We start from the raw sequence: 56,926 nt of genomic DNA on the forward strand, positions 1-56,926 counted from the left end.
TACCATTGCACCCCCGACGAGCCGGCCAGGCCAAGGGAGCTGTCAATGGCAACCCACGGACCCTGTGAAACAGAAGGCCCCGGCCTCTTCCCGTTACCTGGCCACCCTCACTTCATATCGTCTAAAACCCCAGCTGCGCCGCCACCTGCAGCAGCAGCGCCTCGGATCCCATCGGACCGATCAGCTGGATGCCCAGCGGCAGCCCGGACCCCTTGGGCCCGCCGGTCCAGTGCACCGGAATGCTGATGGCGGGCAGTCCGCACACATTCACCATCGAGGACCAGGGCGCGTACTGGCACTGCTTGCGGTAGTCGCCGTCGGCGTCGCCCGCCCACTCGGACGCCGGCCAGTAGCCGTCGCCGTGGGCCGCACCGGTGAACCAGCCCACCGGGCGCGGGGTCTGGGCCAGCGCCGGCATCAGGATAAGGTCCCAGGCGGCGTACTGGGAAATGGTGTCGTACTGGAACTGCCGCAGGAAGCCGAGGGACTCGTTGAGCCTGGCCGGGCTGCGCTGCTGGGCGCGGCGCCGGAAAGTCCGGGTCAGCGGGGTCAGGAGCGCCTCGCGCTGCGGGATAATCCGGGCGCTTCCGACGGCGGCGGTCCAGGCCGTGGTGAACGCATCGGGGTAGCGGTTGTCATAGCGGATCACGGCTTCACTGGTTTCGTGGCCGGCCGCCTCCAGCAGCCTGACCCCTGCGGCCAGGGCATCGAGGGCCTCGGGCTCCGGTACGAAAGGAAAGATGGTCTGCCACGGGCTGTCCAGGCTCACGCCGATCCTCAGCCTGCGCGGCTCTTGGCTGGCGAGTTCTAGGTAGCCCGGTGCGGAATCGCCCTGCGTCCCTTGCGTCCCCTGCGGACGGGGGACCAGCGCATCGAGCAGCAGCGCGGCATCCGTGGCCGAGCGCGCCAGCGGCCCGGTGACCACCAGGCCGGCGGGATCCCCGGTGCTTTCCCCGGTGGGAACGAGCCCCCGGCCCGGCTTGAGTCCGACGAGTCCGCACGCCGCGGCCGGAATGCGGACGGAGCCGCCGCCGTCGGACCCGGGAGCGAAGGGCACCAGCCTGGCAGCCACAGCGGCTGCGCTGCCTCCGGAGGAGCCGCCCGAGCTGCGGCTGGGCGCGTGCGGGTTGCGCGACGGCGGCGCGATCCGGTTCTCTGTGTACGCCGTGAGTCCAAACTCCGGAACCTGCGTCTTGCCCAGTGAGATGACGCCGGCACTTTTGAGCGTGGCGGCCAGGGCGCCGTCGAGCAATGCGGGCTTGTGCTCCAGGGCGGCACTGCCGTGCGTCGTGATGACACCCGCGACGTCCGTCAGGTCCTTGAAGGCCACCGGCATGCCATGCAGCAGCGGAAGCCCGGTCCCATCGCGGGTGGAGCGGGCGTGGATCTCGTCCGACGCGGCCCCGTCCCTGAGGGCCTGCTCCGCGGTGACGGTGATGAACGCGCCGAGGTGCGGGTTCTCGGCCGTGATGCGGTCCAGGAAGTGCCCCGCTGCTTCGCGCGCCGAGACTTCGCCGGATCGCAGGGCATCGCGCAGTTCGACGGCGGAGAGCTCGTGGATTTCAGCCAAGGAAACGCGGCTCCAGCGCACCCGCGCGCTCCGCGGGACATGCCCAGTCTTCGAGCGGGACGGCGGACATGGTGGCACCGTGTCCGGTCCCGGCGGCCGGGAGTGGGCATGTCCCGCGGGGGCGCGGCGGGATGGTGGGCCGGTCAGCTGCCATGGGGTCTCCTTTGCGACACCCCAGAAGCGTAACCTGCCGGCTGTGGGCGTGCGGCGCGGGCGGCTGGCGATACGCTGGAGGAAGACCTTGCATCCTGCGGAAAGGACCACTATGAGCGACTACGACACTGTCACCGTGTCCGGCATCCCCGGGGGCGCCAAGATCCTCGACGTCCGCGAAGACTACGAATGGGCTGCGGGCCACGCGGAAAGTGCCCTGCACATTCCGCTGGACCAGCTCCCGGAGCGGATCGATGAAGTGGATCCCGACGAGGACCTCTACGTCATCTGCCGCACCGGCGGCCGGTCGTCCCGTGCCGCGCAATGGCTCGTGGGCCACGGCTATTCCGCCCTCAACGTCGCCGGCGGCATGGACCAATGGCTTGAAACCGGAATGCCGCTGGTGTCCGACAACGGGCTCAAGCCCGTCATCCTGTAATCGAAGAAGGTAGCGCCGATGCCTGTATCACCCGTCACGTACACGTTCCTCGGACCCGCCGGCACTTTCACTGAGGCCGCCCTGATGCAGGTTCCGGGCGCGGCGGACGCCATCCGTGTCCCGGCCTCGAACGTGAACACGGCCTTGGATAAGGTCCGGAACGGCTCGGCGGACGCGGCCATGGTGCCGATTGAGAACTCCGTGGAAGGCGGCGTCACGGCAACCCTGGACGCCATCGCCACCGGGCCGGAGCTGCGGATCCTGCGTGAGGTCCTGGTCCCGATCAGTTTCGTTTTGGTGGCCGGGCCCGGCGTGCGGATCGAGGACGTCCGGCGGGTCTCCACCCACGGCCATGCCTGGGCCCAGTGCAGGCTCTGGGTGGAGGAGAATATTCCCAATGCGGAATACATCCCCGGATCTTCGACGGCGGCAGCCGCCATGGGGCTCCTCGAGGACGGCGCCCACTACGACGCGGCGATCTGCGCTCCGATCGTGGCCACAGAGCAGCCCGGACTCGGGGTGCTGGCGGAGAACATCGGGGATAATCCGGGCGCCGTCACCCGCTTCGTGCTCGTTGGCCGCCCCGGCGAGCTCCCCGAGCCGACCGGTGCGGACAAGACAACCGTCGTCGTGCCGCTCCCGGAAGACCGGCCCGGCGCGCTGATGGAGATCCTGGACCAGTTCGCCACGCGCGGCGTGAACCTGAGCCGGATCGAGTCGCGGCCTACCGGACAGTATCTGGGACATTATTTTTTCAGCATCGACGCCGACGGCCACATTGCCGACGCACGGGTGGCGGATGCCCTCGCCGGACTTCACCGGATCAGCCCCGCCACGCGTTTCCTGGGTTCCTACAGCCGTGCGGATGGCCACCGGTCCGACGTGTCCCCGCACACCTCGGACCAGGCATTCCGGGCGGCACATGCATGGGTCAAAGACATACTCTCGGGAGCATCCTTGGTGCCGGGTTTTGCACCCGGCGCTTCGCCCAGAGCGTAGACAAATGCCCCATCAGGCACTTCCACCCCCCTGAAACTGTGCGTATGCTTGCCTGATTCATATGGGGGACGTCCCCTACCGGAGGGAGCAGATCATGTCAGGTACCAGCCTTGAAAATGACGGCCAGGGAATGATCGTGAATCCCAAGCCGACGGCTGACAACCAGGACTGGGACGGCGACGACGCCGACCGCGCGGACCGCCTGCGCTTCGAAGAGGAGCAGGCCATGATCCGCGAGCAGTCCGAAGCCCGCGCAGCCAGGGCCGCCGCGGAAGCAAAAAAATCCGCTGAGGCGGCGAAGGAAGCCGCCAAGTAAGCCGACCCCTAGTCTCCTGCGGTGCCGTCCTTGACGCGCACCAGCAGCGAGCCCGGGGCAACCTGCACGGTGACTTTGGTTGCCGCGCCGGACGGATCTCCGTCGACCTGGGTGGGCATTGGCTCCGCACAGCGGATGGTGATCTTGCCGGCGCGGTAGTACGTCATCACCGGCAGGGTTCTCTTGTGCTTGAGGACAATTTTCCAGTACATGGCCAGCCAGCCGATCGCGCTGCGGGGGCTCATCACCACCACGTCCAGCATGCCGTCGTCGATCATGGCCTGGGGGATGAAGTCGATACCGCCGGGGATCAACCCGCAGTTCGCGAAGAGCACGCTCCGGATCTTCCGGGACTGCTCGGGCTGGTCGTCGAGGGCGATCGAGACCCTCTTGCGGCGCCCCGGCAGGTGCCGGACCCCGGCCTCCGTGTAGGCCAGCCAGCCCACGGCCCTCTTGAGCCCGTCGTTGGTATCGCCGATCACCTCGGCGTCCATGCCGATACCCGCCATCACCAGGAAGGTGTACTCGGCGGACCCGCCGGTCTGGGAATTTTCCACCCGCATGCGCGCCGTATCGATAAACCGCTGGTGACCGAAGAGCGCCGTCCGCACGCAGCCGGGCAGGTCGTACAGGTTGAGGTGCACATTGCGGGCCAGCAGGTTGCCGGTGCCGAGCGGGATCAGGCCCATGGCGATGTCCGTGCCGGCGAGGATCTCGGCCACCACGCGCACGGTGCCGTCACCGCCGCCCACAAGGACGACGTCGGCCCCGTACTCAACGGCGGCACGCGTCTGGCCGAAACCGGGATCGCCGGCGGTGGTGTCGAAGAAACGGGGCGGCTCCCAGCCGGCCGAGGCACAGGCGCTGGTGATCAGCCCACGGGCTTCGGCGGATTTGGCCTTGATCGGGTTCATGACCACCGCGACCCTCTGCTGGCCGGGGCCCGGGCTGTGGGTTTCCTCCCAGACGGCGCTGCGCGTGTGTTTGGCCTTCAGCCTGCGCACTCCCCACCAGCTGGAGGCGGCGAACGCCAGGACTCCAGCGATGACGAGGTACGGCAGCCAGTCGCGCATAGTGCTCCAACACTATCCCGCCGGTCTCCGGCGGCCCGATTGCCCGATTGCCTGGGACAGGGTGCCGGATTGGATACTCTAGTCAGGTGATCGACGTAAAAGCCCTCAGTGAAAATCCGGACAAGTTCCGTGCCAGCCAGCGCGCCCGCGGCGCCGACGAATCCGTGGTGGATGCGATCATCGCCGCAGACTCCGCCCGGCGCGCGGCCCTGATCCGCTTCGAGAACTTGCGGGCCGAGCAGAACGCCTTCGGAAAAAAGGTCGCGCAGGCCAAGGGCGAGGAGAAACAGGCCCTGCTGGCAGAGGTCAAGGTCCTCGCCGGCGAGGTCAAGGCCGCCTCGGCTGAGGCCGACGCCGCGCAGGCCTCCCACGAGGAGCTGCTCCGGGCGATCCCCAACCTCATCGAGGACAGCGTCCCGGAAGGCGGTGAAGACGACTACATCGTGGTCAAGACCGTCGGAACCCCGCGCGAATTCCCCGACTTCAGGCCCAGGGACCACCTCGAAATCGGTGAACTGATCGGCGCGATCGACATGGAACGGGGCGCCAAAGTTTCCGGTTCACGGTTCTATTTCCTTCGCGGGCCCGGTGCCCGGCTGGAAATGGCGCTGCTGCAGATGGCGATGGAGCAGGCGATCGACGCCGGCTTCGTGCCGATGATCACCCCGACGCTGGTGCGCCCGGAAACCATGCAGGGCACCGGTTTCGACGTCAAGCACGACGCCGAGATCTACCGTCTCGCCGAAGACGACCTGTACCTCGTGGGCACCTCGGAAGTGGCCCTGGCCGGCTACCATGCGGATGAGATCCTGGACCTCTCCGCCGGCCCGATCCGCTACGCGGGTCAGAGCTCCTGCTACCGCCGCGAGGCCGGTTCGCACGGCAAGGACACCCGCGGAATCATCCGGGTCCACCAGTTCAACAAGGTGGAGATGTTCATCTACACGACGGTTGAGGAGGCTGCCGCCGAGCATGCCCGCCTGCTGGCCTGGGAAGAGGAAATGCTGGCCAAGTGCGAGCTCCCGTACCGCGTGATCGACACTGCCGCAGGCGACCTCGGCAACTCCGCGGCCCGTAAGTTCGACTGCGAGGCGTGGGTCCCCACCCAGGGCGCCTACCGCGAGCTGACCTCCACCTCCAACTGCACCACCTTCCAGTCCCGTCGCCTCAACATCCGCGAACGCGTGCTGAACGACGGCGGCGCTGCCAAGGGCACCCGCGCCGTGGCCACGCTCAACGGCACCCTGGCTACCACCCGCTGGATCGTAGCCATCCTGGAACACCACCAGAACCCGGACGGCTCCGTCAACGTTCCCCAGGCACTGCAGAAGTACCTCGGCGGGATGACGGTCTTTCCGGTCATCTGATCCGGTTCACCCTGCGACGCGCGAAGCACCCCGCGACACCCAAATGCCCCCGCGACACCGGAATTCCGGTGTCGCGGGGGCATTTGCGCAGCGCCAGGAAGAAACGGTGTCGCCGGCGGGATGTTCACTCCTTGTTCACGGCGCGCTGTGGCCTGGATCCTAGCCGCTGTCAGGGGTGTCTGCTCTACTAGTTAGATGACAACATTGACTGAAACCTCAGTCGCCGGCAACGATGACCGGCGAAATAGCAACCAGAACGGCGACCAGGACGACGCCGGCCGGAAGATCACCGGCGAAAAGATGATGATCGCCCTCGACGTAGATGGCACCCTCGTAGACCATGACGGCCACATGTCCGTTCCCGTCCGCGAAGCCGCACAGGACGTCGTGGCCGCCGGCCACCATGTCATGATCGCGACGGGCCGCTCACTGAACGCCACGCTGCCCATCATCGAGCACATCGGCATCGACAACGGCTACGCCGTGTGCTCCAACGGCGGCGTGACCCTGCGCCTCGATTCGAGCCTGTCCGACGGCTACGAGATCCTGCACAAGGCAACCTTCGATCCGGGTCCGGCACTCCGCGCCCTGCGGAAAAGGCTGCCATCGGCCAAGTACGCCCTGGAGGACGAACACGGCAACTTCCTCTCCACGGAACGCTTTCAGGACGCCAGCTTCGGCGTCGAGGCAATCGGCGTCGACTTCCAGACCATGCTGGAGGCCACCGCCGTGCGCGTGGTGGTGTTCAGTTCGGAGAACACCCCCGAGGAGTTTGACACCGCCATCCGCCACATCGGCCTGGCCGGCGTGACCTACTCGGTGGGCTGGACCGCGTGGCTCGATATTGCCGGCGCCGGCGTCAACAAGGCCAGCGCCCTGGAACACCTCCGCGGCCGGCTCAGCATTGAGGCCCACCGCACCATCGCCGTCGGTGACGGACGCAACGACATCGAGATGCTCACCTGGGCCGCGCGCGGTGTGGCCATGGGACAGGCGCCCCAGGAAGTCATCGCTGCCGCAAACGAGGTCACGCATTCCGTCTTCGAGGACGGCGCCGCCCACGTGCTGCGCAGCATTCTGCTCTAGCCGGTTCCGCGGACCGGGGGCAGGGCCGTCGGACCAGGGCCGTCCTAGACTGGGGCTGTGCTCTACGAGGAGTGGCCCGCGCCGCCGTACCTGCAGCCCTATGTGGCTTCGTTCTGGCTGGTCGCCGGCCGGCCGGCGGCCCGATACGAGAAGATCCTGCCCGGCCCCTTCGCGCACCTCGTGCTCAATCTCTCGGAGCCCTACCGATTGATCGAGACCTACCCGCGAGATCCCGCTTCCGGCAGCACGTCGGGCCCCCGTGCCACGGAGGTGGCCGTCGGCTTTTACTCCGGGCTGCAGCGGAGCTTTTTGATCAGCGAGAACCCTGCGCGGATCTTCAACATCGGCGCGGTGCTGGCGCCGTTCGGGCTGGCCGCGTTCACCGCGGAGCCGCCGTCTGGACTGCAGGGCGCGGTGGTCAATGCGGAGCGTATCTTCCCCGGCTTCAGCTCGCTGCGCGCGGGGCTGGAGGATCCGACGCCGGCCCAGGCGTTCGCCGCGCTCGGCACCTTCCTGGCCGCAAGGCTGCGCCCCGGGTTCCGCCCCGATCAGCGGGCCGTCAGCGCAGCGGCCTCCCTGGCCGCGGAGGACCTGCGCGTGGCGGCGCTGGCAGCCCGGCTCGGCGTCAGCGAATCGACACTGGAGCGGATCATGCTCCGCGACTGCGGCGTCGGGCCCAAGACATACTCTGACGTTTGCCGCTTCCACCGCTTCGTCACCGCGGCCGCGGCGCTCCCGAATGGGGCCGCTGCCGAACGCGCGCTGCTGGCTCTGGCCGACTACTACGACCAGCCCCACCTGATCCGGGCGTTCCGGCGCTTCGCCGGGTATACGCCGTCGGAATACCTGAAGGTGGTGCATGACTACGGTCCCGAATACGCCACGTTTGTGCCGCTCGAAGACGTGCCGGGCATGGCGCCGGGGAGCGGACGGGAACTGTCCCCGGCGGTGCGGGATTTATACAAGACCGCCGTGCAGCCGGCCGCTAGCGTGAAGGCATCGCCCCGACCCGGAGGCGATTCACGCGGGAGGGCGAAATGAACATCAACATCAGCTGGCTGGCGGTTCTGCTGGCTGCGCTAACAGGTTTCCTGGTGGGCGGGCTCTGGTACACCGTCCTGTTTGCGAAAGTATGGCAGCGCGAAGCCGGGGTCAGCGATGACCAACTCAAACGCGGCACGGTAAGGGTCTTTGCAGGCTCGTTCCTGTTGTCCGGGGTGGCGAGTCTCGTCCTGTCCGCGTTTATCGGCGCCGCCGGCGTCGGGTTCGGGGCGCTGGCCGGGCTGGCTGTCGGGGCCGGGTGGGTGGCCGCCGCGGTGGGCATCAACTACCTTTTTGAACGGCGGAGCCTGGCGCTGTTCGCCATCAACGCCGGCTACAACGTCGTGACGTTCACGGCCATGGGCGCCATCATCGGGGCTTTGCAGTAGGCGCGCTGCAGTAGGCGCGGGGCCCGCGACCGCAGCTGCCATCAGGGGTCAGCGGACCTCGAGGATGAGGCCCAGCAGCCGGGCCGCGGCGGGCCGTGCGGCGTGTTCCTCGTTCCATTGCGCCCGGGCGACAGCCTTGCTGACGGCCTGGGTGGTAATGCCGAGTTCCTCCGCGACCGCTTTCTGCTGCCCGCGCACGCCGGGGGTCAGCAGGTCCAGGACCCGCCATTCGGCGGGGCTGCGATCGTGGACGATGTGGCCAAGCAGCCGCAGCACCGCCTCCGATTCCGCCGCAAGGTCCGCGAGCGGGCCCTCCACCGCCACCGGGACGCGCTCCTTGCCGTTGCGCAGCCGGTCAACGGCCCGGCGCGCATAGATCAGCCCGTGGCCGGAGGCATCTTTGATCTGGTTCGGCAGGGGTTCGTTGACCGGTCCGACGCCGATTCCGACGTACCAGCTGCCGGTGCGCAACGCGATCATCGCTGCCTCGACGGCCTGGTTCGGGGTGTCCACAATGCCCTGGACCTCATCCTCCACCGAGCGGTCGAAATCGAGGCGCGCCGGGATGTGCCGCAGGTCCTTGAGGAGCTGCGGCACGCAGTCGCCGTCGCGCCTGCTGTCCGTTTGGTTGATGGTCAGAGTGAACATTCTGGGACAACACTACCCGGTGGTAGGAGGTAGGCAAACGCCGGGAACGCCGGGTAATCTCCCCGGCAACTCCCAGCGAATTCCCCGGCAGTTACGTGGCCGTGAGGTCGGTGAGCCGGCCGGAGGGCAGGTGGATCCAGCCCTCCGTCAGGGCCCGTGCGGCCTGTTCGGCCGGGGGGCGCAATGTTTTCCCGACGCTCACGGCGCGGGCCGTGAGCGAGGCGATGACGGCGTCGAACATGTCGTCGGAGGCAGCGAGGTCATCGCGGTAACCCGCCAGGTCCAGCCACGGTGCGGCCTCAGTCAGGGCATCGAGGATCGTGGACAGCTTCTCCACCTCCGGGGCACCCCGGCCCTTGTAGCCTCGGGCATGGATCCCCCACAGTTTCAGTGACGCCGCCGGGTAGACCTCGGCCAGACGGCCGGATCCGTCTCTGGCCTGCGGCGCCACATCCCGGGCAATTTTGGCCTGGATGACGGCGCATCTCATGGCAGGGTGGGCCAGCCGGTCGGCGGAGACGCTGAGCGGAATCAGCCCGGTCCGGCCGGTGACAAACCGGTCGGTGTCCCGGTAGGCCAACAGGCGGCGGCCCTCGATCCCGTCGTGGTCCAGCACCGGATGGGCGGCGAAGTCCAGGTGCCCCGCTAGGAACGGCAGGAAAGCGGCCGGCCAACCCACGGGGCAATCGATCCCCGTCATCGCGCTGGTGGTGAATAGCCGGACTATCTCGCCGTCGGCCACGTCCAGGGACAGGTCGACCAGCCTGGCCGCGCCGTCGGTCCATTCGATGACGGCGGTTGCGGTTTTTTTGGTGGCCGCGGCGAGATCGACGCCCAGGGTTCTCAAGGCAGGCCCGGCTCAGACCGAGCGGTACCGGAGCGCGCCGGGTATTTCGCCCCGGCTGTCCAGGCCGCCCCCGGAGGCAAATTGGGCCCACACGGCGCGGAGGGCTCGGCCCTGGGCGTTGATTTCATCCCAGCTGGCGCCTGCGAGGAGCCCTGCTCCCTCCCAGGTCCGTTGGTCTCCGAACAACAGTGGCAGATCAACGGTGTGCGCGGCCCCGTAGACGTTGCCCGGCGCACCCCAGGAAATCACGTAGCGGTACGCCGTGCCGCCCGCCTGGGAATGCCGCCGGGCAAACTTCCTGGCTGATCTGCCATACACCGCCTCCGTCACGGCCCAGTTGATGGCCTTGACGACGGCGGAGCCGAGGACCGGGACCTTTGCCAGCCGGCTGACGGTGCGGTTGCGCGGCAGGAACAGCCGGGCTTCCCCGGACGTGTGCCCGATCAGGACCTCGATGTCCGGGGCCGCCGCATTCCAGGCTGCGTCGATCCCGGTTTCTGCAGGCAGCGGAGAGTGCCCGTATTGCGTGCCGAACGGCATGGCGGCCAGCATCCCGAATTTCCGGGCCACCTGCGACACGCGCTCTTCTGCGGCCACCACCTCCATGGCCGGGGTGTCCACAGTGACGGCCTGGGCCGCGATGCCCATGGCGGTGCTCATCTTCTCGCGACCCCGGGTAATGCCGAGGGGTGCACTCTGAATGATGGCGCGCTGGAAGAGTGCCGGCGCCTCGGCGGTCGCCATGAGGTGGGCTACGGCGTCACCCCCGGCGGACTGGCCGAAAGCTGTGACTCGTCCCGGATCGCCGCCGAAGGCGGCAATGTTGCGCTGCACCCAGCGGAACGCCTCGAGTTGGTCCAGGAGGCCGAGATTGGCCGGCCGGCCCGTACCGGTTGCCAGGTACCCGAAGAGGCCCAGCCGGTACGTCACGGAGACCACGATGACCCGGTTTTCGGCAACGAGGCCCCTGGGATCGAAGATCGCCAGGTCCCCGGAGCCCGTGGTGTAGGACCCGCCGTGCACCCAGACCATAACCGGCACCCGCTCGCCGTCGTCGAGGTCCGCCGGCAGGGTGATGGAGAGACGCTGGCAGTCCTCGCTGCCGGGCAGTTCGCCGTAGCGGGTGCCCAGGATATCGTCCAGGAACGGCACCGGCGCCTGCGGGCACGCCGGGGACAGTGACGTCGCTGCGCGCACCTCGGTCCAGTCGGCTGCACCGAGCGGACGCTGAAAGCGGGCCGCGGTGGCGTACGGAATACCCGTGGCGCGCAGCACGTTGCCGTCCCGCCATCCTGTGATCGGACCGCAGGGAGGACTAAAGGCAGGCTCGGCGTTCATGAGCCAACAATTTCACACATTCCTGACACGGCACTGACAACCGCCGTCGCTGCCTAGACAGCAACGCGGGGTCACCTACGGCCCATACCGTGCCACCGGATGGGCCGTAGGTGACCCCGCGTTGGGGTTAAGGAGTGTTAGTGCGTGTGTGGAACGTAGCGCTTGATGGAGGCCTCGAGCTCGGCTTCGGCGGCGGCGCGGTCGCCCCAGCCTTCGGCCTTGACCCACTTGCCCGGCTCCAGGTCCTTGTAACGGGTGAAGAAGTGCTCGATCTCCTTGATCAGGTATTCGCTGACGTCGCTGATCTCGTTGATGTGGTCGAAGCGTGCGTCGACCGGCACGCACAGCACCTTGGCATCGCCGCCGCCGTCGTCCGTCATGTTGAACACGCCGATCGGGCGGGACTCAACGATCACGCCGGGATGCAGGTCGAAGTCCTGCAGCAGCACCAGGGCGTCCAGCGGGTCGCCGTCCTCGCCGAGCGTGTTTTCGAAGAAACCGTAGTGGGTGGGGTACTGCATGGAGGTGAACAGGACCCGGTCCAGGCGGACGCGGCCCGTCTCGTGGTCAACTTCGTACTTGACGCGTGATCCCTTGGGGATCTCGATGGTCACGTCATGCTTCATGGACTGCTCCTTGAGAATTTAGGGGGTACGCGGTTTCAGGGGGTGCGCGGCACACACAAGAGGCTGCCGGTGCCGCCGACTACTATTGAGGATATAGCGAGAGGCCCTGGTTTCATGAACTAGTGGGGACATTTCAGGACTAAAGGACCGGCAGCAGCATGAAACGCAAGACGAGCCGCGCGGGCACGGGCCGGGTCACGGACCCGGTTCCCGGGCCGTCCCGGCAGGTCCTTCCGCTGCTGCTTCAGACGCTTCTGGTGGTGGCTCTCGCCGTCCCGGCCGGCGTCGCCATCGCCCCGGCTTTCCTCGGCCCGGACCGCTCGGCGGCAGCCGCGAAGTCCGCCCCGCCCTGGCACCAGATCCCCGGCGCGCTGACCAGCCCCAACAGCCGCGACCCCGACAGCAGCGACCCCGCGGGCATCCGGCCGCTCAGCGACGCGGCCCCCGTCCCCGATCCCGTGTCTCTGGCCGCTCAACTCAATGAGACCCTGAAGACGGACGACGCCGGGACTTTCAGCGGGGTGGTGCAGGACGCCGCCACCGGGACGATCCTCTTTGACCGCTCGGGCGACGAGGCCCGGGTCCCGGCCTCCAACATGAAGCTCCTGGCGGCCACGTCGGCACTGCGCACCCTGGGGCCGGACCGGCGCTTCAGCACCCGTGTGGTGGCCGGCCCCGCACCCGGGACCGTGGTCCTCGCCGGCGGGGGAGATGTGCTCCTGGCCGCCGGCGAATCCGCCCCCGGCGAGGTCCTGGGCCATGCCGGGCTGGCGACGCTCGCGCAGTCGACCGTGCGCGCATTGCAGAACGACGGCGTCTCTGGCACCCTGACGGTCCAGCTGGACGACTCGCTGTTTACCGGACCGTCGCTCAACCCCGCCTGGAGCCCCGAGGATGTGGCAGCCGGCGAGACGGCCCCGCTTTTCCCGCTGGCGTTGAACTCGGCACGGTACGATCCGGCGAAGACCACCGGCCCCCGCCCCCAGGATGCCGCCCTGGCCGCCGCCGAGGCGTTCGCGGCCGGGCTCTCCTCAGCCGCCGCAGCGGCCGGATTCACCGTGGCGCCGGGCGTCGCGCGGACCCCCGCCCGGACCGAAAGCGCGGAAGGCGCTGACCGGCCGGATGCGTCAGTGGACCCCGGCGCGGTCAGGGTCCTCGCCGAGGTCCAGTCCGCCACGGTCGGCCAACAGGTGGACCTGATGCTGCGGACCTCGGATAACTACCTCACCGAGGTGGTGGGCCGGATGGCCGCCCTCGCGAGCGGCAAGCCGGCCAGCAACGACGGCGCCACCGCCGCGGTGCTGCAGCAGCTCCAGGAACTGGGCATCCCCGCGGACACGCTCCGCGCTGCCGATGTGTCGGGCCTGGCCCCGGCGAACAAGGTCTCCGCCCGGCAGCTCGCCGCAATCGTCCGCGCCATCACCTCCGGCACGGACACCCGGCTGCGGGCCGCTCTGGCCGGCTTCCCGGTCGCCGGCCTCACCGGAACGCTGGGGGAGCGCTACACGGAGGTGTCCACGGCCCGCGGCGCCGGGCTGGTCCGGGCCAAAACGGGAACCCTCAACACCGTGACCGCGCTCAGCGGGTACGTTGTTGACGCCGACGGCCGGCTCCTCGTGTTCTCCTTCATCGGCAACGGCCTGACGCCGGGCGCCGCCAACAAGACCGCGCTGGACCGCACCGCATCCGTCCTTGCCGGCTGCGGCTGCCGCTGAGGGGACCGCGTCCGACGTCGGACCGTCCTCTGCTCCGTAAACGCCCTTTTGGGCCCCCAAAACGGCAGTTACGGAGCAGCGGACGGCCCGGACGACGGCGATGAGCCCGCCGCCGTCAGCCGTTCGCCGCCCGGCGAATTTAAGGCACAACCCTGGGCCGCTGTGATCTGATGGAGCCTATGGAGTCCTCTGCCGCCGAGACATCTGCCCAAGCGCCGCCCATCATCAACTGGGAGCTCGCCGCTTCCACGGCTGCCCGGCTGGCGCCTCCCGGGCCTGTCCTCACGCCCGCCGAGATCGGCGCCGCCGTCGAAAACCTGCGGCACATGGCGGATATCTCCGTGCCCCATGTCCACCACATCACCGGCCTCGAGGCCGCCCGGGACCTCCGCGATTCCGCGGTACTCGTGGTGGACCGGGCTTCCTGGGCCAGGGCCAACACGCAAAGCTTTGCGGTCATGCTCAAACCCGCGATGGAAAAGATGCTGGAGGGCCGCCACGGTACGGTGAGCCCCGGCGCGGCCAGCATCAGCGGGGCCATCACCGGCAGCCAGCTCGGGGCCATCCTCGCGTTCCTCTCCAGCAAGGTCCTCGGCCAATACGACCCCTTTTCCGCCCTCGCCGAGAACTCCACGGCGCCCGCCGCCGGACGGCTGCTGCTGGTGGCGCCGAACATCATTTCCGTGGAGCGGGAAATCAACGTCGAACCGGAGGACTTCCGGCTCTGGGTATGCCTGCACGAACAGACCCACCGCGTGCAGTTCGCCGCCGCACCCTGGCTCCGGCATCACATGCTGGACGAGATCGAAAACCTCAGCGGCCAGCTGCTGGGCAATGTCGATTCGCTGCTGGAACGGGCCTCGGCTGCCGCCAAGTCGCTCAAGGACCGGAGTGCTGACGGCACCGGCCCCAGCCGTGGCGCCATCCTGGACCTCCTGCAAAACCCGGAGGAGAAGGCGGCGCTCTCACGCCTGACTGCCCTGATGAGCCTGCTCGAAGGCCACGCCAACGTGGTCATGGACGCTGTCGACGCCAGCATCGTGCCCTCCGTGAAAACGATCCGGCAGCGCTTCAGCTCCCGCGCCAAGGACCACGGCGTGATCGAGAAGTTCATCCGGAGCCTTCTGGGCCTCGACGCCAAGATGCGCCAGTACAGCGACGGCGCCAAGTTCGTCCGCGAAGTGGTTGACGTGGCTGGCATGGAGGGCTTCAACAAGGTCTGGGAGTCCGCGGATAAGTTGCCCAGCGAGGCGGAAATCCACGACTCCAGACTCTGGCTCGAACGGATGGGGCACTAGCCGCCGTGACTTCCGGCCCCGAATCAAGCGGACGACGCCGGCCCGGACGGCTGGCGCCCGTCGTCGGCACCGCACGGAAGATGCTGCGGGACGCCCTGGCCGCAGCCGGCTACCCCGAACGGATCCTCGTCGCCTGCAGCGGCGGGCCCGATTCGATGGCGCTTGCCGCCGTCGCCGCGTACTTTGCCCGCCGCGGACACGTGGACGGCCACCCGGTCTCCGTGGGCGCCGTCGTAGTGGACCATCAACTGCAGCCTGGATCCGCCGGGGTGGCCGCCGCCACGGCCACGGCTCTGCGGGAACTCGGACTCTCACCCGTCAACATCAGGGCCGTGGAGGTTACCCCTACGGGCATGGGTCCCGAGGCGGCCGCCCGGGATGCCCGCCACGCCGCCCTTGAAGCCGCCGCCCACGAGGATGGCGCCACCGTCATCCTGCTCGGCCACACCCTGGATGACCAGGCCGAACAGGTGCTGCTGGGGCTGGCGCGCGGCTCCGGCACGCGCTCCCTCGCCGGGATGCGGCCTGCCCGCGGGCGCCTGCTCCGGCCTTTTTTGGGCTTGCGCCGGGCCGACACCCTGGCGATCTGCGACGTCGAGGCCCTGGAGCCCTGGCACGATCCGAGTAACGCCGACCCCGCCTTTGCGCGGTCGCGGACCCGGGTTGAAGTGCTGCCGCTGCTCGAGGAAAAGCTCGGCCCGGGGGTCGCCGAATCACTCGCCAGGACCGCCGCGATCCTGCAGCTCGACGCCGACTACCTCGAGGACGTAGCGAACGACACTTTTGCCCGGCTGCAGGAACAGTCCGGATCCACGATCAGCCTCCCGGAAGAAGCCTTGCGCGAACTTGCCCCGGCTGTGCGGTTCAGGGTCATTGCCAAGGCAGCAGCCGCCGTCGGCGGTCAACAGCCCAGCTACCGGCGCCTGCTCGCCGCCGAAATGCTGCTGCGCCGGCACGGATCGGCCGGACCGGTGGAGCTCCCCGGCGGCGTCAGCGTCTACCGGCTCCCCCTCGCGCAGCTGCTCGCCGACGGCCCGTCCGGCACCGGCGGGGTTCCCCGCCGGGGCGCCCGCTGTGGGAAGCTTGTATTCCGGCTTCAAAAACCGCCCCAAATATAGTCGACCCCGCATCTACACAGGAGTTATTGGTGGATTCAAACGACGTCCAGGCAGACCTCAAGCACGTTCTGTATTCCAAGGAACAGATCCAGACCCGGATCACCGAACTCGCTGCCCAGATCGACAAGGACTACGAAGGCCGCGATCTGCTGATCGTCGGCGTCCTCAAGGGCGCGGTGATGGTCATGGCCGACCTGGCCCGTGCCCTGCACAGCCACGTGTCCATGGACTGGATGGCCGTGTCCTCTTACGGCTCCGGTACGCAGTCCTCCGGCGTGGTCCGCATCCTCAAGGACCTCGACACCGACCTGATGGGCAAAGACGTCCTGATCGTCGAGGACATCATCGACTCCGGCCTCACCCTCTCCTGGCTCAAGACGAACCTTGAATCACGCGGCACGGCCTCGGTGGAAATCTGCACCGCCTTCCGCAAGCCAACGGCCGCCAAGGTCCAGATCGACGTCAAATATGTCGGCTATGACATCCCCAACGAATTCGTGGTGGGCTACGGACTGGACTACGCCGAAAAGTACCGCAACCTGGACTTCGTCGGCACCCTGGCGCCGCACGTCTACGAGTAGCCGGCCGGCGCCGCGGACTGCGGTTGCGCCGCCTCCGCCGGCCCGGCCGGCCCGCCATCCGGCGCGCCGGATGGCGGGCCCCGCTACGCCTACAGGGAACTTTTGCACTCGACCGTGCGTGACTCACTGGGACGGTGTATAGCTTGAAGCTGACTCAGCACCACACGCGCGCAGAATTCGGTCGCCGTGCCGCACTACCAGGAGGGACGGGGGCAGCCCCGATCAGATGAAAGCTAAGAGTTTCTTCAAAGGTCCGGGCATCTGGATTGTCGCTGTTATCGGCATGCTCCTGCTGGCCTTTGCCACCCTGGCTCCGGGTGGCTCCGCCCGGATTGATACGGACAAGGGCCTGGCGCTGCTGACTGAGGGCGGCAAGATCGAGCAGGCCAAGATCTTCGACGCGGAAAACCGCGTGGACCTGGTCCTGAAGGACAACCTGCAGGTCGACGGGCAGGACAAGGGCAAGAACATCCAGTTCTACTACGTCAACGCCCGCGCCGCCGACGTCGTCAAGGCTGTGACCGCTTCCAAGCCCCCGAGCGGCTACACGGACCAGCCGGTCGAGAACAACTGGTTCGCCGGGCTGTTCTCCCTCCTGATCCCGGTACTGCTGCTCGGTGTGCTCTTCTGGTTCCTGCTCTCCCGCATGCAGGGCGGCGGCTCCAAGGTCATGCAGTTCGGCAAGTCCAAGGCCAAGCTGGTCAACAAGGACATGCCGCAGGTGACCTTCAGCGACGTGGCCGGAGCCGACGAGGCCGTGGAGGAACTCGAAGAGATCAAGGAATTCCTGCAGGAACCGGCCAAGTTCCAGGCTGTCGGAGCCAAGATCCCCAAGGGCGTGCTGCTCTACGGCCCTCCCGGCACCGGCAAGACCCTCCTGGCCCGCGCGGTAGCCGGCGAATCCGGCGTACCCTTCTTCTCCATCTCCGGTTCGGACTTCGTGGAAATGTTTGTCGGCGTGGGCGCCTCCCGTGTCCGCGATTTGTTCGAACAGGCCAAGGCCAACGCGCCGGCCATCATCTTCGTGGACGAGATCGACGCCGTCGGACGTCACCGCGGTGCCGGCATCGGCGGCGGCAACGACGAACGCGAGCAGACCCTCAACCAGCTTCTCGTTGAAATGGACGGCTTCGACGTCAAGACCAACGTCATCCTGATCGCCGCCACCAACCGGCCCGACGTCCTCGACCCGGCCCTGCTGCGTCCGGGCCGCTTCGACCGCCAGATCTCCGTGGAGGCCCCCGACCTGATCGGCCGGGACCAGATCCTGTCGGTCCACGCGAAGGGCAAGCCGATGGCACCCGGCGTCGACCTGCGGGCCGTGGCGAAGAAGACGCCGGGCTACACCGGCGCGGACCTGGCCAACGTCCTCAACGAGGCCGCCCTGCTGACCGCCCGGTCCAACGCCAACCTGATCGACGACCGTGCCCTGGACGAGGCGATCGACCGCGTCATGGCCGGCCCACAGAAGCGCAGCCGCGTCATGAAGGAACATGAGCGCAAGGTCACCGCCTACCACGAAGGCGGTCACGCCCTGGTTGCCGCGGCACTGCGGAACTCGGCCCCGGTCACCAAGATCACCATCCTGCCCCGCGGCCGGGCCCTGGGCTACACCATGGTGGTCCCGGAGAATGACAAGTACTCCGTGACCCGCAACGAACTGCTCGACCAGATGGCCTATGCCATGGGCGGCCGGGTGGCCGAGGAGCTGGTCTTCCGCGACCCGTCCACCGGTGCGTCGAACGACATCGAGAAGGCCACCGGAATTGCCCGCCGGATGGTCACCGAGTTCGGCATGAGTGAGCGCGTCGGCGCCGTCCGCCTCGGCCAGGGCGGCGGCGAGCCCTTCCTGGGCCGCGACGCAGGCCACGAGCGCAACTACTCGGACCAGATCGCCTATATCGTCGATGAGGAGGTGCGCCGCCTGATTGACGGGGCCCACGACGAGGCCTATGCCATCCTCATCGAAAACCGTGACGTCCTTGATCAGCTGGCCCTCGAACTGCTCGAGCGCGAAACCCTGAACCAGGCCGAAATCGCGGAGGTCTTCGTCAATATCCGGAAGCGCGATTTCCGTGAGGTCTGGCTGTCCAAGGAGACCCGCCCCATCCGGGAGGCCGGCCCGGTGGAGTCACGCCGCGAGAAGGCCGAACGCGAAGCGCAGGAGGAGGCCACCGAGGCCCGCCTCACCGAGCCGCTGGACACCTTCCCGCCGCACGCCCAGGGAGTCTCCGGACAGGAGCCGTTCCAGGGCGGCGGTGTCACCGATCTCGGGCCTGATGGACGTCCCGGCTAAGCTTCTTCCGTGACTTCATTCAGCAACGACGACGACGCTCCCGCCACCGGTTCTTTGGCGGCGGGAGCTCAGGTTTCCGGTACCACCGTGGTGGACCATCCGCGGATCGAGGCTGCGGTCCGCGAGATCCTGCTGGCTATCGGGGAGGACCCGGACCGCAGCGGCCTGCTGGACACCCCGAAGCGGGTGGCCAAGGCGTACGCCGAGATGTTCGCCGGACTGCACCATGATCCGGCCGAAATCCTCGGGACCACCTTCGACCTGGACCACGAGGAACTGGTCCTGGTCAAGGACATCCCGTTCTACTCCACCTGCGAGCACCACCTCGTCCCGTTCCACGGCGTGGCCCACGTCGGCTACATCCCCTCGCGCGAGGGCAAGGTCACCGGCCTGAGCAAGCTGGCGCGGCTGGTGGACATGTTCGCCCGGCGCCCGCAGGTCCAGGAACGGCTGACCACCCAGATCGTCGAAGCTCTCGTCACCCACCTCAAACCGCGCGGCGCGATCGTGGTCGTCGAATGCGAACATCTCTGCATGTCCATGCGCGGCATCCGCAAGCCCGGCGCCAAGACCGTCACCAGCGCAGTACGCGGGCAACTCCATGACCCGGCCACCCGCGCCGAGGCCATGAGCCTCATCATCGGAAGGTAAGAACACTGACTATGGACTCCCTAGCTGCAGCCCCGGGCACCGGTCCCGCCACCTCGCCCCTTCCCGTCATGCGCAAAGCACGCCCGGCAGCGAATTTTAAGGATTTACCCACGGACCGGACACTCGTGATGGGCATCCTCAATGTCACCCCCGATTCGTTCAGCGACGGCGGCCACCACGCCACCGCAGACGCCGCCATCGCCGCGGGCCTGCGGATGTTCTACAGCGGCGCGGACATCATCGACGTCGGCGGCGAATCCACCCGTCCAGGCGCCACCGGAGTCAGCGCCCAGGAAGAGCAGGAGCGGGTCCTGCCCGTGATTACTGCCCTGGCCAAGGCCGGTGCCCTGATCAGCATCGACACGACCCACGCCGTCACCGCGGCGGCCGCCCTGGCCGCCGGCGCCACAATCATCAACGACGTCTCCGGCCTCACCATGGAACCCGAGATGGCGGAGCTCGTGGCCCGCAGCAAGGCCCCCTACATCCTCACGCACCGCCGCGGGAACGCCAGCACCATGGATTCCCTGACCGAGTACGGAAACGTCGCCGAGGACGTCGCGGCGGAACTCGCCGGCGTCCGGGACAAGCTCTACGCCGCGGGCGTCGCCCCGGAGCAGATCATCGTGGACCCGGGGTTGGGCTTCGCCAAAACCGATGTGCAGAACTGGGAACTGCTCAGGCATCTGGACGTGCTGCAGGGCATGGGCCACAAGGTCCTGGTCGCAGCCTCGCGCAAGCGTTTCCTGGGCAGCCTCCTGATCGTCGCCGGCAAAGCCGCGCCGCCGGCCGAACGGGACGCCGCCACCGCAGCTGTCACCGCCATCAGCGCCTACCGGGGTGTCTGGGCGGTCCGCGTGCACGACGTCGGCCCCACCCTTGACGCCGTCAAGGTCGCCGCCCGGATGACCGCCGGGACACCGGGCGCCGCGCCCGGCCACAACTGAACCGGCAGCCATCATGGACCAGATCACGCTGAGCGGTGTCACCGCCGTCGGCCATCACGGGGTGTTTGATTTTGAGCGGCGCAACGGCCAGCCGTTCGTCGTCGATGCCGTGCTGCACCTGGACTTCAGCCGGGCCGCCGCGTCCGACAATGTCCTGGACACCGCCCACTACGGTGAAGTGGCCGATAGTATCCGGGGCTGGATCACCGGGGAGCCGCTGAACCTGATCGAGGCGCTGGCCGTGCGGATCGCCGAGGACGTGCTGCGGCGGTTCCCGGTGGCCGCGGTCGACATCACCGTGCACAAACCCAACGCCCCCATCGAAGTCGAGTTCGGCGACGTTTCCGTCAGCGTCCACCGGACCCGGCAGGGGCAGCCATGAATTACACCCGGGCCGTGCTGGCGCTCGGCAGCAACCTGGGGGAGCGCAGCGATACCCTCTCGTCCGCGGTTGCGGACCTGGTCGACCCGCCCGAGGTCCGTCTCCTGGCCATCTCACCGATCGTGCAGACGAAGGCTGTGGGCGGGCCGCCGGGCCAGCCGGACTTCCTGAACATGGTGATCGCCGTCGAAACCAGCCTCTTACCGGAGGAGCTGCTGCGGCACTGCCAAGCTGTGGAACAGAAGCACCTGCGGGTACGTGGGGTGCGCTGGGGCCCGCGCACCCTGGACGTGGACATCATCACGTACGGGGACCTGGCCTCTCCCGATCCGGAGCTGACGCTTCCCCATCCGCGCGCCGCGGAGCGGGCCTTTGTGCTGTACCCCTGGTCACTCATCGATCCCGCGGCCGAACTGAACGGCGAACGCGTGGGCGACCTCGCCGCCCGGGCCGCCGACTTCGCCGACCTCGTGCCTTTCGACGGCTTCGGCGAGCCGCACGGCGTGGCCGGAGCGGAGTCATGAAGCTGACCAGCCCCCTGCTGCTGCTGGTCATTGGCGTGGCCGTGGGAGTCATGGGCTGGCTCGCCGCCCTGCTGACCACCCGGTACAGCCTCAATACCCCGGTGCTGCCGGTGACCGGGCTGATCACCATGGGCGTGATCGTGGCGCTTACCCTGGTGCTGGGGGTCCGGGTGCTCCGCTGGCGCAGCGGCAGGAAGAAAACAATGCTCAACCCGATCCTGGCCGCGTGGACGCTTGTCCTCGCGCAGGCCTGCGCCTACACCGGTGCCGTGCTGCTGGGCTGGCACGTGGGGATCTTCGTTGACCAGCTACGGCTCTGGAACCTCCGCAGCGACCAGAGCCTCACCTGGCAGGCCCTGATCATGGCAGCCGGCGGCCTGGCCATGATTGTGGTGGGGCTGGTGGTGGAACGGTTCTGCCGGATTCCCCCGGAAGACGGCGACGCCGGCACGGCACCCGGCCTGCAGGAAAAGCGTAAACCCAAAACGGAAGGCGAATATGCGTACCGAGGCGATTGATCCGCCGGGCATCGATTGGCTGCGGGTTTCCCCGAAGTACATCACAGTCCGGATGGCCGGCTGGGCGATCGGCAACGCCATCGCCGTCGCCGTCCTCTCCCTGCCGCTGGTCCTGGTTCTCAGCGGAGCATGGACGTGGCCGCCGCTCTGGCTGGCGGTCACGGTTCCCGCTGCGATGCTGCTCCTGGCCCTGTGGCGGCTGGTGCTCATCCCGCGGCAGGTGCGTTCAATCGGCTACGCCGAGCGAGAGGACGATCTGCTCATCCGCCAGGGCATCTTCTTCCAGCGCACCCTCGTGGTGCCCTACGGCCGCATGCAGTACGTCGACATCGGCGCCGGGCCGGTGGAACGCGGCCTGGGCCTGTGCACCCTGAAGCTGCACACAGCATCAGCCGGCACCCGCGCGGAAATCCCGGGCCTGCCCGCCGGGGAGGGCGCGCGGCTCCGCGAGCAGCTCTCCGCCCGCGGCGAAGCCCGGCTGGCCGGGCTGTGACGGGGCGGCCGTGAACGGGCCTGCTGCGAACGGGCCTGCCGTGAACGCGGGCGCTACCGGCGTGGCACCGACCTCCGGCGCGACCTCCGGCGCCGGGGGTGCGGCAACGCCCGACGGCGCGTGGCTGCGCGTGCATCCGGCCTCGCCGTTCGTCCGCGGCTGGTTTGCGCTGGCCGCGATCGGGTTCTTCGTGGGCCGCGACACCTTCGAGCGGATGCTCCGGGGTGGTCCGCTCATCGACGAGGAGGCCGCGGGCCGGGCGCCCTGGCTCCTGGTCGGCGGCGGTGCCGTGCTGCTGCTCGCCGTTCTCGGCTTCGTCCTGAGCTGGTACTTCACCCGCTATCAGGTGGCGGGGGGCTACGTCCGGGTCAACACCGGCTTCCTCTTCAAGCAGCAGCGGCAGGCCCGGCTGGACCGGGTCCAGGCGATCGACATCGTGCAGCCGCTGCTGGCCCGGATTTTCGGCCTGGCCGAACTCAAATTCGAGGTGGCCGACGCCGGTGAGTCCGCGGTACGGCTGGCATACCTTCGGATGGACGAGGCCCGGCAGCTCCGGGCCACCATCCTGGCCCGCGCGGCCGGTGTGGTGCCCGATCCCGAACGCCCGGAGGCCGCTGCCGCGGAGGCGCCCGAATACGCCGTGCTCACCGTCCCGCCCCGGCGCCTGGTCGGTTCCCTGCTGCTGAGCGAACAGAGCGTGGGCGTCGCGCTGGGCGCGGTGGCCTCCGTGGTGCTGTCCGCCGTCACCGAGAACCGCGGCTTCTTTTTCTACCTCATCCCGGCCGGCCTGGGCCTCGTGGCCGCCTACTGGTCCTCGTTCAACAAGGGCTACAACTTCACCGCCGCCATCTCCCCGGACGGAATCCGGCTGCGCTACGGGCTGCTGGACACCCAGGCGCAAACCTTGCCGCCGGGCCGGATCCAGGCGTTGCGGGTCAGTCAGCCGCCGCTTTGGCGGATCTTCGGCTGGTACCGGATCCAGGTCAGCGTGGCCGGGTACGGCGCCGCCGGCAGCAACGGCGAAAGTTCATCCCGGACCACGCTCCTGCCGGTGGGGACCTTCCCGGAGGTGCTCACCATGCTGTCCCTGGTTCTTCCCGATCCCGGCACTCCCGACCCTGTCCGCGTCTTCACGGCCGGCATCAACGGCCTGGCCAACGCTTCCGCTGCTGCCGCTCCCGGTGCCGGTCGGGCGGACGACGGCGGTTTCGTCACCACGCCGCGGCGTGCGCGGCGGCTGGCGCCGCTGGGCTGGCGGCGCAACGGCTTCACCGCCACGGACACGGCGCTGCTGATCCGTTCGGGCCGCTGGTGGCGGCACCTCGTGCTGGTTCCGCACCAGCGCACGCAGTCCATGGCCTTGCAGCAGGGCCCGCTGGCCCGCCGCTTCGGCGTGGCAGACCTCGTCCTGCACACCACGGCCGGTCCGGTGGCTCCGAGGCTCATCCAGGCCGGCCTCGACGAGGGCAGGGCACTGCTCGAGGCACAATCCGCCAGGGCCCGCGCGGCCAGGAAACGGCAGACCAGCGAGCACTGGCTCGTCCAGGTCCGTCCGCTCGTGGTGGAGCCAGCCCCGGTGGTTAAACCAGTCCCGGTGGCTGGACCCGCCCCGGTGGTTGGGTCAGGCGAAACCGGGCCCACCGAAGCCCCGGCGCCCGATGAACCCGAGCACCGGGCGGAGCCCGGCCGCGGCACGCCTGATCACCGGGAAGACCTCAGCGATACGGAAGGCCCGCGACATGGCTAAGCCAGGACGCCTCGGCGTCGGAATCATCGGTGCCGGCAAGGTCGGCGCCGTCCTCGGGGCGGCCCTGCGCGGCGCCGAACACGCCGTCGTCGGCGTCTCCGCGGTGTCGGATACCAGCCGTGAACGCGCGGAAACCCTGCTTCCCGGCGTACCGGTGCTGGACGTGCAGGACATCATCGAGCGCGCCGAACTGGTGCTCCTGGCAGTACCCGACGATGCACTCGGCCCGCTCGTGGAAGGCCTGGCGAAACTCGGCGCCTGGCAGCCCGGGCAGCTGGTGGCACACACCTCGGGCCGCTTCGGCGTGGGGATCCTGCACCCGGTCCGCTCCGTTGGTGCCATCCCACTGGCGCTGCACCCCGCGATGACGTTCACCGGCATGAGCCTGGACCTCACCCGGTTGCTCGACTGCACCTTCGGCGTCACGGCCGACGCCGCGATGCTGCCGATCGCGCAGGCCCTCGTCGTGGAGATGGGTGCGGAGCCCGTCGCCATCGCCGAGGCCGACCGCACCCTCTACCACGCGGCCCTGGCGCACGGCTCGAACCACCTTGTGACCCTCGTCGCCCAGGCCGCCCAACTGCTCCAGGACGTCGGCGTCGACGCCCCGGACCGCATGCTGGGACCGCTGCTGCGCGCCACCCTGGAAAACGCCCTCGCCTCGGGCGAATTGGCCCTCACCGGGCCCGTGGCCCGCGGGGACACCGGCACGGTGGCCGCGCACGCCGAGGCCCTGCGGGAGTACGACGGCGGTGCCGGCGGCGATATTCTGGAGGCATACCTGGCCATGGCGCGGGCCACCGCCCGACGGGCCGAATGCCGCGGGCGGCTGTTGCCGGACCAGCTCGAGGGCATCCGCCGGGCGCTTGAGGGCCCGGACCGTGATGGCCCGCAACCCTAAGGAAGGTCCATAAACTTGGCGATCCAACTCGTGACGACGGCTGCCCGGCTCCGCACCGAAAGCGCCCGCCTACTCGCGCAGAAAAGCGGCAGCTCGCAGGGTCTGGTGCCCACCATGGGCGCCCTCCACGAGGGACATGCCCAACTGGCGCGCACCGCCGTCGCCCAGAACGACGTCGTGGTGGTCAGCATCTTCGTCAATCCGCTGCAGTTCGACGAGGCCGCTGACCTGGAACGATACCCCCGCACTCTGGCCGCGGACCTGTCCCTGCTCGACGCCGAGGGCGTGGACCTGGTGTTCGTGCCGAGCATCGACGAGGTCTACCCCGACGGGGCGCCGAAGGTCCGGATCGCCGCGGGACCGATGGCCGAGAAATGGGAAGGTGCGGTCCGCCCCGGGCATTTCGACGGCGCCCTGACGGTTGTGGCCAAGCTGCTGCACTTCGGCATGCCCGGCGCGGCCGCCGGCACAGGACTGCCGGACTACCGGGCGTACTTCGGCCAGAAAGACGCCCAGCAACTGGCCCTGGTCAAGCGTATGGTGGCGGACCTTAACTTCCCGGTGGAAATCGTTGCGGTGCCGATCGTGCGTTCCGCGGACGGGCTGGCACTCTCCAGCCGCAACCGGTTCCTTTCGGCGGAAGAACGCGAGGCTGCCCTGGTGCTGTCCCGGGCGCTGCGCCTGATCGAGGAACGGGCCAACGCCCACGAGCCGCTGGACCTGGAATCCGCGCAGGCGCTTGTGGCATCGCAGCCACTCGTGGAACTGGACTACTTCGACGTGGTGGATCCGGGCACGCTGGATCCGCTGGCCGAGAACTGCCGGGACACACCGTTCCGCGGCGAGGGCCTGGCACTCCTCGCGGCCACGGTCGGCCCGGTCCGGCTGATCGACAATATTCCGCTGAACTCGTAAACGAAGCAACGCGGGGTCACTTAGCGCCCATGCCGACGCCATCAATGGGCCGGATCTGACCCCGCGTAGCATTTTCGGGGTCCGCTCATCGTGGGCTGGCCTTGTCTCGACTGCAGAGTCAGATAGTCACGGGTTGGTGACCACATGACGACGTTCCTGCCCAGTTGCTCGGGTCCGGAACCCGTTTCAACCCCAGGGAACCCCGGGATTCCGCGGGTGCCGGCGGGTGCGCGTGGAAGTAACTGGGCGGGAGCGTCGTGCCGGAGCCGGGGACCCCCTGGCGGCCATTTTGGCGAACCGTTGGCGTCCTCAACTGAAGTCACGCCAGCTACGACAGGAAGATCCATGGTTGTGGAGGGACTCCATGTGGGAGCGGTTGGTGTGCATCGCAGCTGATGTCGCCGCCCCGACCTAAAGCGGACCCGAAGCCGCCACAAACGGAAATCCTGGCGGAGCGGGAATTACGCCAGGGGATCGTCTGTTGGCACATACAGTGGACACCAGCACGCAGCCACATCCGGACCCATTTGCCGGACCCCATTTCCGCACTTCCAGAGGGAACCCCCATGTCTACAGACGTCTCTACAAAGGCCGGCGGCGATCCCGAGCAGGCCGTCCCGACCCACGCCGTCCAGACCAAGGCGGCCGGGAAGAAGCCCGCGGCGCGGCCGGCGAAGATGTCCAGGGAGTCGGTCACCATCATCGCCACGCTGCTGGTGGCCACGTTCGTGGTGATCCTCAACGAGACCATCATGAACGTCGCCCTCCAGCGGCTGATGGTGGAGCTTGGGGTCAACGCGCCCACCGTGCAGTGGCTGTCCACGGGCTTTATGCTCACCATGGCCGTGGTGATCCCCACGACGGGTTTCATCCTGCAGCGTTTGTCAACCCGCGCCGTCTTTATGCTGGCCATGGGCCTGTTCTCCGGCGGCACGCTGCTCGCGGCACTGGCTCCGGGATTCGAAATCCTCCTGCTGGCCCGGATCGTCCAGGCCAGCGGCACGGCGATCATGCTGCCCCTGCTGATGACCACCATCCTCACCCTGGTCCCCGTGTCGCGCCGCGGCCTGGTGATGGGAAACGTCAGCATCGCCATCTCGGTGGCGCCGGCCATGGGCCCCACCGTTTCCGGCCTGATTCTGGAGCACTTTTCCTGGCGCTTTTTGTTCGTCTTTGTCCTGCCGATCGCCCTCGCCGCGTTCGCCATCGGCGCCCGGTATCTGACGAACATCGGTGAAAAGGAGAAGACCCGGCTTGATGTCCTGTCCGTGCTGCTGACAGTTCCCGCTTTCGGTGGCCTGGTGTACGGACTCAGCCAGATCGGTGGCGGCCAGGGCGGGACGGGTTCCGCCGCCGTGGCGGCGCTGGCCATCGGCGCCGTGGCCATGCTGGCGTTTGTGCTCCGGCAGTTGAGGCTGCAGAAGTCCGATGCGCCCCTGCTGGACCTGCGCGCGTTCAGCTTCCGGATGTTCACGGTGTCCGTGCTCCTGCTCGTGGTCGCCATGATCGCACTGTTCGGCGCGGTGATCCTCCTGCCCCTTTACCTGCAGGAGATCCGCGGGCTGACGTCGCTGGAGACAGGCCTCACCCTGCTGCCCGGCGGCCTCGCCATGGGCCTGCTGGGCCCGGTCATCGGCCGGCTCTTTGACAAGGTTGGCCCGCTGCCGCTCACGGTCACAGGATCGACGCTGCTGGTGCTGGCCTTGTTCCAGTTCTCCCTGCTGGACGCGGCCACGCCGGTCGGCTGGATCATCGCGCTGCACGTGGGCTTCAGCCTGGGGCTGGCGCTGATTTTCACGCCGGCGTTCACCACGGGGTTGAATCCGCTGCCGCCGCACCTCTACTCCCACGGTTCGGCCATTTTGAGCACCCTGCAGCAGGTGGCGGGGGCTGCCGGAACAGCGCTGCTGGTCTCCATCTACGCCGTCGTGTCCGCGACTTCCGGAATCGTCGCCGGCATGCACACGGCGTTCCTGACGGCGTCCGCCATAGCCCTCGCCGCCGTCGTGCTGGCCGCCCTGATGCGCAAGACCGCCGCAACGGAACACCCCGCCTCCCACTAGCCTGATTAACCCCAACGCGGGGTCACTTAGCGCCCGTCCGGAGGTCCGGAATGGGCGCTAAGTGACCCCGCGTTGCTTTTTGGGGTGGGCTAGCTTGCGAAGAACTCGCTCAGTTCGGCGATGAGCTTGTCCGGTGCCTTGTTGACGCCGTCGTGCCCCATGCCCGGCAGGATCGTGTAGCTGGAGCCGGAAAGCACGTCGTGGATCTGGGCGCAGGCCACGCCGAAGTACGCCGGACTCTTCTCACCCACAATAATGAGCGTCTCCAGCGGCAGTGCGAGGAACGGCTCGGCGGGCATGTCGGCGGCGATGATCGCCTTGATCTCGCGGACGCCGGTCTGCATAAGCTCGCGCATCTGCTTGCCGATCGGGGTACCTGAGGCGAGCTTGTTGGCCAGCGTCAGCATGGACAGCGGCATCCGGGACAGGGCACGGCCGGTCTCGAGGCCCTTGAGCAGGACGGCGAGGGCCCGGTCATCGTCACCGGCGGCCGTCGCCCGCTCGTATTCGGTGGTCCAGTCCGCGGTGACGCTGTGGTTCACGGACACCGCGGGGTCGTACACCGCCAGTCGCTCCACCGGGAGGGTGCGGGCGGCGTGCAGTGCCACTGCCCCGCCGAAGCTGTGGCCAAAGACGTCCGTGCTGGAGGTGTGTTTCATCACCGCATCCAGGTCGTGGATGTCCGCATCCAGGGTGTAGTCCTCCGGCTGCGGGGAGGAGGAGCCGCGGCCGCGCCGGTTGAAGGAATGGACCGGCCGCCCCAGCGAAGCGCTGAGTTTCTGGGCGAAACGGTTGTAGTCGGCGGCTGTCACCATTGAGGCCGGCACGACGACGACGCCGGAACCCGCCGAGGCGAGCTCGGCACCGGTGCTGAAAAGCTCGATGGTTCCGCCGTCGGGGGTTCTGATGTTCTCGCGGGTCATGCTCCGAGCCTATCCGAGGCCGTAGCTACCGAGTAGTAGGGCCCCCGCCGATCCGGAAACGTCAGTTGCCCAGCCGCCCGTCGGAGACCTCGAGGTAGCAGGATCCGCAGAGCGACTCGTACCGGACATCCTGGCCGTCGATGGCGATCTGGTCGCCGTCGAACACCACATGGTCCCCGATCCGGCGGGTGTTGAAGATCGCCTTGCGGCCGCAGCGGCAGATCGTCTTGAGTTCCTCGAGGGTGTGGGCGATCTCCAGGAGCCGGAGCGAGCCCGGAAACGCCCGGGTACGGAAATCGGTGCGGATGCCATAGGCGAGCACCGGTACCTGGTCCAGGACTGCGATGCGGAACAGGTCGTCCACCTGGGCCGGTTCAAGGAACTGCGCCTCATCCACCAGCAGGCACGCCACGGGCCGGGTGTCCACATGCTCCAGCAGGGCCTCGGGATCGTCGCCGTGCGCCCGGGCGGAGAACAGCTCCCGGGCGGACGCCCCGGCCGGGATGAGGAAGTCCACCGAGCGGGTCATGCCGAGGCGGGACACGACGTCGGAATCGCCCTTGGTATCGACGTCCGGCTTGGCCAGCAGGACCCGCTGGCCCCGCTCCTCGTAGTTGAAAGCGGCCTGCAGCAGGCCCGTGGACTTGCCGGAGTTCATCGCGCCGTAGCGGAAGTAGAGCTTGGCCAAGGGGGTCCTTTCGAAAGGGTCGCCCACCGATTCTACGGCTGGCACCCGGCGTCCCGGCCCGGCCCGGGCACGGCGACGGCATCCCGGCCCGGGCACGACGACGGCGCCGGGCTGTCGCTTTGTGCACCACGCCCCGGGCGGGTGACGGGCGGGTGACGGCGGTTGCCGGGCGGGCAGGACCCGTGCGGCCTGATCTCCCGGTAAACTTGGGGATTGTGACTTCCCAAAACACCTCCGCCCCGAATACCGCCGCCGAGCACCACGACGCCAGCGAACAGACGCGCATCCGGATGGAGAAGCGCGCCAAGCTGATTGAGCGCGGCATCGAGGCGTATCCGGTGGGAGTTGAGCGCACCCATTCACTGGCTGAAATCCGGGAGAAGTACGCGCACCTCCAGCCCGACGAAACCACCGGACACGACGTCGGTGTGACCGGCCGCATCGTCTTCATCCGCAACACCGGCAAGCTTTGCTTCGCCACCCTCCAGGAGGGCGGTATGGACGGCAAGGCCGTCCGGCTGCAGGTCATGCTGAGCCTGGCCAACATCGGCGAGGAAGCGCTCGCCGACTGGAAGGCCCTCGTGGACCTGGGTGACCATGTCTCCATCAAGGGCGAGGTCATCTCCTCCCGCCGCGGGGAGCTCTCTGTTTTGGCCGGGTCCTGGACCATGGCGTCCAAGGCGCTCCGCCCGCTTCCCGTGCTGCACGCCGAGCTCAATGAGGAAACCCGCGTCCGCCAGCGCTACGTGGACCTCATCGTCCGCGACGAAGCCCGCGAAATGGTCTACACCCGGGCCGCGATCACCCGCTCGATCCGCGAAACCCTGCACCGCCAGGGCTACGTCGAGGTGGAGACCCCTATGCTGCAGCTGATCCACGGCGGCGCCACAGCCCGGCCGTTCGAGACGCATATGAACGCCTTCGACCAGAAGATGACACTCCGCATCGCCACCGAGCTGTATCTTAAGCGCACCGTCGTCGGCGGGATCGACCGCGTCTACGACATGGGCCGGGTGTTCCGCAACGAAGGCGTGGACTCCACCCACAGCCCGGAATTCACGACGCTGGAGAGCTACGAGGCCTGGGCCGACCAGTTCGTGATGGCGGACCGGATCAAGGAACTCATCCTCGACGCCGCCGACGCCGCCGGGGTGGGCCGGGTGCTGCAGACCGAAGCCGGCGAGATCAACCTCGACGGCGACTGGGCCTGGCTGGCGGTGTACCCGGGACTGTCCGAGTTCGTGGGCCAGGAAGTCACCCTGGACACCACCGTCCCGGAGCTGCTGGTGCTCGCCGCAGAGCACGACGTCAAGATCGACGCCGACTGGGACGCCGAGAAGCTCGTCGTGGAGCTCTTCGGTGAACTCGTCGAGCCGACCCTGCTCAACCCCACCTTCGTCTACGACTACCCGCCCTCCGCGCAGCCGCTGGCCCGCCAGAACCGCAAGGATGACCGGCTGATCGAGGCCTGGGACCTCATCATTGGCGGCATGGAGCGTGGCACGGCATTTTCAGAACTGATCGACCCGGTGATCCAGCGCGAGCGGCTCACCGAGCAGTCCCGCCGCTCAGCCGCCGGCGACGTTGAGGCCATGCAGCTGGACGAGGACTTCCTCCGCGCACTTGAATACGGCGCGCCGCCCATGGGCGGAATCGGCCTGGGCATCGACCGGCTGGTGATGCTCTTCACCGGCGCAGGCATCCGCGAGACCATCCTGTTCCCCCTCCTGAAGCCCGAAGGAAACTGAGCATGGAGTACATCGCCGTATTGTTGCCCTCCGTCGTCGTCGGCCTTATTTTCTGGTTCGCGATGAAATCTATTTTCAATGCCGACAAATCGGAGCGCCAGGCCGAAGCGCGCGCCCAGGCGGAAGCCGAGGGAAAGGCCCAGGAGACGGATACCGTTCGCGAAGACGGTCATTCCGGCGGCCCGAACAAATAGCGGCCCATTCCATCCTTTGGATTTCCTTTAGAGAATCTTTACCGCTTTGACTCACGGCCGTAAAGCGGAGGATACTTTCAGCAGATACATCCTGCTTTTGTAAATCCTCATCCTCATTGGAAAGAGAGTCTTTAATGGCACAGAAGGTAAAAATCATCCTCGTAGATGACCTGGATGGGGGATCCGCGGACGAGACTGTCCGGTTCGGCGTTGATGGTGTCAGCTACGAAATTGACCTGTCGTCGGATAATGCGGCGGAACTCCGCTCTGCAGTTGAGCGCTTTGTTTCACATGCACGCAAGACCTCCGGCGGCCGTGCCACGCGCACCAAGGTCATGAGCGGCCGCAACCAGAACTCCGCGCAGATCCGTCAGTGGGCCCGCGACAACGGCTACTCGGTAAACAGCCGGGGACGTATCCAGGCCGAAATTCAAGAAGCGTACCATAAAGCGAATTCCTAGGCGGATGCCGCTGCTGTAACAACGATGCCCCTGCCTTCGGGCCGGGGCATCGTCGGTTGGGCGGCGGACTTTTGCCGCCGGTGCCGCCGACGCCGGTAGCCGCCGACGTTGATGCCGACGCCGGCCGCTGGCCAGGGTTGATGCGACGTCGTGGGAAGTGGTTGGATTCCGGCGACTTGGCGCGCGGTTGGCGGTGTTCGTGATTTGGCTAGCCGGTGGAGGCTGATGGCGAGGTTCCGCAGCGGGGCCGTGAGCCGGGGCCGTGAGCCGGGGCGCGCCGGTTGCGCTGTCGGCGTGGGCCGGTTGTGGGCGCCCATTCGCCACAGATGGCCGGTTCGAGACCGTCATCCCGGCCATCTGCGGCGAATCGGTGGCATGCGGCCGCCCCGCCGGCCAGCAGGTCCCGAAGGATCTGCCGGCCCGCAGCCACAAAGCCCCGCCGCTGGACATGCGCAGCAGCGGGGTTGCTGCGTGCGTCCTTGCTCCTGAAATCTTTTTTGTAGCCCCGGGTGACGACGTTCCAGCCCAGTTACTCGGTTCCGGAACCCGTGCCGGCCCCCTGTCAGACCCGGGATTCCGCGGGTGCCGGCCGGTGCGCGTGGAAGCAACGTGGAAGCAACTGGGCAGGAGCGTCGAGCCGGAGCCCGGGAACCTCCATAACAAGGACCCGCTCAGGCTTCTGGATCAGCGCCGGGCGCCGCCCGTGCTGTGCCGCCTGTGCAGCGCTGGTCGGTCGCGCCGGCCCCACAGGCGGGCAGCCTTCGGGCCCCCGTGGTAGCCGCCGTCGGGTCGCCGTGTGACGCGGGGATGGCGCCCCGGTTTCCCCTGTGGCGAACAAGCCCCAAATCCGGAAGCCAGCCACGTAGCATCAAAGTACGTCGTAGCTAGGAGTGTGGCGAAAATGTTTGAGCGATTTACGGACCGTGCCCGTCGCGTAGTTGTGCTTGCCCAAGAAGAGGCACGCATGCTGAACCACAATTACATTGGTACCGAACACATCCTCTTGGGTCTGATCCATGAAGGTGAAGGTGTTGCCGCCAAAGCCCTTGAGTCCTTGAGCATTTCGCTCGACGGCGTCCGGGAGCAGGTACAGGAGATCATCGGCCAGGGCCAGCAGGCCCCGTCCGGCCACATCCCCTTCACGCCGCGAGCCAAGAAAGTGCTGGAACTCTCCCTGCGCGAGGCCCTGCAGCTCGGCCATAACTACATCGGCACCGAGCACATCCTGCTCGGCCTCATCCGCGAGGGTGAGGGTGTTGCCGCCCAGGTGCTGGTCAAGCTCGGTGCGGACCTCAACCGTGTCCGCCAGCAGGTGATCCAGCTGCTCTCGGGTTACCAGGGCAAGGAAACCACCGGCGCTGGCGTTGGCCCGGGCCAGGCGGAAGGAACTCCCGCCGGTTCCGTCGTCTTGGACCAGTTCGGCCGCAACCTGACCCAGGCTGCCCGCGAAAACAAGCTGGACCCTGTAATCGGCCGCGAATCCGAGATGGAACGCGTCATGCAGATCCTGTCCCGCCGGACCAAGAACAACCCGGTGCTTATTGGTGAGCCCGGCGTCGGCAAGACCGCCGTCGTCGAGGGCCTCGCCCAGGCGATTGTCCGGGGTGACGTCCCGGAGACCATCAAGGACAAGCAGCTGTACACCCTGGACCTCGGGTCCCTGGTGGCCGGCTCCCGCTACCGCGGCGACTTCGAGGAGCGCCTCAAGAAGGTCCTCAAAGAGATCCGGACCCGCGGCGACATTATCTTGTTCATCGATGAAATCCATACCCTCGTGGGTGCCGGCGCAGCCGAAGGTGCCATCGATGCGGCCTCGATCCTGAAGCCGATGCTGGCCCGCGGGGAGCTCCAGACCATCGGCGCCACCACGCTGGATGAGTACCGGAAGCATATCGAGAAGGATGCCGCCCTGGAACGCCGCTTCCAGCCGATCCAGGTCAAGGAACCCTCTGTCGCGCACACGATCGAGATCCTCAAGGGACTCCGGGACCGGTACGAGGCACACCACCGCGTCACTATCACCGACGGCGCCCTCGCGGCGGCCGCGAGCCTGTCGGAACGCTACGTATCGGATCGTTTCCTGCCGGACAAGGCAATTGACCTGATCGATGAGGCCGGCGCCCGGCTGCGCATCCGCAGGATGACAGCCCCGCCGGAGCTCAAGGTCATGGACGAGAAGATTGCCGCGATGAAGCTGGAGAAGGAATCCGCGATTGATGCGCAGGACTTCGAGGGTGCCGCCTCGCTGCGCGACAAGGAGCAAAAGCTCATTGCCGAGCGGGCCGAGAAGGAACGCCAGTGGAAGACCGGCGGCATGGATGACATCTCCGAAGTTGATGAGGATCTCATCGCGGAGGTGCTCGCGAACTCGACCGGCATTCCGGTCTTCAAGCTGACGGAGGAAGAATCCTCGCGGCTGCTCAAGATGGAAGACGAGCTGCACAAGCGGGTCGTCGGCCAGGATGAGGCCATCAAGTCCCTGTCCCAGGCGATCCGCCGCACCCGTGCAGGCCTCAAGGACCCGAAGCGGCCGGGCGGCTCGTTCATCTTCGCCGGCCCCACGGGCGTCGGCAAGACCGAGCTGGCCAAGGCACTTGCCGAGTTCCTGTTCGGCGATGAAGACGCGCTGATCACCCTGGACATGTCCGAGTACTCGGAGAAGCACACAGTGTCCCGCCTATTCGGCGCCCCTCCGGGCTATGTGGGCTACGAGGAAGGCGGACAGCTGACCGAGAAGGTCCGCCGTCGTCCGTTCTCCGTGGTCCTGTTCGACGAGGTGGAGAAGGCACACGCCGATCTCTTCAACTCGCTGCTGCAGATTCTGGAAGACGGCCGGCTGACCGACTCCCAGGGACGCGTGGTTGACTTCAAGAACACTGTGATCATCATGACTACGAACCTCGGCACCCGGGATATCTCCAAGAGTGTGGCCACCGGCTTCCAGTCCGGTACGGACACGCAGACCGGCTACAACCGGATGCGGGCCCGCGTCACGGAGGAGCTCAAGCAGCACTTCCGCCCCGAGTTCCTGAACCGTGTTGACGACGTTGTGGTCTTCCCGCAGCTGACCCAGGACGAAATCATCGAGATCGTGGACATGTTTGTTGGACGGCTGGAGAAGCGGCTGAAGGACAAGGACATGGGCATCGAGCTCACATCTGCGGCCAAGGTGCTGCTGGCAACCCGCGGCTACGATCCCGCCATGGGTGCCCGGCCGCTGCGCCGCACCATCCAGCGCGAGATCGAGGACCAGCTCTCCGAGAGGATCCTCTTCGGCGAGCTCAACGCCGGCGACATCGTGGTGGTGGGTGTGGACGGCGAAGGAGACGACGCCAAGTTCACCTTCGCCGGCACTTCCAAGCCGGTCATCCCGGAGATCGCGCCTAGCGTCTAGGTACTGACTCAAAGGCCCCGTCCACTCCTGCAAGGGAGCGGGCGGGGCCTTTCTGTCTGCGCTGCCGGCCGAACCACTGTCCCGGTGCCGCCCGGCGGCCGCCGGCACCCGCCACCTTGGCCCCAGCGGCCGCCGTCCGAGTCTGAAAGTAGTGTTTCACTCTTAGTGAACCCGGTGTGATCGGGGTCATAGGAGGTGTTGAATCGGTGCATGACTTCCATCGGTTCAGAGACCCTGAGCGAAAAACCCGAGACACCCTTCCACGATCTGGACCACTACCTCGCCATCCCGAGGGTGAGCGGCCTGGCGTTGAGCCCCGACGGCGGGCGCTTGGTCACCACCGTGGCCACCCTCAACGCCAAGGGAGCCGACTATGGAACAGCCCTGTGGGAGCTGGATCCTGAAGGGCTCCAACAGGCCCGCAGGATCACCCGCAGTGCGAAGGGGGAGGCAGGGGCCGTTTTCGCCGCCAGTGGTGATCTCTACTTCACCTCCGCCCGCCCGGATCCGGAGAGCCCCGAGGCTGATCCGGTCAACGCCCTGTGGATGCTCCCGGTAGGCGGCGGGGAGGCGCGGGTGGTGCTCTCACGCGGCGGCGGCGTCAGCGCGGTCCTGGCCGCCAAAGATGCCGATGCCCTGTTCGTGGCTGCCTCCGTGCTGGCCGGTTCCACCGATGAGGCCAACGACGGGGAACGCCGCAAGGCCCGGACGGAGCTCAAGGTCACCGCCATCCTGCACAGCGGCTATCCCGTGCGCTACTGGGACGCTGACCTCGGACCCGCCCAGCCGCGGCTGTTCGCCGTCGAACCGGGCGGCGAGCAGGAGCCGGGCAGACCGGGCACGGTGGACGCCACAGCGCCGCTCAGGCTCCGCAACCTGACTCCCGACGCCGGCAGCGGGCTCCGGGACACGGATCCCGTGGTCAGTCCCGACGGGAAGACCATCTACAGCAGCTTCAACAAGCCGCTCGCCAACGCCAATTCGCGGTCCGTCCTGCTCTCGATCGACGTCGCCACCGGCACCCGCAAGGTCCTGCTGGAAACTGAGGGCCTAAGCTACTTCCCGGGGCCCGTCAGCCCGGACAACCGCACCCTCGTTGTGCTCAGCGAGAGCGACACCACCCCGCTTGCGGCCCCGCAGGTCAAGCTGTACCTGTTCGACGTGTCCGAGGCAGGAGCGGAAAGCGCACTGACGCCGCTGGCCCACGGCTGGGACCGCTGGCCCCGCCCCTCCGCCTGGCTGCCGGACGGCTCCGCTATCCTAGCGACGGCCGACGACGACGGCGCCTCACCTGTGTTCCGCATCGGCGTCTCCGGCAGCGGGAACGGCCACGTCACCCGGCTGACCGCCGACACTGCAGCCTATTCCGACGTCGTCATCTCGCCGGACGGCGGGAGCGCCTTTGCGTTACGCAGTTCCTACGAGTTCCCCGCTGAGGCGGTGCGGATCGACCTCGGCAGCGGTGACGTCGCCCGGCTTCCGGCCCCCGCTGAACGCCCGCACTTTAGGGGCTCGCTGGAGCGGGTGGAGACGACGACGGCCGACGGCGCCCGGGTGCCGGCGTACCTGGCGCTCCCCGACGGCGCCTCCGCCGGGAACCCGGCCCCGCTGCTGCTCTGGATCCACGGCGGCCCGCTCGGATCCTGGAACGCCTGGACCTGGCGCTGGAACCCGTGGCTTCTTGTGGCACGCGGCTACGCCGTGCTCCTGCCTGACCCGGCACTGTCCACCGGCTACGGCCAGCACCACATCCAGCGCGGCTGGGGCGAATGGGGCAAGGCTCCGTTCAACGATCTGATGGCCATCACCGATGCCGTAGTCCAACGGCCGGACATTGACGAGAGCCGCACCGCGGCGATGGGCGGCTCCTTCGGCGGCTACATGGCCAACTGGGTGGCCGGCCACACGGACCGGTTCAAGGCGATCGTCACGCACGCCAGCCTCTGGGCTCTGGACCAGTTCGGCCCCACCACCGACGCAGCGCAGTACTGGCTCAAGGAAATGACGGCCGAAATGGCGCTGGCGAACTCCCCGCACCTGCACGTGGAGAACATCAGCACCCCCATGCTGGTCATCCACGGCGACAAGGACTACCGCGTCCCGATCGGCGAGGGCCTGCGCCTCTGGTATGAACTCCTCGCCAAGTCGCAACTCGCGGCCGACGAGAACGGCGACACCGACCACCGCTTCCTCTACTTCCCGGACGAGAACCACTGGATCCTGCAGCCGCAGCACACCAAAATCTGGTACGGCGTGGTCGAACACTTCCTCGCCAAGAACCTCTTCGCCAAGGATCTTCCAGTGCCGGCCGAACTGGGTGTCTAGGCCACCAATCTGGTGGCCCGTGCCGGGTGCTGCAACGCGCCCGGTGGGTGAGGCATCCCGGCAACTTTTGCGACGCGCCGCGGACGCCCTTTGACAAACCCCGCCCCGTGGGTCTCAATTGGCTCTACCGGTCTGCTCCATGCATGTCGGGTGGCCGTCCGGTCACGGGCGCGCCGGCCCTCCCCGTCGCAGCAAAGGCACACCCGTCGTGGGGCGGGGTCGGAACGGCACGGGGCCTTCGGGTCAGTCAGCCTACCGGGGGATAGGACCGACCAGATGCTAGGAATCCAGCAGAAACATGCCCCGAGGGCGGGCAGCCAGGAGACGGGACAACCCGGCAATCGAGGAGCATCCGGAAACGGCGTTCCCGATGCTCCAGGGAGTGCAGCCGTCATGGCGGCAGCGGCATCCCCGCGGGAACTGAAAAAGGTGCCGCCGCTGATGCGGGCATTTGCGGGACGTGCAGGGCGGAGCCATGTGTGGACTCTGGTTGCGGCGCTCCTCGTTGCCGGAGGTTCCTGCGGCGCTGTCCTCGCGGCCGCCACGGAGGCCCGCAACAACGCCCAGAATTCCCGCACGGCATTCGAGAGTTCCTCGAATGAGATTGCTTCGACGCTGCAGTTGGCGGTCCAGCACGAGCACGACCTGATGCTCAGCGGCGCAGCCTATCTGGCCGGGAACCCGGACGGCTCCAACGCACAATTCCTGCAGTGGTCCGATTCGATCCGGGCCCTGGAACGCTATCCGGAGCTGCACGACTACGGAAACGCCGTCCTTGTCCCGGCTGCCGGGCTGGCCGCGTTCGCGGACCGGGTCCAGGCGGACCCGTGGGCGCCGCTGGCCAGCCCCGGCAGATTCCAGGTGGCACCGCCCGGAAACCGCGAGTACTACTGCCTGGAGACGGTCGGCCAGGTGCGCAATGCCCAGGCCGGGACCCCGGCCGGGCAGGATTTTTGTGCGGGCCGGCTTGGACCGGCGCTTCTGGCGGCCAGGGACACCGGGGAAAGCTCCTACGCCCCGTCAACCGTCGGACAAGAGCCGGTACTGGGTGTGTCGACCCCCTACTACCGCGGCGGCTTAATCCCGCTGACGCTCGAGGGGCGGCGCGCAGCGTTCCTGGGGTGGTTCGGCATGACCATCGTGCCGAAAGTGATCCTGGACCGGGCCCTGCAGGGCCATCCGGACACTTCCGTCACCTTCCAGTACGGGACCGGACCCTCGGCCGTGACATTCTCCGGCGGCACCGCACCGCAGGATGCCCAGTCCGCGAGGATTGACCTGCGGAACGGATGGTCGGTGCTGGTGTCCGGCGCCGTTCTGGGCGGCGGGATGGCAGCGGACGGGAAAGCCATCACGCTGCTGCTTGGCGGTATCCTGCTGAGCCTCATGCTCGGTGTGCTGGTCCACGTCCTGGGTACCGGCCGGGCCCGGGCGCTGAGGCTGGTGGAGGAACGGACGGCACAGCTCCGCGGGGCCCAGTCGCAGTTGGTGGACTCCGCCCGCCAGGCTGGCATGGCTGAGATCGCCACCAACGTTTTACACAACGTGGGGAATGTACTCAACAGCGTCAACGTATCGGCCAACCTTGCGGTCCAGAAGGTGAGGGGGTCCAAGTCTGAAGGGCTTGGCCGGGCAGTAGCCCTGATGCGGGAACACCCCGATGACCTGGGCGATTTCCTCACCAACGACGCCCGGGGCAAGGCGCTCCCCGGCTATCTGGACCAACTGGCGAAGGCGCTCGCCATCGAACAGGCCAGCGTTACCGAGGAGCTGCTGCGGCTGACAAACGGCGTCGACCACATCAACAAAATCGTCAGCGCCCAACAGTCGCTGGCTGGGGTATCCGCCGTGCTTGAGCCTGTGGACATCGGCGAACTGGTGGAGGACGCGCTGCGCATGGCCGGTGTCCTGGGCAACGACGCAGTCGTGGTCGTGAGGGATATTCCCGCAGCTTCACTGCTGTCGCTGGACCGGCACAGAATCCTGCTCGTCCTGCTGAATATCATTGGCAACGCGATGCACGCAATGAAGCGCAATGCCGGGCGGCCCCGCCGGCTCAGCATTGGGGCGGAGATGGCGGACGGGAAGAGCGTTCGCATCACGGTGGCCGACACCGGTGAAGGGATCCCTGCGGAGAACCTGACCCGGATCTTCGCGCACGGTTTCACCACCCACATTGACGGGCACGGGTTTGGACTGCATAGTTCGGCGCTGGCGGCGAAAGAGATGGGCGGCAGCTTGGATGTCCACAGCGACGGGCCCGGCCGGGGCGCCTCCTTCACCTTGGTTTTGCCTCTTGAGACCCGGCCGGCGGCGGCATGAACGCGCCGACGAATCGCCGCATCCTGCTGATCGACGACACCTCCTCCATCCACGAGGACTTCCGGAGGATCCTGTGCGGCACGGGGGCCGGATCGGACATGGACGCCGCCGAGGTGGCCCTCTTCGGCGGGGTGAGCGAGCCTGCCGCGGACAGCTTTGACCTCGATTCCGCCTACCAGGGGCGTGAAGGCCTGGACAAGGTCTGCGCGGCGATGGCGGCAGGGAAGCCCTATGCCCTGGCCTTCGTCGACATGCGTATGCCTCCGGGATGGGACGGGGTCGAGACCATTCAGGAGATCTGGCGGGCCGATCCCCGGCTGCAGATCGTGATCTGCACCGCCCACTCGGACTACTCCTGGAATGAGGTCCTCGGCCAGCTCGGCGTGGAAGACCGCCTGCTCATCCTCAAGAAACCCTTCGACAACATCGAGGTGGCGCAGCTGGCGATTGCCTTGACCACCAAGTGGGAGATGACTCGGCGGGCCGAACAGAAAGTGAGCCGGCTGGAAGCGGCGGTTCAGGAGCGAACCAACGCGCTGGAGGTGGCCAACCGGGAGCTGGCGGAACTGGTGCGCGAAGTCACCCAGCTCGCCACTCATGACGTCCTGACAGGGTTGCCGAATCGGTTGCTTTTCGCGGACCGCGCCGCTCAGGTGCTGGCCACGGCCCGCCGGGACGGCAGCCTCCCTGCCGTGCTGATGCTGGACCTGGACAGGTTCAAAGAAGTGAACGACACTCTTGGCCACCAGCAAGGGGATGTGCTGCTGCGCCAGGTCGCCCTGCGGCTGTCGGGAGTGCTCCGGCCCGGCGATACGGTGGCGCGGTTCGGGGGCGATGAGTTCGCACTGTTGCTAAGCGATGGGGGTGCCGGCGCCGGCGAAAATGTCGCCCTCCGGATCGGCCGGGCACTCGAGGCACCGTTTTCGTTAGGGAACGCGGCCGTCGGCATCGAGGCGAGCATCGGCATAGCGGCCGCAACGAAGGATCATGCGGATCCGACGTTGGAGGAACTGCTCCGCCAAGCAGACATCGCCATGTACAAGGCGAAGGCGGACCGGTCCGGCTACGCGCACTATTCCTCCTGCAACGACGACGGCACGCCGGATCACCTCAGCATGATCGGAGAGCTGCGCCAGGCCCTGGACTCTGGGGAACTGGTGGTGTACTACCAGCCCAAACTCGCGGTCGACAGTAGCGAACTGGTGGGCGTGGAGGCACTTGTGCGCTGGCAGCATCCCGTCCGCGGGCTACTTCTGCCAGGAGACTTCATCGAAGTGGCCGAGGGGAGCACTCTCATCCAGCGGCTCACCAACTTCGTCATGAACCGTGCGCTTGGCTGCTGCCGCACCTGGCTCGATCAGGGGGTGCCGCTGCAGGTGGCGATCAACGTCAGCGCCCGCAGCCTGTTCGACGCAGGGTTTCCGGACGTGGTCGCCGGGCACCTTGCCGCCGCGGGTGTCCCCGCCGGGCTCCTCACCATTGAGCTGACCGAGGGAGCCGTGATGGCCTATCCCGACACTGCCTTAGCCATCTTGCGGAGACTGAGGGACATGGGGGTGCGCCTGTCCGTGGATGACTTCGGCACCGGCTACTCCTCGATGGCCTACCTGAAGAACCTCCCTGTCCACGAGCTGAAGATCGACCGCTCTTTCATCAAGCATCTGACCCGCGACCCTGACGATGCAGTGATCGTCAAGAGCGCCATGGACCTGGGTCACGATCTTGGTCTGTCTGTCGTGGCCGAGGGCGTAGAGGATGAAGGAACAATGGGGGCACTGAAATCTCTGGGCATAGATGCCGCCCAGGGCTTCCATCTAGGCAGACCCATGCCCGAGGAGGTTCTCCGCCGGTGGATCAGGGAACGCTCCCGCTCTTCAGCTCAGGTTACAGAAAGCTCACCCGCCACCCCGGCGGAGCCATTGCCGATGGTCAGCCTGCGGACGCCAGGTTGATGCCAACATTTTCCTCGGCGTAGAAGCTCAGTCCGTACTTGTACAGGATCTGATCGTAGGTGCCATCCGCGACGACGGACTGCAGGGCGAGCAAGAGTGCGTCGCGGAGCTGCGAATCCTTCTTTAGTACCCCAATCCCGGTGTGCGCCGGGGCATAGCCGGCATGGTTGCGTGCATCCTGCACCACTTCAAACATCGTGCCGTTCCCAGCGGTCTGCGCGGCGTACGCGGCCACCGGCGAATCGACGACTTCGGCGACGGCCCGGCCGGACCGGACCGCGTCCCGCACCTCGGTCTCAAACGGCAGCTCGGCTATAGTCATCGGCGCGGCCCCGCCGGCACGGCACTTGGCGTCAAAACCGTGCAGGATACCTGCCTGCACGGTGGCTGATTGGACCGCAACGTTCTTGCCGCAGAGGTCAAGCACGTTGCTGATTTTGTGGGGGTTTCCGGTGGTGACGAGGATGGAAAACCCGGAATGGAGGTAGTCGACGAAGTCGAGTGTCTCCCGCCGCTCCGGAGTTTCGCTCATACCGGACATGATGACGTCGTGCGTGCCGGACTGCAGGGACGCGATCAGGCCGTCGAATGCCTGGGCCTGGAAGTCCATCCGGACCCCAAGCTTGAGCCCCATCGCCAGCGCAAGGTCATAGTCGAAGCCCGTCGGCTTATTGTCAGCGTCCAGCATCACCATCGGAGCGAAGTCCATGTCCGAGGCGACGCTAATGACCCCGGCCGACTTGTAGCTGGCCGGGAGCGCCGCGGCGGCGGCCCGGTCAACGCCGGAGTCGGGCGAGGCCACCGCCGCTGCCGGCGGTGCACCGCTTGAGCAGGCAGACAAGGCCACAACCGATGCCAGCCCGATCGATCGCAGCAGGAGCCAGCCCGCACGGCCGCAATTTTTAGCATTCATTGGTGCTTCCCCGACTCTCGTGTGGCGTGGCTAACATCTTCCTACAAAAAACGCGCCGTCAAGTCTTCTGTGGCTGTTGTGACGGGCGCGATCGAAAAAGCCAGCCAACACGACGGTCGACGGTCAGCCCGGCAGCGGCTTGGGCGGCCGGGGACGTGACCCCCGCCGACGTCGTAAGCGAAGCATGGAAGGACGCCCCCGTAGGATTGGGCTGTGACCGAGACGATCCGCATCCGCCCTGCCCGCACGGGCGATGTCGCAGCCATCAAGGCGCTGGTGGCGCCGCTGGCAGACCGGCGGATCCTCATGGCCAAGGAGACCGTGGCCTATTACGAGAGCCTGCAGGAGTTCCGGATAGCCGAGGGGCCCGACGGCGAGGTGATCGGCTGCGGAGCGCTCCATGTTATGTGGGAGGACCTCGCCGAGGTGCGCACCCTAACGGCGTCGGATGCCTGGCGCGGCAAGGGGGTAGGGCACGTGCTGGTGGAGCGGCTCCTGGCGGACGCGCGGGCCCTGGGGGTTTCTCGGGTTTTCTGCCTGACCTTCGAGGTGGAGTTCTTCAGGAAGCACGGATTCGACGTGATGGCGGATCAGTCCGCCGTTGACCCGGTGGTGTATTCCGAACTGCTGCGATCCCATGACGAAGGCGTCGCCGAATTTCTGGATCTCGCGCGGGTGAAGCCGAACACCCTCGGCAACACCCGGATGATCAAGGCCCTCTAGAAGGCGCCGGCGGACCCGGGCGCGCCGGCAGCGGAGTGCGGTGTGGCAGCCGGCCGGAGTGTCGTCTTCCCCTTTCCGTCTACTTGATGGATAAACTGGTCCCGGCCCAGGGGTGGGTCGATACTTTCGGAGGCACGACATTGCACCATAACGAGGTTTTTCCGGATTTCTGCGCATTCCAAATTACTATTGCCGGAGGAGCCGCGGGCCCTGCGGGAACCGAGGAGCCTGGGGGAGCGGCCGGTCCCGCCGAGCCAGTGACGTCGGGGGAGGCCGGGGAACGTGCCGCGCCGGCCGGGCCGGGGGAGGCCGCGGCGCACCGACGCAAGGCCGGGGCCTCAGTGCCGCCGTTTTCGTGGCTGGGGCGAGACGCCTGGCCGGACTTCCGGGTGTGGGCAGACCGACATTCCTGACACCCGCCGTCAGTACAGATCAGTTCAGGGCCGCGCCGCCCAGTCGCCGTCGAGGACCCGTAGGCACGGATCCGGAGCCTTTCGCTGGCAGGGCCCCGGTAGTAGGGTCTAAGCAAGCAGCCAGGACACCATCCAGGGAGCACAGCCATGAAGAAACTCATCAATGATCCCCGCGCCGTGGTCGACGAGTCAGTGGAGGGCTTCGGGCTCGCCCACGCCGACCTCGTGACCGTCTTTGCGGACCCGAAGTACATCGTGCGCAAAGACGCGCCGGTGGCAGGAAAGGTAGGGCTGGTCTCCGGCGGCGGCAGCGGGCATGAGCCGCTGCATGGCGGGTATGTCGGAATGGGTATGCTCGACGCCGCAGTCCCGGGTGCCGTGTTCACCTCGCCCACCCCGGACCAGATCCTTCCGGCCACGCTCGCCGTGAACTCAGGCGCCGGCGTCGTCCATGTCGTGAAGAACTACACGGGCGACGTGCTCAACTTCGAGACCGCAGCCGAACTGGCGCAGGCCGAAGGCGTGGAGGTCCGCACGGTGCTTGTCAACGATGACGTCGCGGTGCAGGACTCGCTGTACACCGCCGGGCGGCGCGGTGTGGGCGGCACCGTGCTGGTGGAGAAGATCGCCGGCGCGGCCGCCGAGCGCGGCGACAACCTCGACGCCGTCGCCGCCATCGGTGACCGCGTCAACCAGAATGTCCGCAGCATGGGGGTGGCGTTGGCCGCCTGCACCGTCCCGCATGCCGGGGTGCCCAGCTTTGAACTTGAAGAGAATGAGATCGAGATCGGCATCGGCATCCACGGCGAGCCAGGCCGGCACAAGATCCCGATGGAAAACGCCGACGGCATCACGGACCGGCTGCTGGAGCCCGTGGTCAGCGATCTCGGCCTGGCCTCCGGAGACAAGGTGCTCCTGTTCGTGAACGGAATGGGCGGCACCCCGCAGAGCGAGCTGTACATTGTGTACCGCCGGGCTGCGCAGAAGCTGGCCGAGCAGGGCATCACCGTGGCGCGCTCGCTGGTGGGCAACTACATCACCGCCCTGGAAATGCAGGGCTGTTCAATCACAGTCCTGCGTCTGGACGACGAAATGACGGGCCTCTGGGACGCCCCGGTCCACACCCCGGCCCTTCGCTGGGGCGTCTGACCGTGGGCCTGGACGCCGGCTGGGCGGTGCGGTGGCTTACCCTTTGTGCGCAGGCCATGTCCGAGCACAGGGTCGAGCTCATTGAACTTGACCGGCCAATCGGGGACTCGGACCATGGCGAGAACATGGACCGGGGTTTCCGGGCGGTGCTGGACAAACTTTCCGAGTCTCCCCCGGAAACCCCCGGGGCGGCGCTGAAGCTGACGGCCATGACCCTGATGTCCAAGGTTGGGGGAGCCGCGGGCCCGCTCTACGGCACGGCATTCCTTCGGGCTTCAACGGCGCTGGGGGACACGGCCGACGTCGACGCCGCGACTCTGGCGGTGGCACTGCAGGCCGCACGCGACGGCATCGTGGCCCGGGGGAAGGCCGAGCCCGGTGACAAGACCATGGTGGACGCCTGGACCCCGGCGATCGAGGCAGCCGCTGCGGCAGCCGCCAACGGTGACGTCCGCAAGGTCCTGGTGGCCGCCGCGGAGGCCGCCGAAGCCGGGGCCGTGTCCACCGATCCAATGCTTGCCCGCAAAGGGCGCGCCAGCTATCTGGGGGAGCGCAGCATCGGCCACCGGGACCCGGGCGCCGTTTCCAGTGCCCTGATCCTGCGTGCCGCTGCCGGGGCAGCCGAATGACGGTACGGCTCGTCGTCGTCTCACACAGCGCTAAGATCGCCGACGGCGCCGTCGAACTTGCCGCGCAGATGGCGCCGGACGTAGTGATCCTGCCCGCCGGAGGCACCGACGACGGCAGGATCGGCACCAGCCTGGAACGCGTGATGGCGGCGCTGGAGCAAGCTGCGGGCCCTGACGGCATTGTTGTGCTCACGGACCTGGGCTCGGCCGTAATGACGGCCGAAGCGGCGGTAGAATTCCTTCCCGACCCCGACTCCGTGCTGCTGGCCGACGCTCCGCTGGTGGAGGGGCTTGTCGCCGCCGCCGTGGCCGCCCAGGCCGGAGCCGGCGCCGACGCGGTGAAGGATGCCGCCGAAGCCGTCTACCGGCCGCCGGCCCACCCGGCGGTTCCCGACCACGAACACCAGCAGCCGCCGGACGCCATGGGCGATTTCGAGCTCATCAACCAAACCGGCATGCACGCACGCCCCGCGGCGAAAATCGCCGGCGGACTGTCCGGCATGGACGCTGATGTGACCATCAACGGCGCAGACGGCGCCTCCATGACGGAACTCATGATGCTTGGTGCTGCCAAGGGTGCGGTGCTGCACGTCGAGGCCAGCGGCCCGGACGCCAGGAAAGCTGTGGACTATCTGAGCGGGCTGTTCACAGCCGGCTTCGGTGAACCATAGGATCGGAGGTTCAGCCGGCGCCGGCCGGGAGGCCTGGATCCGAGGGCGCCAGCAACCGGGCGGTGCCGGCGACGGCGGGTGCTCCGCTGTGCGCCTTTCCGGGGCGGCTACGGCGCCTGCCGGAGGCCGTCCGCGTCGAGCACGACGCCGGCCGTGACGAACCGGCCGCATTGCCCGCCGAAGGGGTAGGCCACCCGAGGGGTGAACACCAGGGTCCGGACCGGCAGGGGAAGGCCGTTGGCGTCGGTCCCGCTGGAGGTCGCCTCCAGGGGCGAGTCTCCCAGCGGCTCAAACATCAGCATCCCGGTGAGGGTACCGTCCGGCGAAGAAGTTGCCGAACAGGGGCGGTCGCCGCCGTAGGGGCCGGGCTCGCAGCCCTGGTCCACAGTGGTGGTGCCAGGGAATAGCTCCAGTTCAGCCTCGGTGCAGCGGCCCGCCTGGCACGCTTTCAGCTGGACGGTCCTGACCGAGGCGGCGTAGTCCCGGGCCACGGTCAGCGCGACCACCTGCGCTTGGGCGATCGCCGGGCAGGCGGTTTCCGGCTGGCATCCAGCCGCCAGCAGCGCGGTACAGGCCAGAGCCGCGATCGCCACGAATTTGCGCATGCTTCAGGGTAGTTCCGGCAGGCGCGCCCAGCCAGTGTTGCGCGGCCACGATGCTCAGGCGGGGAGCCGGTAGCCGCCAGGATGGAGCTCTGCCAGACCGTCGCTGAGCAGGCCGGCCAGCGCTCGTTCGAGCTGTTCAGGAGCCGGATCGAGCCGGTGCAGGGCGGCCAGCGGAATGCTGATCCCAAGCGATTCAAAGCCAAGATCCGCCGGGGCCCGCTGGAACAGCTCCGGCGCGACGGGGGCCTCGGTGACGCGGAGCACCGCCATTACCGCGCCCCGCACCTGACGGTCCGTTCCATGCCACGACTGTCCTTTTGGGGTGTACGTCGGCGGCGGCTCACCGGCCGCCAGCCAGGCGCAGGAGCCACGTACCGGGCATTGTTCGCACTTCGGTGACCGCGCCGTGCACACGAGCGCGCCGAGTTCCATGACGGACGCGTTCCAGCGGACGGAGGCACCGACGTCGGACGGCAGCGCCTTTGCGGCCAGCCGCATCTCAGCGGCGGTCAGCGCCTGGGCGGGAAGCGCGGAACCGGAAAGCAGCCGGGCGTGGACGCGGCGGATATTGGTGTCCACCACCGTTTCGCGCCGCCCGAAGGCGAAGGCGGCGACGGCCGCCGCCGTGTAGCTGCCCACCCCGGGCAGCTCCAGCAGTTCCGGATAGGTGTCCGGGACATTTCCGCCGTGGCTGGCCCCGATCGCGACGGCGGCCGCGTGCAGCCGAAGGGCCCGCCGCGGATAGCCCAGCCGGCCCCAGGAACGGACAGCCTCACCCGCGGGTTCCCGGGCCAGATCGGCCGGCCCGGGCCAGCGCCGCAGCCACTCCTCCCAGACCGGCAGGACGCGCACCACCGGTGTCTGCTGGAGCATGACCTCGCTGACCAGCACACCCCAGGGAGTGCAGTCCGGAGCACGCCAGGGCAGCTGCCGCGCGTTCGATTCGAACCACGAGTCCAGAGCCGCTTGAAGGCCGCTCAGCGCGTCGCCGTCGGGATCGCTGGGGAGACCGCCGTCGGGAGCGCCGTCGGGGATGACTGCGGCAGGGCCCGCAGGAGCGCGTCCGGGAGCGCTTGCGGGAGCGGTTCCGGGGTTGACAGCGCGGACGGCGGGGGAATCGGCTAGAGCTTTGATGCAAGTAAGCGTAATAGATGAGGGCCACAGTCCGCCCGCGGCGTGGGAGGCCCGCATACGCGGCGCGGTTCTCTAGCCTAGGAGGATGGGTAGGCAAGGCGATTCAGGAAGTCACGGTTCTCGGCCGAAGGTTTCCGCCGGCGAGCAGTCCCCACGGACGCCGCCGCGGAGAACCGGGCTGAAGCCTGCCCGGAGGCCTGCGGGGAAGCCTGCCGGGAAGCCTGCCCGGAAACCGCTCAATCCCGTCTTCCGGCGCCGCCGGCTGTTCGTGGGTGCCGCGCTCCTGCTGGTTATCGCAATCGTCATCGGGGGCTTCGCAGCCGTGGCCGGCGTTGTCAACGCCGGACAGCCCTCCCCGGCCGGCGCGGCGCCGGCGGGTCAGCCGGCAGGCCCGGAGGGGCCCGCTGCTTCCTCCTCCGCCTCGCCTTCCGCTCCTTCGGAGGGGACGGGCTGTGACCAGAACCTCGTGACCGTCACTGCCGCTACAGACAAGCCTGCGTACGCGTCCGGCGAGAATCCGCTGCTCACGCTCAAGGTGACGAACGGCAACAGGGTGCCGTGTGAGATCAATCTCGGCTCCTCGCAGATGGAGTACGTCATCACCAGCGGCTCCGACCGGATCTTCTCCTCTACGGACTGCCAGTCGGACACCACGGACCTCGTGAAGACCATCGCGCCGGGCCAGAGCGAGACGGCGAACTTCCCATGGCAGCGCAACCGCACGGTTCAGGGCTGCGCGGCGATCGCAGCCCAGCCCGGAGCCGGCGGTGCGTACTACGTCTTCACCGCCCGGCTCGCGGACAAGAATTCCCCCAAGGCCGTGTTCCAGCTCAACTAATCCCCATCGACTGCTCCGTAACCGCCGTTTTGAGGGCTCAAAAGGGCAGTTGTGGAGCAATCGACGGGGGTTTTAGAGGAACCGGTCCAGCAGGCTGGCCTCAGCCATGCGGCTCAGGCCCTCGCGGACGGTCCGGGCGCGCTGGTCGCCGATGCCGTCCACTGTCATGAGGTCATCAATCGTGGCCGCCATGAGGAACTGGAGTCCGCCGAAGTGGTCCACCAGGCGGTCGGCGACGGCCTTCGGCACTGCCTTCAGCCCCGAAAGCAGGCGGTAACCGCGCGGCTGGACGACGGCGTCGAGGTTCGCCTCGCCGCCCGCGAAGCCGACAATCCCGGCGATCTTGCCCAGATCGATCAGCTCGGTGGGGCCCAGGCTCACCAGCGCCTTGACGGCATTTTCGATGTCCTCGGCGGACGTGTCCGGGCCGGAGTAGTCGCGGATGATCACGTCGCTGCCGGGGCCGCGGCCCACGGTCAGCTCGTCCAGCTGCAAGGACAGCAGGCGGCCGTCTTCACCGAGCTCCAGGACATACTGGGAGATCTCTTCGGAAATCCGGCGCACCATTTCCTGGCGCTGCAGGGTCACAGCCACATCCCGGACCGTCACCATGGCCTCGATTTCCAGCGCCGAGAGTGAGCTGGTCACCTGATCCAGGCGTGACCGGTAGCGTTCCAGGGTTGCCAGGGCCTGGTTGGCGCGGGCCAGGACCTTCTCCGAGCCCTCCAGTACGTGCCGAAGGCCATTCACATACAGCGCGATGATCTGCATCGACTGGCTGACCGAGATGACCGGGACGCCGGTCTGGATGGCAACACGCTCCGCGGTCCGGTGCCGGGTGCCTGATTCCTGGGTCTCGATGCTGGAGTCCGGGACCAGCTGGACAGCGGCGCGCAGGATGTTGCTGGCATCCTTGTCGCAGATGATGGCGCCGTCCATTTTTGCCAGTTCCCGGAGCCGGGTGGGGGAGAAGTCGATGCCGATGTCGAAGCCGCCCGAACAGATGGATTCGATGGTCCTGTCGATGCCCAGCACGATCAGGGCACCGGTCCGTCCGCGGAGGATGCGCTCCAGGCCGTCGCGGAGGGCGGTTCCCGGTGCCACTCTGCCCAGAGTCGCCTTGAGTGAATCTTCAGGGCTCCGAGCCATAGATTTTCCCTTCAAAGGTGCAGGATCCAGCCTGCAGGTGCGCGGTCTCCAGGGTTTCCCGGCAGGATCAAAAGTACTCGATTCCCCGCTCCCACCATAGTAGAGGTAAAGCGGGCCAACTTCCGCACAGACAAGCCCTAAAGTGGCCCATAGCGGCGCGCTCAGGGGTGCCTTCAAAATGGCTCCAGCGGCGGCCGTCGCTGGAGCCATTTTGGTGCCGCGGTTTTCCCGTTGCTGACCCGTCGCGGACCCGTCGCCCAGCGCACCTTGTCCAGGTATGGTGCGCACTTCGCGGGGGTGGTGCGGCCTGCGATAAACTTGAGGCCTTGGGCGTACCGTCGGCTCCCGGCGCAGCGCCCTCCCAGACCCACAGCAGAACTCCCGCGATCCCACCGGGCCACCCGGACTCGCGCAGTCCCGTCCCGCCACCATCAAAAGCCGCAGCGAAAGTAGCACCGTGTCTCAAGAAGTCCTTAGCCCCGCCCGAGTGCAGGAGATTCACAAGCAGGCTGCCCGGCGTCGGACTTTTGCGGTCATCTCCCACCCCGACGCCGGCAAGTCGACGCTGACCGAAGCGCTCGCGCTGCACGCGAAGGTGATCGGCACCGCCGGCGCCTCCAGCGGCAAGGCCAACCGCAAGGAGACGGTCTCGGACTGGATGCAGATGGAAAAGGACCGCGGCATCTCGATCAGCTCGGCCGCCCTGCAGTTCGCCTACCGGGACACCGTCATCAACCTGCTGGACACCCCCGGCCACGCCGACTTCTCCGAGGACACCTACCGTGTGCTGGCCGCCGTGGACTGCGCCGTGATGCTGGTCGATGCCGCCAAAGGCCTGGAAACCCAAACCATGAAGCTCTTCGAGGTCTGCAAGCAGCGCAACCTCCCCATCATCACGGTGATCAACAAGTGGGACCGGCCGGGCCTGGATGCCCTTGCCCTCATGGACGAGATCACCGAGCGCACCGGCCTCCTCCCGATGCCGCTGACCTGGGCTGTGGGCATCTCCGGTGACTTCCGCGGCGTCTGGGATCTCCGCAATGACCGTTTCGCCCAGTTCAAGCGCAACAACGCCGGCGCCAAAATCGCCCTCACCGAGTACTTCACGCCGGAGGAGGCCGCCGCCAGCCAGGGTAAGGACTGGTCCAACGCCGTCGACGAGGCAGGGCTGGTTGTCGAATCCAACCTCCAGTTCGACGTCGGGGCTTTCCACGCCGGCAAGGCGACCCCGATTCTTTTCAGTTCCGCCGCGCTGAACTTCGGCGTAAAGGAAATCCTCGACGCCCTCGTGGACTTCGCGCCGCCCGCGGCCCCCCGGCCCGACGTCGACGGCGCCCTGCGGCCCGTCGATGCGCCCTTCGCCGGGTTTGTCTTCAAGGTCCAGGCCGGCATGAACAAGGCCCACCGCGACCACGTCGCCTTCATCCGCGTCTGCTCGGGCATGTTTGAGCGCGGCATGGTGGTGACCCAGGGCCGGACCGGAAAGTCCTTCGCCACCAAATACGCCCAGCAGGTCTTCGGACGCGAACGCGAGGTCATTGATGAGGCCTTCCCCGGCGACGTCGTGGGCCTGGTCAACGCCTCCTCGCTGCGGGTCGGCGACAGCTTGTTCCTGGAGCGGCCGGTGGAGTTCCCCGCGATCCCGCTGTTCGCTCCGGAACACTTCCAGGTGGCGCGTTCCAAGGACCCCAGCCGTTTCAAGCAGTTCCGCCGCGGCATCGAACAGCTCGAGCATGAGGGCGTCATCCAAGTGCTCCGCTCGGACATCCGCGGCGACCAGGCACCCGTCCTGGCCGCCGTCGGTCCCATGCAGTTTGAGGTCGTCGAGGACCGTATGGCGCACGATTTCAGTGCGCCGATGCGGCTTGAACGGTTGCCGTACTCCATCGCCCGGATCTCTACGGCGGACGCCATGCCGGCGCTGGCCAACGTGCCCGGAGCCGAGGTGTTATTGCGTTCCGACGGCGAATACCTGGCGCTGTTCAACGACGTCTGGGCGCTGCGCCGGATCGAGAAGAACCACCCGGATTTGACGCTGCTGCCGATCGGTACCCACAACCCCGCCAAGTAGCGGGCGACGCCCTCCCGGGAAACATTCAGGAAAAAGTGCCGCGGGGCTTCCTGGAGGGCGAAATCGGGTTATCATAAGTAACCTTGCTAATTCTGCGGGCGCCGCACTCAAGGGAAGCAAGAACACTTCTTGACTGATTCAACTAAGAGACGGGCCACGCTAAAACGGGCCATGTCGAGACGGGCCACCGCAAAACCGGCCACCCTGAAACGGAGCATGGAACCCGGATTCCTGCTGAGCGGGCGCTACCGGATTGACGGCCCCATCGGCAGGGGAAGCCAATCGACCGTCTACCGCGCGTTCGATGAACTCCTTCAGCGCGAGGTGGCAGTCAAACTCTTCCGCAATGACGGTGACGACCTTGAGCACACCCGCCGGCAGGGCCAGGAAGTGCGGATCCTCGCCGGAATGGGCCACCACGCCCTCGTGACGCTCTTTGACGCCGGCTCCGACCTGAGCGACCCGTCCGCGCGCCTGAGCTACCTCGTGATGGAACTGGTCCGCGGACCGGACCTCCGCCACCGGACCGCCCAGGGACCGCTTTCCGCGGCGCACATGGCGCTGATCGGCCATGACCTGGCGGACGGACTCTCCTACATTCACCACCATGGCATCGTCCACCGCGACGTGAAGCCGGCGAACATCCTGCTGGTGGACTACAGCAACGAGGACCGCCGGCCGCGGGCCAAGCTCACCGACTTCGGCGTCGCCGTCATGATGGACAGGAGTCCGGCGGAGGAGGGCGGCACGTCCGGTACCCCTGCCTATCTGAGCCCTGAGCAGGCCGCCGGTGAAGCCGCCGGTCCACTCAGCGACGTGTACTCCCTGGGCCTAGTGCTGCTCGAGGGCCTGACCGGGAAGATGGCCTACCCGGGAGCGCCCGTCCAGTCCGCCGTCGCCCGGTTGCTCCAGGATCCGCACATCCCGGAGGGACTTGCGCCCATGTGGGTCTCGCTTTTGTCCTCCATGCTGGCCCGGGACCCGGCCGGGCGGCCCGCCGCCCGCGAGGTGTCGCTGGCCCTGCACCAGGAAGTGGTCAACGGAGCGGCCCGCCACCGCCTCGCCAACGTTCCGTCAGCGATCGACGAGGAAGGCCGCATGCGCGCCGTCGAGCGATACCGGATCCTCGATACGCCCTCCGATGGAGCCTTTGACCGGATCGCAGGCCTCGCGGCACGCTTGTTCTCCGTGCCTGTCGCGATCGTGAGCGTCGTGGACCACGACCGGATCTGGTTCAAGGCACACCACGGCACGGACTTCACCGAGATGGGCCGGGATCCGGGACTCTGCGCCTCCGCGATCCTGCAGGACGACACATGGGTGATTGAAAGTGCCGCCACCGATCCGCGCACGCTGGCCAACCCGCTCGTGGCGGGCGAGTTCGGCCTGCAGTTCTACGCCGGAGTTCCGCTGCGCACCCCGGATGGCTACAACTTGGGCACCTTCTGCATCCTGGACCGGGAACCGCGCCAGTTCACCGCCGAGGACACCCGGACGCTCGAAGACCTGGCCGCGATCGTCATGAACGATCTTGAGTTGCGGCTGCAGAGCAGGGAACCGATCACCCGCTGACACGGCCCGACGCCGGCTGTGCCAAATGCCGGCGCTGGCCTAACGCCGTCCGGCGTGGAGGGCGAGTTCCAACTCGAACCGCGCCTTAGGGTCCTCCAGAGTGTCGCCGAACAGCTCACGCAGCTGGGCCGCGCGGTAGCCGACGGTTTGTGGATGAATTCCGAGTTCGGCCGCCACCGGGCCGCGCTGGCCCCAGTGCCGAAGCCAGGACAGCAGTGTCACGGCCAGCCGATCGCGCTGGGCCGGGCGCAGTCCTTCCAGCGGTGCCAGCCGGCGGTTGGCCAGCTCGGCGATGGCGGACGGCTCCGCGCCGAGGATCACCTCGGCCAGGTGCTCGTCCGCCCAGATCGGCGGATCCTCCGGACCGTCCCGGGGCGGCAGCACGGAGGCTGCCCGCACTGCCAGGCGGAGCGAGTCCGGGACTTTCTCCCAGCCGCCGGCCGGCCCCACTGCAGCCCCGCGGCCGCGCAGCGCCTTGTCAAGGTCCCCCCGTGCGGACTCTGACTTCCGTGCCGGAACCAGGGCGACGGCGTCGGTCTCGCGTTCGATCACGAGCGTCCCGGGTCCCAGCCGCAGGCGCAGCCCGGCCGACCGGTCCAATGGCAGCGTCACCACTATCATCCGGGGCGGCAGGGACCAGTCCGCCATGGCGGCCATCTGGCGCAGGGCCGCCTCGTCCGCCTGTCCCAGCAGCAGCAGGTCCAGTAGTTCGGTTCGGCGCCGGTCCACCGCGCCGGCCCGTTCGGACTGCTCAAAGGCATACGCCTCGGCGCTGACAGCCGATAGTTCATCGATGTAGGCAAGAATCGATTCGCCGAGATCGACCACCACGCTCTGGCCCAGATGGTGTTCAACGGAGACCCTCGACATCTCACGGAACGTTACGCGGGCACCCATACGGTAGGCGCTGAGCAGGGCATCCATGCTCCGGCCCTGCCGGAATTCGCCACTGCCCAGCCCCGCCACCAGCTGCCGGCTCTCCTCCGACAGGGCCGGAAGCGTGGTCCCAGGAAGCTGCAGGAAGCGGTCCAGCGCGGCCGCGACACCCCGCCGCAGCCCCCGGCCGAACCGCCCCTCGATGGGCCGGGCATAGGCGGGCACCAGCTGCGGCACGGCGTCGATGATGGCCTCGACAATGCCCGGCATCATCGGCCGGAGCATGTCGCTGACCTCGCGCGGCAGCGCCAGCCACGGGGGGTCGAGGGCGGGTGTTTCGGGCAGGCCGGTCGGGGAAGCGTTCATGAGGCACATTCCGTAAAGTTGTTGCGGGAAGATAGTTTCCTGGACTCGATCGTATGCCCAGAGTGAAGAACTATGACCTTATCTGACATAAGATGGAAGCATGATCCGGCTCCGTAAGCTGGCGCGCGCCGCATCTCTACTGACCACCCCCCTAGCTCCAGAAGATATTCTGTCGCTGTTCAACCCCGTGTTCTCCGCCCGCCAGTTGCGCGGCGTGGTCACCCGGGTGGTTCCAGAAACGGCCGATTCCGCCACTATATTCTTCCGTCCCGGCCGCGGCTGGCAGGCACACCTTGCCGGCCAGTGGGCCCGTATCGGCGTCGAGCTCGACGGCGTCCGTCACTGGCGGTCGTATTCGCTCAGCGCCCCTGCCGGCAAGGACCCGGCCATCACCGTCACCGATATGGGTGCGGTCTCCGGCACACTGGTGCGCAGCACCAAGTCCGGCGACATACTTTTCCTGGCGCCCCCACAGGGCGACTTCGTCCTGCCGGAACATCCGCGGCCGCTGCTGATGCTCACCGCCGGCAGCGGAATCACCCCGGTTATGTCGATGATCCGCACCCTGGTTCCGCACCGACCGGATTCCGACGTCGTTCTCATCCACAGCGCCCGGACCCCGGCGGACGCCATTTTCCGCGAGGAACTCGCCGAACTTGCAGACCAGTTCCCCAACTTCAAGGTCACCAACTGGTTCACCGGTGAACGCGGGCGGCTGGACTTCACATCGGCCGCCGAGCTGGACCAGCTTTGCCCCGACTGGCGCGAGCGCGCTGCCTACGCCTGCGGACCCGAAGGTTTCCTCGACGACGCCGAGGTGCTCTGGGCAGCCGGGGCCTCCGCAACTGACGACGGCGTCGCCACCCTGACCATCGAGCGCTTCAGCACCAAGCTGGCCGGCGGCGACGGGCACGACGGCGGACTGGTCACCTTCGAGGCCTCGGACCGCGAGGTCGAGGCCGACGGCGATACGCCCCTGCTCGACGTCGGCGAGGATGCCGGCGTCCTGATGCCCAGCGGTTGCCGCATGGGCATCTGCCACAGCTGCCTCATCCCCCTCCGGGCCGGCCAGGTTCGTGACCTGCGCACGGACGAAGTCCATGGCGAGCCCGGCCAACTGATCCAGACGTGTGTTTCGGCAGCCGCCGGACCTGTTAACCTCGACCTCTGAGGAGTACCCGCATGACGATTATTTCCGACAAGCCTGATGTTTCCGCTGATGACACGAGTTCCTCGACGGCGCCCGCTGCCGTGAAGACGCGGCCCGGCGCCCTCGCCGAGTCCGGCAGCCCGACGGTCCGGCCGCCGGCCGCGGCGCACCTCTCCGACGCGCAGATCGCCGAGATGGGCCGCGAACTCGACGCCATCAAGGACGATATCCTCGCCAAGCGCGGAGCGTCCGACGCCGCCTACATCCGCCGCATGATCAAGATCCAGCGCGGACTCGAGATCTCCGGCCGCGCCGCCCTTCTGGTGAGCAAGAACAAGGCAGCCTGGGTCACCGGGACCACGCTGCTGAGCTTCGCCAAAATCCTGGAAAACATGGAACTGGGGCACAACATCCTGCATGGCCAGTGGGACTGGATGCGTGACCCGGACATCCACTCCACCACCTGGGAATGGGACTTCGTTACGCCCGCGCGCGCCTGGCAGCACACCCACAATGATCTGCACCACCGCTGGACGAACGTCATCGGCAAGGACAACGACGTCGGGTACAACCTGCTGCGCATGGACCCCCAGCAGGAATGGAAGCCGTTCAACCTCGG

Annotated in this window: 52 protein-coding genes (1 of these 52 cut by a window edge); 38 read left to right on the forward strand and 14 right to left on the reverse strand. The window is 67.6% G+C overall.

All coding sequences use genetic code 11. The features are described 5' to 3' along the window. Positions 1 to 121: 121 nt before the first annotated feature. Both AC50X6_RS00005 and AC50X6_RS00010 read right to left on the reverse strand, forming a co-directional pair. Complete coding sequence (locus tag AC50X6_RS00005; protein ID WP_494964295.1) at positions 122 to 1,570, reverse strand: amidase; 1,449 nt, start codon at positions 1,568 to 1,570, stop codon at positions 122 to 124. Then, positions 1,563 to 1,724, reverse strand: coding sequence for a hypothetical protein (locus AC50X6_RS00010; protein WP_494964296.1), 162 nt, complete (start codon positions 1,722 to 1,724; stop codon positions 1,563 to 1,565). The genes AC50X6_RS00005 and AC50X6_RS00010 overlap by 8 nt, the downstream gene beginning before the upstream one ends. Positions 1,725 to 1,835: 111 nt before the next feature. Here AC50X6_RS00010 and AC50X6_RS00015 point away from each other — a divergent pair, with 111 nt between their 5' ends. The 3 genes from AC50X6_RS00015 to AC50X6_RS00025 all read left to right on the forward strand — a co-directional run bounded on the left by AC50X6_RS00015 (position 1,836) and on the right by AC50X6_RS00025 (position 3,477). Beyond that, a complete protein-coding gene (locus AC50X6_RS00015) occupies positions 1,836 to 2,162 on the forward strand; it encodes a rhodanese-like domain-containing protein (protein WP_494964297.1) in 327 nt (108 codons plus the stop codon). Positions 2,163 to 2,180: 18 nt separating this feature from the next. Then, positions 2,181 to 3,161 carry a prephenate dehydratase gene (gene pheA, locus AC50X6_RS00020; RefSeq protein WP_494964298.1) on the forward strand — a complete coding sequence of 327 codons (981 nt, stop codon included), beginning with the start codon at positions 2,181 to 2,183 and terminating at the stop codon, positions 3,159 to 3,161. A gap of 94 nt (positions 3,162 to 3,255) precedes the next feature. Further along, positions 3,256 to 3,477, forward strand: coding sequence for a hypothetical protein (locus tag AC50X6_RS00025; RefSeq protein ID WP_326966553.1), 222 nt, complete (start codon positions 3,256 to 3,258; stop codon positions 3,475 to 3,477). An 8-nt stretch (positions 3,478 to 3,485) separates the two neighbouring features. On the opposite strand, the gene AC50X6_RS00030 is transcribed toward AC50X6_RS00025, so the two are convergent. Continuing rightward, on the reverse strand, positions 3,486 to 4,550 hold the full coding sequence (locus tag AC50X6_RS00030) for a diacylglycerol/lipid kinase family protein (RefSeq protein WP_494964299.1): 1,065 nt from the start codon (positions 4,548 to 4,550) through the stop codon (positions 3,486 to 3,488). 86 nt (positions 4,551 to 4,636) lie between these two features. On the opposite strand from AC50X6_RS00030, the gene serS reads away from it, so the two are divergent. From serS to AC50X6_RS00050, 4 genes are all read left to right on the forward strand, one after another. Beyond that, positions 4,637 to 5,917, forward strand: a complete 1,281-nt coding sequence (gene serS / locus AC50X6_RS00035; protein WP_494964300.1) for a serine--tRNA ligase — start codon at positions 4,637 to 4,639, stop codon at positions 5,915 to 5,917. Positions 5,918 to 6,112: 195 nt separating this feature from the next. After that, complete coding sequence (locus AC50X6_RS00040; protein WP_494964301.1) at positions 6,113 to 7,003, forward strand: HAD family hydrolase; 891 nt, start codon at positions 6,113 to 6,115, stop codon at positions 7,001 to 7,003. A 57-nt stretch (positions 7,004 to 7,060) separates the two neighbouring features. Beyond that, positions 7,061 to 8,044 carry a helix-turn-helix domain-containing protein gene (locus AC50X6_RS00045; RefSeq protein ID WP_494964302.1) on the forward strand — a complete coding sequence of 328 codons (984 nt, stop codon included), beginning with the start codon at positions 7,061 to 7,063 and terminating at the stop codon, positions 8,042 to 8,044. Continuing rightward, positions 8,041 to 8,433 carry a DUF1761 domain-containing protein gene (locus tag AC50X6_RS00050; RefSeq protein ID WP_494964303.1) on the forward strand — a complete coding sequence of 131 codons (393 nt, stop codon included), beginning with the start codon at positions 8,041 to 8,043 and terminating at the stop codon, positions 8,431 to 8,433. The genes AC50X6_RS00045 and AC50X6_RS00050 overlap by 4 nt, the downstream gene beginning before the upstream one ends. Positions 8,434 to 8,481: 48 nt before the next feature. Here the strand turns inward: AC50X6_RS00050 and AC50X6_RS00055 are convergent, their stop codons facing one another. The 4 genes from AC50X6_RS00055 to AC50X6_RS00070 all read right to left on the reverse strand — a co-directional run bounded on the left by AC50X6_RS00055 (position 8,482) and on the right by AC50X6_RS00070 (position 11,892). Then, positions 8,482 to 9,081, reverse strand: coding sequence for a MarR family transcriptional regulator (locus tag AC50X6_RS00055; RefSeq protein ID WP_494964304.1), 600 nt, complete (start codon positions 9,079 to 9,081; stop codon positions 8,482 to 8,484). Between the two features lie 91 nt (positions 9,082 to 9,172). Continuing rightward, entirely contained in the window at positions 9,173 to 9,928 is a 756-nt protein-coding gene (locus tag AC50X6_RS00060; RefSeq protein WP_494964305.1) for a DUF429 domain-containing protein, read from the reverse strand. A 12-nt stretch (positions 9,929 to 9,940) separates the two neighbouring features. After that, the gene (locus AC50X6_RS00065; protein WP_494964306.1) at positions 9,941 to 11,266 is read right to left on the reverse strand and encodes a carboxylesterase family protein; all 1,326 of its coding nucleotides are present in this window, start codon (positions 11,264 to 11,266) and stop codon (positions 9,941 to 9,943) included. Positions 11,267 to 11,403: 137 nt separating this feature from the next. Then, positions 11,404 to 11,892 (reverse strand): inorganic diphosphatase, encoded by a 489-nt coding sequence (locus tag AC50X6_RS00070; protein WP_494964307.1) that lies wholly within the window; start codon positions 11,890 to 11,892, stop codon positions 11,404 to 11,406. A 158-nt stretch (positions 11,893 to 12,050) separates the two neighbouring features. Here AC50X6_RS00070 and dacB point away from each other — a divergent pair, with 158 nt between their 5' ends. The 15 genes from dacB to AC50X6_RS00145 all read left to right on the forward strand — a co-directional run bounded on the left by dacB (position 12,051) and on the right by AC50X6_RS00145 (position 28,041). Further along, entirely contained in the window at positions 12,051 to 13,607 is a 1,557-nt protein-coding gene (gene dacB, locus AC50X6_RS00075; RefSeq protein ID WP_494964308.1) for a D-alanyl-D-alanine carboxypeptidase/D-alanyl-D-alanine endopeptidase, read from the forward strand. A 179-nt stretch (positions 13,608 to 13,786) separates the two neighbouring features. Further along, positions 13,787 to 14,905 (forward strand): zinc-dependent metalloprotease, encoded by a 1,119-nt coding sequence (locus AC50X6_RS00080; protein ID WP_494964309.1) that lies wholly within the window; start codon positions 13,787 to 13,789, stop codon positions 14,903 to 14,905. Between the two features lie 80 nt (positions 14,906 to 14,985). After that, positions 14,986 to 16,023, forward strand: a complete 1,038-nt coding sequence (gene tilS, locus AC50X6_RS00085; RefSeq protein ID WP_494964659.1) for a tRNA lysidine(34) synthetase TilS — start codon at positions 14,986 to 14,988, stop codon at positions 16,021 to 16,023. Between the two features lie 29 nt (positions 16,024 to 16,052). Continuing rightward, entirely contained in the window at positions 16,053 to 16,604 is a 552-nt protein-coding gene (hpt, locus tag AC50X6_RS00090; protein ID WP_232082480.1) for a hypoxanthine phosphoribosyltransferase, read from the forward strand. 226 nt (positions 16,605 to 16,830) lie between these two features. Next, on the forward strand, positions 16,831 to 18,900 hold the full coding sequence (gene ftsH / locus AC50X6_RS00095; protein WP_494964310.1) for an ATP-dependent zinc metalloprotease FtsH: 2,070 nt from the start codon (positions 16,831 to 16,833) through the stop codon (positions 18,898 to 18,900). Between the two features lie 54 nt (positions 18,901 to 18,954). Beyond that, positions 18,955 to 19,551 carry a GTP cyclohydrolase I FolE gene (gene folE, locus AC50X6_RS00100; RefSeq protein ID WP_494964660.1) on the forward strand — a complete coding sequence of 199 codons (597 nt, stop codon included), beginning with the start codon at positions 18,955 to 18,957 and terminating at the stop codon, positions 19,549 to 19,551. Positions 19,552 to 19,562: 11 nt separating this feature from the next. Then, positions 19,563 to 20,498, forward strand: coding sequence for a dihydropteroate synthase (gene folP, locus AC50X6_RS00105; protein WP_494964311.1), 936 nt, complete (start codon positions 19,563 to 19,565; stop codon positions 20,496 to 20,498). A 13-nt stretch (positions 20,499 to 20,511) separates the two neighbouring features. Then, positions 20,512 to 20,880, forward strand: coding sequence for a dihydroneopterin aldolase (gene folB, locus AC50X6_RS00110; RefSeq protein WP_494964312.1), 369 nt, complete (start codon positions 20,512 to 20,514; stop codon positions 20,878 to 20,880). After that, on the forward strand, positions 20,877 to 21,404 hold the full coding sequence (folK, locus tag AC50X6_RS00115) for a 2-amino-4-hydroxy-6-hydroxymethyldihydropteridine diphosphokinase (RefSeq protein ID WP_494964313.1): 528 nt from the start codon (positions 20,877 to 20,879) through the stop codon (positions 21,402 to 21,404). Before folB ends, folK begins: the two co-directional genes overlap by 4 nt. Beyond that, the gene (locus AC50X6_RS00120; RefSeq protein ID WP_494964314.1) at positions 21,401 to 21,922 is read left to right on the forward strand and encodes a DUF3180 domain-containing protein; all 522 of its coding nucleotides are present in this window, start codon (positions 21,401 to 21,403) and stop codon (positions 21,920 to 21,922) included. The genes folK and AC50X6_RS00120 overlap by 4 nt, the downstream gene beginning before the upstream one ends. Beyond that, positions 21,903 to 22,415, forward strand: a complete 513-nt coding sequence (locus tag AC50X6_RS00125) for a PH domain-containing protein (RefSeq protein WP_494964315.1) — start codon at positions 21,903 to 21,905, stop codon at positions 22,413 to 22,415. The genes AC50X6_RS00120 and AC50X6_RS00125 overlap by 20 nt, the downstream gene beginning before the upstream one ends. Before the next feature lie 61 nt (positions 22,416 to 22,476). Continuing rightward, entirely contained in the window at positions 22,477 to 24,162 is a 1,686-nt protein-coding gene (locus AC50X6_RS00130; RefSeq protein WP_494964316.1) for a PH domain-containing protein, read from the forward strand. Then, positions 24,155 to 25,063, forward strand: coding sequence for a Rossmann-like and DUF2520 domain-containing protein (locus tag AC50X6_RS00135; protein WP_494964317.1), 909 nt, complete (start codon positions 24,155 to 24,157; stop codon positions 25,061 to 25,063). Before AC50X6_RS00130 ends, AC50X6_RS00135 begins: the two co-directional genes overlap by 8 nt. A gap of 15 nt (positions 25,064 to 25,078) precedes the next feature. Next, on the forward strand, positions 25,079 to 25,978 hold the full coding sequence (panC, locus tag AC50X6_RS00140) for a pantoate--beta-alanine ligase (protein ID WP_494964318.1): 900 nt from the start codon (positions 25,079 to 25,081) through the stop codon (positions 25,976 to 25,978). A gap of 566 nt (positions 25,979 to 26,544) precedes the next feature. After that, the gene (locus AC50X6_RS00145; RefSeq protein ID WP_494964319.1) at positions 26,545 to 28,041 is read left to right on the forward strand and encodes an MDR family MFS transporter; all 1,497 of its coding nucleotides are present in this window, start codon (positions 26,545 to 26,547) and stop codon (positions 28,039 to 28,041) included. Positions 28,042 to 28,130: 89 nt separating this feature from the next. Here AC50X6_RS00145 and AC50X6_RS00150 read toward each other — a convergent pair whose 3' ends face one another. Together AC50X6_RS00150 and AC50X6_RS00155 are read right to left on the reverse strand one after the other, a co-directional pair. After that, entirely contained in the window at positions 28,131 to 28,964 is an 834-nt protein-coding gene (locus AC50X6_RS00150; protein WP_494964320.1) for an alpha/beta fold hydrolase, read from the reverse strand. A gap of 61 nt (positions 28,965 to 29,025) precedes the next feature. Then, complete coding sequence (locus AC50X6_RS00155; RefSeq protein WP_494964321.1) at positions 29,026 to 29,652, reverse strand: thymidine kinase; 627 nt, start codon at positions 29,650 to 29,652, stop codon at positions 29,026 to 29,028. A gap of 215 nt (positions 29,653 to 29,867) precedes the next feature. On the opposite strand from AC50X6_RS00155, the gene lysS reads away from it, so the two are divergent. The 7 genes from lysS (at position 29,868) to AC50X6_RS00190 (ending at position 42,048) form a co-directional block, all read left to right on the forward strand. After that, entirely contained in the window at positions 29,868 to 31,400 is a 1,533-nt protein-coding gene (gene lysS / locus AC50X6_RS00160) for a lysine--tRNA ligase (protein ID WP_494964322.1), read from the forward strand. A 2-nt stretch (positions 31,401 to 31,402) separates the two neighbouring features. After that, positions 31,403 to 31,594: a hypothetical protein gene (locus AC50X6_RS00165; protein WP_494964323.1), complete on the forward strand. Its 192-nt coding sequence runs from the start codon at positions 31,403 to 31,405 to the stop codon at positions 31,592 to 31,594. A 134-nt stretch (positions 31,595 to 31,728) separates the two neighbouring features. Continuing rightward, positions 31,729 to 32,055 (forward strand): histone-like nucleoid-structuring protein Lsr2, encoded by a 327-nt coding sequence (locus AC50X6_RS00170; protein WP_494964324.1) that lies wholly within the window; start codon positions 31,729 to 31,731, stop codon positions 32,053 to 32,055. A 901-nt stretch (positions 32,056 to 32,956) separates the two neighbouring features. Next, on the forward strand, positions 32,957 to 35,449 hold the full coding sequence (locus AC50X6_RS00175) for an ATP-dependent Clp protease ATP-binding subunit (protein ID WP_326966526.1): 2,493 nt from the start codon (positions 32,957 to 32,959) through the stop codon (positions 35,447 to 35,449). Between the two features lie 210 nt (positions 35,450 to 35,659). Next, on the forward strand, positions 35,660 to 37,774 hold the full coding sequence (locus AC50X6_RS00180; protein ID WP_494964325.1) for a S9 family peptidase: 2,115 nt from the start codon (positions 35,660 to 35,662) through the stop codon (positions 37,772 to 37,774). A gap of 393 nt (positions 37,775 to 38,167) precedes the next feature. Beyond that, complete coding sequence (locus AC50X6_RS00185) at positions 38,168 to 40,096, forward strand: ATP-binding protein (protein WP_494964326.1); 1,929 nt, start codon at positions 38,168 to 38,170, stop codon at positions 40,094 to 40,096. Continuing rightward, a complete protein-coding gene (locus AC50X6_RS00190) occupies positions 40,093 to 42,048 on the forward strand; it encodes a two-component system response regulator (protein WP_494964327.1) in 1,956 nt (651 codons plus the stop codon). The genes AC50X6_RS00185 and AC50X6_RS00190 overlap by 4 nt, the downstream gene beginning before the upstream one ends. On the opposite strand, the gene AC50X6_RS00195 is transcribed toward AC50X6_RS00190, so the two are convergent. Beyond that, entirely contained in the window at positions 42,026 to 42,961 is a 936-nt protein-coding gene (locus AC50X6_RS00195) for an ABC transporter substrate-binding protein (RefSeq protein ID WP_494964328.1), read from the reverse strand. The two genes, AC50X6_RS00190 and AC50X6_RS00195, sit on opposite strands and share 23 nt — an antisense overlap. A gap of 213 nt (positions 42,962 to 43,174) precedes the next feature. Here AC50X6_RS00195 and AC50X6_RS00200 point away from each other — a divergent pair, with 213 nt between their 5' ends. The 4 genes from AC50X6_RS00200 to dhaM all read left to right on the forward strand — a co-directional run bounded on the left by AC50X6_RS00200 (position 43,175) and on the right by dhaM (position 46,546). After that, a complete protein-coding gene (locus AC50X6_RS00200) occupies positions 43,175 to 43,684 on the forward strand; it encodes an amino-acid N-acetyltransferase (RefSeq protein WP_326966524.1) in 510 nt (169 codons plus the stop codon). A 560-nt stretch (positions 43,685 to 44,244) separates the two neighbouring features. After that, the gene (dhaK, locus tag AC50X6_RS00205) at positions 44,245 to 45,246 is read left to right on the forward strand and encodes a dihydroxyacetone kinase subunit DhaK (RefSeq protein ID WP_494964329.1); all 1,002 of its coding nucleotides are present in this window, start codon (positions 44,245 to 44,247) and stop codon (positions 45,244 to 45,246) included. A gap of 2 nt (positions 45,247 to 45,248) precedes the next feature. Beyond that, on the forward strand, positions 45,249 to 45,875 hold the full coding sequence (dhaL, locus tag AC50X6_RS00210; RefSeq protein ID WP_494964330.1) for a dihydroxyacetone kinase subunit DhaL: 627 nt from the start codon (positions 45,249 to 45,251) through the stop codon (positions 45,873 to 45,875). After that, positions 45,872 to 46,546: a dihydroxyacetone kinase phosphoryl donor subunit DhaM gene (gene dhaM / locus AC50X6_RS00215; RefSeq protein WP_494964331.1), complete on the forward strand. Its 675-nt coding sequence runs from the start codon at positions 45,872 to 45,874 to the stop codon at positions 46,544 to 46,546. The genes dhaL and dhaM overlap by 4 nt, the downstream gene beginning before the upstream one ends. A 107-nt stretch (positions 46,547 to 46,653) precedes the next feature. Here dhaM and AC50X6_RS00220 read toward each other — a convergent pair whose 3' ends face one another. Together AC50X6_RS00220 and AC50X6_RS00225 are read right to left on the reverse strand one after the other, a co-directional pair. Then, positions 46,654 to 47,151 carry a hypothetical protein gene (locus AC50X6_RS00220; RefSeq protein WP_494964332.1) on the reverse strand — a complete coding sequence of 166 codons (498 nt, stop codon included), beginning with the start codon at positions 47,149 to 47,151 and terminating at the stop codon, positions 46,654 to 46,656. A 54-nt stretch (positions 47,152 to 47,205) separates the two neighbouring features. Further along, positions 47,206 to 48,042 carry an HhH-GPD family protein gene (locus tag AC50X6_RS00225; protein WP_494964661.1) on the reverse strand — a complete coding sequence of 279 codons (837 nt, stop codon included), beginning with the start codon at positions 48,040 to 48,042 and terminating at the stop codon, positions 47,206 to 47,208. Between the two features lie 511 nt (positions 48,043 to 48,553). Here AC50X6_RS00225 and AC50X6_RS00230 point away from each other — a divergent pair. Further along, positions 48,554 to 49,123, forward strand: coding sequence for a hypothetical protein (locus tag AC50X6_RS00230; protein WP_494964333.1), 570 nt, complete (start codon positions 48,554 to 48,556; stop codon positions 49,121 to 49,123). A 72-nt stretch (positions 49,124 to 49,195) separates the two neighbouring features. Here the strand turns inward: AC50X6_RS00230 and disA are convergent, their stop codons facing one another. After that, the gene (gene disA / locus AC50X6_RS00235) at positions 49,196 to 50,272 is read right to left on the reverse strand and encodes a DNA integrity scanning diadenylate cyclase DisA (protein WP_494964334.1); all 1,077 of its coding nucleotides are present in this window, start codon (positions 50,270 to 50,272) and stop codon (positions 49,196 to 49,198) included. Between the two features lie 457 nt (positions 50,273 to 50,729). On the opposite strand from disA, the gene AC50X6_RS00240 reads away from it, so the two are divergent. Both AC50X6_RS00240 and AC50X6_RS00245 read left to right on the forward strand, forming a co-directional pair. Beyond that, positions 50,730 to 52,343 (forward strand): peptide chain release factor 3, encoded by a 1,614-nt coding sequence (locus AC50X6_RS00240; protein WP_494964335.1) that lies wholly within the window; start codon positions 50,730 to 50,732, stop codon positions 52,341 to 52,343. 216 nt (positions 52,344 to 52,559) lie between these two features. Continuing rightward, positions 52,560 to 53,915, forward strand: coding sequence for a GAF domain-containing serine/threonine-protein kinase (locus AC50X6_RS00245; protein WP_494964336.1), 1,356 nt, complete (start codon positions 52,560 to 52,562; stop codon positions 53,913 to 53,915). Between the two features lie 39 nt (positions 53,916 to 53,954). Here the strand turns inward: AC50X6_RS00245 and AC50X6_RS00250 are convergent, their stop codons facing one another. Next, positions 53,955 to 55,157, reverse strand: a complete 1,203-nt coding sequence (locus tag AC50X6_RS00250) for a PucR family transcriptional regulator (RefSeq protein WP_494964337.1) — start codon at positions 55,155 to 55,157, stop codon at positions 53,955 to 53,957. Between the two features lie 100 nt (positions 55,158 to 55,257). Here AC50X6_RS00250 and AC50X6_RS00255 point away from each other — a divergent pair, with 100 nt between their 5' ends. Together AC50X6_RS00255 and AC50X6_RS00260 are read left to right on the forward strand one after the other, a co-directional pair. Continuing rightward, positions 55,258 to 56,328, forward strand: a complete 1,071-nt coding sequence (locus AC50X6_RS00255; RefSeq protein ID WP_494964338.1) for a ferredoxin reductase — start codon at positions 55,258 to 55,260, stop codon at positions 56,326 to 56,328. A gap of 11 nt (positions 56,329 to 56,339) precedes the next feature. After that, positions 56,340 to 56,926, forward strand: partial view of a fatty acid desaturase family protein gene (locus AC50X6_RS00260; protein WP_326966512.1) — the 5' portion only. It continues 604 nt past the right edge of the window; only the first 587 of its 1,191 coding nucleotides appear in the window; the start codon lies at positions 56,340 to 56,342; its stop codon lies beyond the right edge, outside the window.

The sequence above is a fragment of the Pseudarthrobacter sp. HLT1-7 genome (genome assembly GCF_059383435.1).

Bases quoted from the DNA above. Each gene is read 5' to 3' on its own strand.
- AC50X6_RS00010 (WP_494964296.1), bottom strand. From the start codon at position 1,724: ATGGCAGCTGACCGGCCCACCATCCCGCCGCGCCCCCGCGGGACATGC.
- AC50X6_RS00015 (WP_494964297.1), top strand. From the start codon at position 1,836: ATGAGCGACTACGACACTGTCACCGTGTCCGGCATCCCCGGGGGCGCC.
- pheA (WP_494964298.1), top strand. From the start codon at position 2,181: ATGCCTGTATCACCCGTCACGTACACGTTCCTCGGACCCGCCGGCACT.
- AC50X6_RS00025 (WP_326966553.1), top strand. From the start codon at position 3,256: ATGTCAGGTACCAGCCTTGAAAATGACGGCCAGGGAATGATCGTGAAT.
- AC50X6_RS00030 (WP_494964299.1), bottom strand. From the start codon at position 4,550: ATGCGCGACTGGCTGCCGTACCTCGTCATCGCTGGAGTCCTGGCGTTC.
- AC50X6_RS00040 (WP_494964301.1), top strand. From the start codon at position 6,113: ATGACAACATTGACTGAAACCTCAGTCGCCGGCAACGATGACCGGCGA.
- AC50X6_RS00050 (WP_494964303.1), top strand. From the start codon at position 8,041: ATGAACATCAACATCAGCTGGCTGGCGGTTCTGCTGGCTGCGCTAACA.
- AC50X6_RS00055 (WP_494964304.1), bottom strand. From the start codon at position 9,081: ATGTTCACTCTGACCATCAACCAAACGGACAGCAGGCGCGACGGCGAC.
- AC50X6_RS00065 (WP_494964306.1), bottom strand. From the start codon at position 11,266: ATGAACGCCGAGCCTGCCTTTAGTCCTCCCTGCGGTCCGATCACAGGA.
- AC50X6_RS00070 (WP_494964307.1), bottom strand. From the start codon at position 11,892: ATGAAGCATGACGTGACCATCGAGATCCCCAAGGGATCACGCGTCAAG.
- dacB (WP_494964308.1), top strand. From the start codon at position 12,051: ATGAAACGCAAGACGAGCCGCGCGGGCACGGGCCGGGTCACGGACCCG.
- AC50X6_RS00080 (WP_494964309.1), top strand. From the start codon at position 13,787: ATGGAGTCCTCTGCCGCCGAGACATCTGCCCAAGCGCCGCCCATCATC.
- tilS (WP_494964659.1), top strand. From the start codon at position 14,986: ATGCTGCGGGACGCCCTGGCCGCAGCCGGCTACCCCGAACGGATCCTC.
- ftsH (WP_494964310.1), top strand. From the start codon at position 16,831: ATGAAAGCTAAGAGTTTCTTCAAAGGTCCGGGCATCTGGATTGTCGCT.
- folP (WP_494964311.1), top strand. From the start codon at position 19,563: ATGGACTCCCTAGCTGCAGCCCCGGGCACCGGTCCCGCCACCTCGCCC.
- folB (WP_494964312.1), top strand. From the start codon at position 20,512: ATGGACCAGATCACGCTGAGCGGTGTCACCGCCGTCGGCCATCACGGG.
- folK (WP_494964313.1), top strand. From the start codon at position 20,877: ATGAATTACACCCGGGCCGTGCTGGCGCTCGGCAGCAACCTGGGGGAG.
- AC50X6_RS00120 (WP_494964314.1), top strand. From the start codon at position 21,401: ATGAAGCTGACCAGCCCCCTGCTGCTGCTGGTCATTGGCGTGGCCGTG.
- AC50X6_RS00125 (WP_494964315.1), top strand. From the start codon at position 21,903: ATGCGTACCGAGGCGATTGATCCGCCGGGCATCGATTGGCTGCGGGTT.
- AC50X6_RS00135 (WP_494964317.1), top strand. From the start codon at position 24,155: ATGGCTAAGCCAGGACGCCTCGGCGTCGGAATCATCGGTGCCGGCAAG.
- AC50X6_RS00145 (WP_494964319.1), top strand. From the start codon at position 26,545: ATGTCTACAGACGTCTCTACAAAGGCCGGCGGCGATCCCGAGCAGGCC.
- AC50X6_RS00150 (WP_494964320.1), bottom strand. From the start codon at position 28,964: ATGACCCGCGAGAACATCAGAACCCCCGACGGCGGAACCATCGAGCTT.
- AC50X6_RS00165 (WP_494964323.1), top strand. From the start codon at position 31,403: ATGGAGTACATCGCCGTATTGTTGCCCTCCGTCGTCGTCGGCCTTATT.
- AC50X6_RS00170 (WP_494964324.1), top strand. From the start codon at position 31,729: ATGGCACAGAAGGTAAAAATCATCCTCGTAGATGACCTGGATGGGGGA.
- AC50X6_RS00175 (WP_326966526.1), top strand. From the start codon at position 32,957: ATGTTTGAGCGATTTACGGACCGTGCCCGTCGCGTAGTTGTGCTTGCC.
- AC50X6_RS00180 (WP_494964325.1), top strand. From the start codon at position 35,660: ATGACTTCCATCGGTTCAGAGACCCTGAGCGAAAAACCCGAGACACCC.
- AC50X6_RS00185 (WP_494964326.1), top strand. From the start codon at position 38,168: ATGGCGGCAGCGGCATCCCCGCGGGAACTGAAAAAGGTGCCGCCGCTG.
- AC50X6_RS00190 (WP_494964327.1), top strand. From the start codon at position 40,093: ATGAACGCGCCGACGAATCGCCGCATCCTGCTGATCGACGACACCTCC.
- AC50X6_RS00195 (WP_494964328.1), bottom strand. From the start codon at position 42,961: ATGAATGCTAAAAATTGCGGCCGTGCGGGCTGGCTCCTGCTGCGATCG.
- dhaK (WP_494964329.1), top strand. From the start codon at position 44,245: ATGAAGAAACTCATCAATGATCCCCGCGCCGTGGTCGACGAGTCAGTG.
- dhaM (WP_494964331.1), top strand. From the start codon at position 45,872: ATGACGGTACGGCTCGTCGTCGTCTCACACAGCGCTAAGATCGCCGAC.
- AC50X6_RS00220 (WP_494964332.1), bottom strand. From the start codon at position 47,151: ATGCGCAAATTCGTGGCGATCGCGGCTCTGGCCTGTACCGCGCTGCTG.
- disA (WP_494964334.1), bottom strand. From the start codon at position 50,272: ATGGCTCGGAGCCCTGAAGATTCACTCAAGGCGACTCTGGGCAGAGTG.
- AC50X6_RS00245 (WP_494964336.1), top strand. From the start codon at position 52,560: ATGGAACCCGGATTCCTGCTGAGCGGGCGCTACCGGATTGACGGCCCC.
- AC50X6_RS00250 (WP_494964337.1), bottom strand. From the start codon at position 55,157: ATGAACGCTTCCCCGACCGGCCTGCCCGAAACACCCGCCCTCGACCCC.
- AC50X6_RS00255 (WP_494964338.1), top strand. From the start codon at position 55,258: ATGATCCGGCTCCGTAAGCTGGCGCGCGCCGCATCTCTACTGACCACC.